The 57671-nt window shown below is 44.2% G+C and carries 55 protein-coding genes (1 of these 55 running past the window's edge); 36 read left to right on the top strand and 19 right to left on the bottom strand.

The genetic code is table 11. From position 1 onward, the window contains the following. On the top strand, nt 1-93 hold the end of the coding sequence (locus ACGHAV_RS10600; protein ID WP_334013324.1) for a P-II family nitrogen regulator. It extends 246 nt beyond the left edge of the window; 93 of the gene's 339 nt are visible here — the last part of the coding sequence; the start codon falls outside the window, past its left edge; it ends in the stop codon at nt 91-93. A 101-nt stretch (nt 94-194) separates the two neighbouring features. Here ACGHAV_RS10600 and ACGHAV_RS10595 read toward each other — a convergent pair whose 3' ends face one another. Together ACGHAV_RS10595 and ACGHAV_RS10590 are read right to left on the bottom strand one after the other, a co-directional pair. Further along, nucleotides 195-707 (bottom strand): peptidylprolyl isomerase, encoded by a 513-nt coding sequence (locus ACGHAV_RS10595; RefSeq protein WP_390380141.1) that lies wholly within the window; start codon nt 705-707, stop codon nt 195-197. Between the two features lie 65 nt (nt 708-772). Beyond that, the gene (locus tag ACGHAV_RS10590; RefSeq protein ID WP_390380138.1) at nt 773-1813 is read right to left on the bottom strand and encodes a YgfZ/GcvT domain-containing protein; all 1041 of its coding nucleotides are present in this window, start codon (nt 1811-1813) and stop codon (nt 773-775) included. 175 nt (nt 1814-1988) lie between these two features. Here ACGHAV_RS10590 and ACGHAV_RS10585 point away from each other — a divergent pair, with 175 nt between their 5' ends. From ACGHAV_RS10585 to ACGHAV_RS10575, 3 genes are read left to right on the top strand one after another with little or no spacing between them, the layout of a single operon-like run. Continuing rightward, the gene (locus ACGHAV_RS10585; protein ID WP_390380135.1) at nt 1989-2243 is read left to right on the top strand and encodes a succinate dehydrogenase assembly factor 2; all 255 of its coding nucleotides are present in this window, start codon (nt 1989-1991) and stop codon (nt 2241-2243) included. Further along, nucleotides 2230-2739, top strand: coding sequence for a protein YgfX (locus ACGHAV_RS10580; RefSeq protein ID WP_390380132.1), 510 nt, complete (start codon nt 2230-2232; stop codon nt 2737-2739). Before ACGHAV_RS10585 ends, ACGHAV_RS10580 begins: the two co-directional genes overlap by 14 nt. Beyond that, nucleotides 2740-3603: a MaoC family dehydratase gene (locus tag ACGHAV_RS10575; RefSeq protein WP_390380129.1), complete on the top strand. Its 864-nt coding sequence runs from the start codon at nt 2740-2742 to the stop codon at nt 3601-3603. Between the two features lie 156 nt (nt 3604-3759). Here the strand turns inward: ACGHAV_RS10575 and nadB are convergent, their stop codons facing one another. Continuing rightward, on the bottom strand, nt 3760-5448 hold the full coding sequence (nadB, locus tag ACGHAV_RS10570; protein ID WP_390380126.1) for an L-aspartate oxidase: 1689 nt from the start codon (nt 5446-5448) through the stop codon (nt 3760-3762). A gap of 196 nt (nt 5449-5644) precedes the next feature. Between nadB and rpoE the strand changes: the two genes are divergently transcribed. The 10 genes from rpoE to ACGHAV_RS10520 all read left to right on the top strand — a co-directional run bounded on the left by rpoE (nt 5645) and on the right by ACGHAV_RS10520 (nt 14638). Next, on the top strand, nt 5645-6223 hold the full coding sequence (gene rpoE, locus ACGHAV_RS10565; RefSeq protein WP_390380123.1) for an RNA polymerase sigma factor RpoE: 579 nt from the start codon (nt 5645-5647) through the stop codon (nt 6221-6223). Nucleotides 6224-6320: 97 nt separating this feature from the next. Then, a complete protein-coding gene (locus tag ACGHAV_RS10560) occupies nt 6321-6899 on the top strand; it encodes an RseA family anti-sigma factor (RefSeq protein ID WP_334013316.1) in 579 nt (192 codons plus the stop codon). An 84-nt stretch (nt 6900-6983) separates the two neighbouring features. After that, the gene (locus tag ACGHAV_RS10555) at nt 6984-8060 is read left to right on the top strand and encodes a MucB/RseB C-terminal domain-containing protein (RefSeq protein ID WP_390380120.1); all 1077 of its coding nucleotides are present in this window, start codon (nt 6984-6986) and stop codon (nt 8058-8060) included. A 15-nt stretch (nt 8061-8075) separates the two neighbouring features. Further along, complete coding sequence (locus tag ACGHAV_RS10550; RefSeq protein ID WP_390380117.1) at nt 8076-8525, top strand: SoxR reducing system RseC family protein; 450 nt, start codon at nt 8076-8078, stop codon at nt 8523-8525. A gap of 212 nt (nt 8526-8737) precedes the next feature. Next, complete coding sequence (lepA, locus tag ACGHAV_RS10545) at nt 8738-10534, top strand: translation elongation factor 4 (protein ID WP_334013313.1); 1797 nt, start codon at nt 8738-8740, stop codon at nt 10532-10534. Further along, on the top strand, nt 10534-11436 hold the full coding sequence (gene lepB, locus ACGHAV_RS10540) for a signal peptidase I (RefSeq protein ID WP_390380114.1): 903 nt from the start codon (nt 10534-10536) through the stop codon (nt 11434-11436). Before lepA ends, lepB begins: the two co-directional genes overlap by 1 nt. An 11-nt stretch (nt 11437-11447) precedes the next feature. Continuing rightward, complete coding sequence (rnc, locus tag ACGHAV_RS10535) at nt 11448-12134, top strand: ribonuclease III (protein WP_390380666.1); 687 nt, start codon at nt 11448-11450, stop codon at nt 12132-12134. Beyond that, on the top strand, nt 12121-13065 hold the full coding sequence (gene era, locus ACGHAV_RS10530) for a GTPase Era (RefSeq protein ID WP_390380110.1): 945 nt from the start codon (nt 12121-12123) through the stop codon (nt 13063-13065). Before rnc ends, era begins: the two co-directional genes overlap by 14 nt. Nucleotides 13066-13167: 102 nt before the next feature. Beyond that, nucleotides 13168-13806, top strand: a complete 639-nt coding sequence (pdxH, locus tag ACGHAV_RS10525) for a pyridoxamine 5'-phosphate oxidase (RefSeq protein ID WP_390380107.1) — start codon at nt 13168-13170, stop codon at nt 13804-13806. Nucleotides 13807-13837: 31 nt separating this feature from the next. Beyond that, nucleotides 13838-14638, top strand: coding sequence for a TatD family hydrolase (locus ACGHAV_RS10520; RefSeq protein ID WP_390380104.1), 801 nt, complete (start codon nt 13838-13840; stop codon nt 14636-14638). Here ACGHAV_RS10520 and ACGHAV_RS10515 read toward each other — a convergent pair. Further along, nucleotides 14624-15319 carry a hypothetical protein gene (locus tag ACGHAV_RS10515; RefSeq protein ID WP_390380101.1) on the bottom strand — a complete coding sequence of 232 codons (696 nt, stop codon included), beginning with the start codon at nt 15317-15319 and terminating at the stop codon, nt 14624-14626. The genes ACGHAV_RS10520 and ACGHAV_RS10515 overlap by 15 nt on opposite strands. Before the next feature lie 137 nt (nt 15320-15456). Here ACGHAV_RS10515 and serB point away from each other — a divergent pair, with 137 nt between their 5' ends. Next, nucleotides 15457-16449 (top strand): phosphoserine phosphatase SerB, encoded by a 993-nt coding sequence (gene serB, locus ACGHAV_RS10510; RefSeq protein ID WP_390380098.1) that lies wholly within the window; start codon nt 15457-15459, stop codon nt 16447-16449. 65 nt (nt 16450-16514) lie between these two features. Here the strand turns inward: serB and ACGHAV_RS10505 are convergent, their stop codons facing one another. Further along, on the bottom strand, nt 16515-19034 hold the full coding sequence (locus ACGHAV_RS10505) for a PilZ domain-containing protein (protein WP_390380095.1): 2520 nt from the start codon (nt 19032-19034) through the stop codon (nt 16515-16517). A 253-nt stretch (nt 19035-19287) separates the two neighbouring features. Between ACGHAV_RS10505 and radA the strand changes: the two genes are divergently transcribed. Further along, on the top strand, nt 19288-20655 hold the full coding sequence (gene radA / locus ACGHAV_RS10500; RefSeq protein WP_390380092.1) for a DNA repair protein RadA: 1368 nt from the start codon (nt 19288-19290) through the stop codon (nt 20653-20655). Between the two features lie 21 nt (nt 20656-20676). On the opposite strand, the gene ACGHAV_RS10495 is transcribed toward radA, so the two are convergent. Next, nucleotides 20677-21084, bottom strand: a complete 408-nt coding sequence (locus tag ACGHAV_RS10495; protein ID WP_390380089.1) for a PilZ domain-containing protein — start codon at nt 21082-21084, stop codon at nt 20677-20679. 141 nt (nt 21085-21225) lie between these two features. After that, entirely contained in the window at nt 21226-22893 is a 1668-nt protein-coding gene (gene ettA / locus ACGHAV_RS10490) for an energy-dependent translational throttle protein EttA (protein ID WP_390380086.1), read from the bottom strand. Nucleotides 22894-23324: 431 nt separating this feature from the next. On the opposite strand from ettA, the gene lpxD reads away from it, so the two are divergent. From lpxD to ACGHAV_RS10440, 10 genes are all read left to right on the top strand, one after another. Further along, on the top strand, nt 23325-24353 hold the full coding sequence (lpxD, locus tag ACGHAV_RS10485; protein WP_390380083.1) for a UDP-3-O-(3-hydroxymyristoyl)glucosamine N-acyltransferase: 1029 nt from the start codon (nt 23325-23327) through the stop codon (nt 24351-24353). A gap of 210 nt (nt 24354-24563) precedes the next feature. After that, complete coding sequence (gene glyA, locus ACGHAV_RS10480; RefSeq protein WP_334013301.1) at nt 24564-25820, top strand: serine hydroxymethyltransferase; 1257 nt, start codon at nt 24564-24566, stop codon at nt 25818-25820. Between the two features lie 84 nt (nt 25821-25904). Then, a complete protein-coding gene (nrdR, locus tag ACGHAV_RS10475; RefSeq protein ID WP_334013300.1) occupies nt 25905-26354 on the top strand; it encodes a transcriptional regulator NrdR in 450 nt (149 codons plus the stop codon). 29 nt (nt 26355-26383) lie between these two features. Then, a complete protein-coding gene (ribD, locus tag ACGHAV_RS10470; RefSeq protein WP_390380079.1) occupies nt 26384-27544 on the top strand; it encodes a bifunctional diaminohydroxyphosphoribosylaminopyrimidine deaminase/5-amino-6-(5-phosphoribosylamino)uracil reductase RibD in 1161 nt (386 codons plus the stop codon). Between the two features lie 10 nt (nt 27545-27554). Beyond that, on the top strand, nt 27555-28217 hold the full coding sequence (locus ACGHAV_RS10465; RefSeq protein ID WP_390380076.1) for a riboflavin synthase: 663 nt from the start codon (nt 27555-27557) through the stop codon (nt 28215-28217). A gap of 21 nt (nt 28218-28238) precedes the next feature. Beyond that, entirely contained in the window at nt 28239-29339 is a 1101-nt protein-coding gene (ribBA, locus tag ACGHAV_RS10460) for a bifunctional 3,4-dihydroxy-2-butanone-4-phosphate synthase/GTP cyclohydrolase II (RefSeq protein WP_334013297.1), read from the top strand. Nucleotides 29340-29597: 258 nt separating this feature from the next. Continuing rightward, the gene (gene ribE, locus ACGHAV_RS10455) at nt 29598-30071 is read left to right on the top strand and encodes a 6,7-dimethyl-8-ribityllumazine synthase (protein WP_334013296.1); all 474 of its coding nucleotides are present in this window, start codon (nt 29598-29600) and stop codon (nt 30069-30071) included. Nucleotides 30072-30083: 12 nt separating this feature from the next. Then, a complete protein-coding gene (gene nusB / locus ACGHAV_RS10450) occupies nt 30084-30506 on the top strand; it encodes a transcription antitermination factor NusB (RefSeq protein ID WP_334013295.1) in 423 nt (140 codons plus the stop codon). 51 nt (nt 30507-30557) lie between these two features. Continuing rightward, a complete protein-coding gene (gene thiL / locus ACGHAV_RS10445; protein ID WP_390380071.1) occupies nt 30558-31523 on the top strand; it encodes a thiamine-phosphate kinase in 966 nt (321 codons plus the stop codon). Nucleotides 31524-31571: 48 nt separating this feature from the next. Continuing rightward, nucleotides 31572-32072 (top strand): phosphatidylglycerophosphatase A, encoded by a 501-nt coding sequence (locus ACGHAV_RS10440; RefSeq protein WP_390380068.1) that lies wholly within the window; start codon nt 31572-31574, stop codon nt 32070-32072. 155 nt (nt 32073-32227) lie between these two features. On the opposite strand, the gene dxs is transcribed toward ACGHAV_RS10440, so the two are convergent. The 3 genes from dxs to xseB are packed head-to-tail and all read right to left on the bottom strand — an operon-like array spanning nt 32228 to nt 35303. Further along, complete coding sequence (dxs, locus tag ACGHAV_RS10435; protein WP_390380065.1) at nt 32228-34108, bottom strand: 1-deoxy-D-xylulose-5-phosphate synthase; 1881 nt, start codon at nt 34106-34108, stop codon at nt 32228-32230. A 32-nt stretch (nt 34109-34140) separates the two neighbouring features. Next, nucleotides 34141-35031 (bottom strand): farnesyl diphosphate synthase, encoded by an 891-nt coding sequence (locus ACGHAV_RS10430; RefSeq protein WP_390380062.1) that lies wholly within the window; start codon nt 35029-35031, stop codon nt 34141-34143. 29 nt (nt 35032-35060) lie between these two features. Next, nucleotides 35061-35303, bottom strand: coding sequence for an exodeoxyribonuclease VII small subunit (gene xseB, locus ACGHAV_RS10425; RefSeq protein WP_390380059.1), 243 nt, complete (start codon nt 35301-35303; stop codon nt 35061-35063). A 373-nt stretch (nt 35304-35676) separates the two neighbouring features. On the opposite strand from xseB, the gene pomA reads away from it, so the two are divergent. Both pomA and ACGHAV_RS10415 read left to right on the top strand, forming a co-directional pair. Beyond that, nucleotides 35677-36438 carry a flagellar motor protein PomA gene (gene pomA, locus ACGHAV_RS10420; protein WP_334013289.1) on the top strand — a complete coding sequence of 254 codons (762 nt, stop codon included), beginning with the start codon at nt 35677-35679 and terminating at the stop codon, nt 36436-36438. After that, complete coding sequence (locus tag ACGHAV_RS10415) at nt 36438-37367, top strand: flagellar motor protein MotB (RefSeq protein WP_390380056.1); 930 nt, start codon at nt 36438-36440, stop codon at nt 37365-37367. The genes pomA and ACGHAV_RS10415 overlap by 1 nt, the downstream gene beginning before the upstream one ends. Nucleotides 37368-37491: 124 nt before the next feature. Here ACGHAV_RS10415 and ACGHAV_RS10410 read toward each other — a convergent pair whose 3' ends face one another. The 5 genes from ACGHAV_RS10410 to ACGHAV_RS10390 are packed head-to-tail and all read right to left on the bottom strand — an operon-like array spanning nt 37492 to nt 41921. After that, a complete protein-coding gene (locus ACGHAV_RS10410) occupies nt 37492-38751 on the bottom strand; it encodes a class I SAM-dependent methyltransferase (RefSeq protein ID WP_390380053.1) in 1260 nt (419 codons plus the stop codon). After that, the gene (locus ACGHAV_RS10405; RefSeq protein ID WP_390380050.1) at nt 38751-39500 is read right to left on the bottom strand and encodes a DUF1365 domain-containing protein; all 750 of its coding nucleotides are present in this window, start codon (nt 39498-39500) and stop codon (nt 38751-38753) included. Before ACGHAV_RS10405 ends, ACGHAV_RS10410 begins: the two co-directional genes overlap by 1 nt. Next, the gene (locus ACGHAV_RS10400; RefSeq protein WP_390380047.1) at nt 39497-40762 is read right to left on the bottom strand and encodes an NAD(P)/FAD-dependent oxidoreductase; all 1266 of its coding nucleotides are present in this window, start codon (nt 40760-40762) and stop codon (nt 39497-39499) included. The genes ACGHAV_RS10405 and ACGHAV_RS10400 overlap by 4 nt, the downstream gene beginning before the upstream one ends. 11 nt (nt 40763-40773) lie before the next feature. After that, entirely contained in the window at nt 40774-41493 is a 720-nt protein-coding gene (locus ACGHAV_RS10395) for an SDR family NAD(P)-dependent oxidoreductase (RefSeq protein ID WP_390380044.1), read from the bottom strand. Then, nucleotides 41490-41921 (bottom strand): nuclear transport factor 2 family protein, encoded by a 432-nt coding sequence (locus ACGHAV_RS10390; RefSeq protein WP_390380041.1) that lies wholly within the window; start codon nt 41919-41921, stop codon nt 41490-41492. The genes ACGHAV_RS10395 and ACGHAV_RS10390 overlap by 4 nt, the downstream gene beginning before the upstream one ends. A gap of 276 nt (nt 41922-42197) precedes the next feature. On the opposite strand from ACGHAV_RS10390, the gene ACGHAV_RS10385 reads away from it, so the two are divergent. The 3 genes from ACGHAV_RS10385 to ACGHAV_RS10375 all read left to right on the top strand — a co-directional run bounded on the left by ACGHAV_RS10385 (nt 42198) and on the right by ACGHAV_RS10375 (nt 44231). Then, a complete protein-coding gene (locus ACGHAV_RS10385) occupies nt 42198-42773 on the top strand; it encodes an LON peptidase substrate-binding domain-containing protein (RefSeq protein ID WP_390380663.1) in 576 nt (191 codons plus the stop codon). A 137-nt stretch (nt 42774-42910) separates the two neighbouring features. Continuing rightward, complete coding sequence (locus ACGHAV_RS10380; protein WP_390380038.1) at nt 42911-43522, top strand: sigma-70 family RNA polymerase sigma factor; 612 nt, start codon at nt 42911-42913, stop codon at nt 43520-43522. Further along, entirely contained in the window at nt 43515-44231 is a 717-nt protein-coding gene (locus ACGHAV_RS10375; RefSeq protein ID WP_390380035.1) for a ChrR family anti-sigma-E factor, read from the top strand. The genes ACGHAV_RS10380 and ACGHAV_RS10375 overlap by 8 nt, the downstream gene beginning before the upstream one ends. 69 nt (nt 44232-44300) lie before the next feature. On the opposite strand, the gene ACGHAV_RS10370 is transcribed toward ACGHAV_RS10375, so the two are convergent. After that, nucleotides 44301-45065 (bottom strand): outer membrane protein assembly factor BamD, encoded by a 765-nt coding sequence (locus ACGHAV_RS10370; protein WP_334013279.1) that lies wholly within the window; start codon nt 45063-45065, stop codon nt 44301-44303. A gap of 186 nt (nt 45066-45251) precedes the next feature. On the opposite strand from ACGHAV_RS10370, the gene rluD reads away from it, so the two are divergent. The 4 genes from rluD to dld all read left to right on the top strand — a co-directional run bounded on the left by rluD (nt 45252) and on the right by dld (nt 51512). After that, a complete protein-coding gene (gene rluD / locus ACGHAV_RS10365) occupies nt 45252-46235 on the top strand; it encodes a 23S rRNA pseudouridine(1911/1915/1917) synthase RluD (protein WP_390380032.1) in 984 nt (327 codons plus the stop codon). Nucleotides 46236-46239: 4 nt separating this feature from the next. Further along, the gene (gene pgeF / locus ACGHAV_RS10360) at nt 46240-46968 is read left to right on the top strand and encodes a peptidoglycan editing factor PgeF (protein WP_390380029.1); all 729 of its coding nucleotides are present in this window, start codon (nt 46240-46242) and stop codon (nt 46966-46968) included. A gap of 121 nt (nt 46969-47089) precedes the next feature. Continuing rightward, the gene (clpB, locus tag ACGHAV_RS10355; protein WP_390380026.1) at nt 47090-49666 is read left to right on the top strand and encodes an ATP-dependent chaperone ClpB; all 2577 of its coding nucleotides are present in this window, start codon (nt 47090-47092) and stop codon (nt 49664-49666) included. 145 nt (nt 49667-49811) lie between these two features. Further along, complete coding sequence (gene dld, locus ACGHAV_RS10350) at nt 49812-51512, top strand: D-lactate dehydrogenase (RefSeq protein WP_390380023.1); 1701 nt, start codon at nt 49812-49814, stop codon at nt 51510-51512. A gap of 48 nt (nt 51513-51560) precedes the next feature. On the opposite strand, the gene prsT is transcribed toward dld, so the two are convergent. From prsT to xdp1 (ACGHAV_RS10335), 3 genes are all read right to left on the bottom strand, one after another. After that, on the bottom strand, nt 51561-54380 hold the full coding sequence (gene prsT, locus ACGHAV_RS10345; RefSeq protein ID WP_390380020.1) for an XrtA/PEP-CTERM system TPR-repeat protein PrsT: 2820 nt from the start codon (nt 54378-54380) through the stop codon (nt 51561-51563). 102 nt (nt 54381-54482) lie between these two features. Beyond that, entirely contained in the window at nt 54483-55307 is an 825-nt protein-coding gene (gene xdp1, locus ACGHAV_RS10340) for an exosortase-dependent surface protein XDP1 (RefSeq protein WP_390380017.1), read from the bottom strand. 183 nt (nt 55308-55490) lie between these two features. Then, nucleotides 55491-56378 carry an exosortase-dependent surface protein XDP1 gene (gene xdp1 / locus ACGHAV_RS10335; protein ID WP_390380660.1) on the bottom strand — a complete coding sequence of 296 codons (888 nt, stop codon included), beginning with the start codon at nt 56376-56378 and terminating at the stop codon, nt 55491-55493. Nucleotides 56379-56612: 234 nt separating this feature from the next. Between xdp1 (ACGHAV_RS10335) and pssA the strand changes: the two genes are divergently transcribed. Continuing rightward, nucleotides 56613-57419, top strand: coding sequence for a CDP-diacylglycerol--serine O-phosphatidyltransferase (gene pssA / locus ACGHAV_RS10330; RefSeq protein WP_390380014.1), 807 nt, complete (start codon nt 56613-56615; stop codon nt 57417-57419). Nucleotides 57420-57671: the final 252 nt, after the last annotated feature.

The raw sequence follows: 57671 nt of genomic DNA, 5'->3' as shown, positions 1-57671 counted from the left end.
ACGGGGAAGATTGGTGATGGCAAAATTTTCGTTTATAACGTTGAAACTGCGGTGCGTATTCGTACTGGCGAGCAAAACGAAGAAGCTATTTAGTATTTGTTAGCATTGTTTCACTATTGAAAATAAAAAAGGGAGCGTTGAACTCCCTTTTTCGTTGCTTTTAATATCAAAGCTAAAAGCGATTACGTGTGTGACTAGTGCTCACCTGATGAACATTCGCCTGTTTCGGCGTCACAGCAGCTGCTTTCTTGGTGAACGTGGCCGTGCTTAAGTTCTTCTGCTGTAGCTTCGCGTACGTCTACAACGTTAACGTCGAAGGTTAATGGAATCCCTGCAAGCGGGTGGTTTCCATCTACCACAACATCTTCATCGGTCGTTTCAATAATAATAACCGATTGCTCACCTTGAGGAGTAGTGGCTCTAAAAGACATACCTACTTCAACGTCCATACCTTCAAACATAGAGCGTGGTACGGTTTGAACTAGTTCATCTAATCGCTCTCCATATGCTTTTTCTGGAGCAACAGAAACGTTAAAGCTGTCATCTTTTGCTTTACCGATTAAAGCATCTTCTAGTCCTTCAATAAGGAAACGGCGTCCAAGCAACACTACTAGAGGTGATTTGCCCTCAGATGAATCAAGTGTTGTACCGTCTTCTGTCGATACGGTGTAGTGTAGCGTTACAACGCTGTCAGCGGTAATGGTCATAGCATTTCCTGTGTTGGCCTTTTTTGTCAAAAGGCATTAAAAGTTCACGCAGCAACAAACAGTGTTTAGCGACGTTTTTTTACAATATTGCTGGCTTTTTGTTCAATATTGTACGGTAGGGCGTTAGGGTAACAGGTAACGTCAGTTTGATCAGCCAATCTGTGTAAATCTTCTGGCGTAGTATCATTGCTGAGAACCGCAATGAAATGCGTTTCTTTACCTAACGTTGCCACGCTAATAATTTTTCCGGCAACACGCCAGTTGTCACCCAACTGCTTTTCTAAGCTAGCGCCTGCTTTAACATCCACGAACATGGGTAATGTAAAGCTATAGGCGGCACGTTTGTTTTTCCCAAGAAAGCGAGTTCTCGCCACCACTTCTTGTCCCATATAACAGCCTTTATCGAAATCGATACCGTTAAGAGCCTGCACGTTTATCATTTGCGGTACATACTCGGCAACAGCCGACTCTGAAAGGGCAGGGTGAACACTTTCAATCTGCAGTGCATCAAAAGTGGATGCTTCAAGTTGTGGCACGCTGTGTTGGTTTAAGTTAGCTTGTACTTGCTCAGTTGCTTCTTCGGTAAGCACAAGTACAACACCACCGCTTTTAAAGCCTGTTTGAAAGGCAAGAAGCGAATCGTTTGCAAAGCTTGCCAGTGAAGTGCCTTGCTCACTTGCTGCCGCAAGCCTTTCAATATCTTCTTGCGTCACAACGCTAGATGAGAAGTGAGAAAGGGCATCACCTACTGTATTACTAGATACAAACCAAAGCGTGTGCGCATTTGACTCGTCAATAATGTCGGCTTTTGAAAATACGCCGTACTTATTCAATTGAGCGAGAGTGTGTGCACCACTTGCCTTGTTAGCAATCATCGCTATTTTGCTGTTGAAACGTGCAACATACCCTACAGACCACGTTTTTCCCTTGTTGTCGCAGTGCGCATAGTGCCGAGCGTGGTCTGCTGTTAGCTTATTGACGTTAACAGTAATTTGTCCTTGCAAATAACTATCAGCTTGCTCGCCCTCAAGGGTTATCAGCATGTGATTGTCTAAACGAACAGCAAATTTTTCGGGTAACGCCTTTAGCGTTTCAATTGAAGACATGTAAAGCACTCTTACTTTTTAACTATGCTTTCAAAGTATGGCAAAACAAGAATTAATCAAGGGATGTTAGTGTAGATATTAATTTATTATTAGTTTCATTATCAGACCAAAAGAGCAGTGATCCCGTACACCTGAGCGTGGTACTATTGAATGTAAATAGAAATAGGTAAAAGACATGAAGTTTGAACCAAAAAGACTTGCCCGATTAAAGTGGGCGTGCCGACGCGGTATGCTTGAGCTTGACGTTTTGCTGCTGCCGTTCGTTGAAGAAGCCTTCGACGATTTGAGCTATGAAGACCAAGAGACATTCGAACGTTTGCTTACCAGTGACGATCCAGACTTGTTCGCATGGATTATGGGTCACCAAAAGTGTGAAGACCCTGAATTAGCAGCCATGGTTGCTACCATAGTGAACCGTGTCAAAGTATAGGATAAATATATCGTATACACCCCACAGAACATTGCTACGTAGTGTGCTTTTATGTTGCTGCGTAGCGATGGCTTTATTAGGTGCACCCGATACCGTTTGGACATGGGTGAACCGCGAAACCACAATAGTTGCTCTTGTTTTAGTTACGCTTGTTGCTATCGTATTGGATGCAATTTGTTACAAACAAACACCGGCTGACATCACGTATTTGCTGTCTAGTGATGGTAAAATTTGCACAAGTAAAAACAGTTCACAAGAGCCTTTGGCTCAACAAAACGGTGCAGTCCAAAACGCTTTACAGCAACTCCATCACACATCAATGGTGCTCCCATGGGGGCTTTGTCTTGAAGTGGCGAGTGTAAAACGTTATTGGTTTCAGAAAAATCATACCCATTTGGGTTGGGTATTAAGAAATGAGTGTTCTGAGCGAGATTACCGTCGCCTTTGCCGCGCCGTAATCTTGGCCAGAAAAGAAATGCCTTCAAGGAAAAATTAGATGTTTCGTGAATATATGCAGGCGCTTTTTAAGCGCGTTGATACACGGAAGTTAATGCAATTCAAGCCGCCTTCGCTACCCCAAAGAATTTATACGAAGAGCATTAGCGTCGATAATGCCCATTACGGCAAGTACTGCAACGAGGTGGAATGGCCCGTAAGTGATCGAATGCATCCTTTGTATTTGCAAATGTTATCGCTACCACTTCAAATGCAGTGTTTATTAGATAAGCAAAGCCCGTTTCCACTTTTGGGGCTTATTCATTCTGGCAATCGCGTGTCTGTGCTACTCAGTTGTGATCTCAGTGAGCCGTTCGAATGTCGCGTAAGGTTTCACGATGTAAATCCGCATAGTCGCGGGTGGGAAGTAGAGGTGTTACTTGAGGCGTATCAAGCTGGGCAGCTAGTATACAAAGCCATAAGTAGCTACCTAGTGAAAGTTAAAGCGGTTCATGTGGCACCAAGAACCATTCACTCTGAAGTGGTTGAGTCTTGTAACAGCGAAGAAAAGGTGACGATTGGAGAAGCCTTATTACCTGCAGAGACCGGAAGGCGTTATGCAGCGCTGTCTGGTGACTTTAACCCTATTCACCTTTCTACGCTTTCGGCAAAGCTATTTGGATTTAAAAAGCCAATAGCCCACGGCATGTTTACACTAGCTCGTGCAATATCTGCCTACACGGCCAATCAAGAAAACCCCAATGCCCTTGAAATAAATCGCGTAGATTGCCGTTTTAAAAAGCCCGTATTTCTTCCCAACACTATAGTGTTTCAGCAGCATTGTGAAACAAATTCTAGTGTGAAAATTGACGTAACCAATGCGAGCAAAACCTCAACACATATCGAAATTTCGATGACGTTTTAAATAAAAAAGGTGAGTTAAAAACTCACCTTTTTGGTTAATTGAGGTATGCGGCCACTTTTAGGGTTTGCGCTTTGCAATATATTCCCACGCCAAACATTCCGTTAAAGTCATCGCTCAAAATACGTATCTGACACTTAGCTGAACCAGTCAACTAAATCAGTCAGGTGTATCCGTAAAACTTGCTTCTGTGATAAGCGAGCCTATATCTGCCGCCGACAGCTGTTTGGTTGGCGTTAGAATAGTCGGTTTAGGCTCATCGAGTTGATTTGGATGGTCTAAGTTGAAGTGCAAACCGCGACTTTCTTTGCGCTCCATAGCGCAGCGCACAATTAACTCAGCAACGGTGACTAGGTTGCGAAGCTCTAGTAAATTATTGCTCACTCTAAAGTGTGCGTAGTATTCAGCTATTTCTTGTTCAAGCAATTTTATGCGGCGCATAGCGCGTTCAAGGCGCTTGTCTGTTCTCACGATTCCCACGTAGTCCCACATAAATAGGCGTAGTTCATGCCAGTTATGTTGAATAATAACTTCTTCATCTGAATTCGACACCTGGCTCTCGTCCCATGGGGCGATAGCTTCGTCACTGCCTGCTGTACGTAGCTGGGGAATAATGTCTTCGGCGGCTGCCGTAGCAAACACAATGCACTCTAACAATGAGTTTGATGCCATGCGGTTTGCACCATGTAACCCGGTATAGGCTACTTCACCAATAGCGTATACGTTATTTAAGTCGGTTTTGGCATTGAAATCGGTTATTACGCCACCGCAGCTGTAATGTGCAGCGGGAACAACAGGAATAGGTTCACGCGTAATGTCGATACCTAGCGAACGACACTTGCGATAAATGTTTGGAAAGTGTTTTACAATGAAATCGGCTGGCTTGTGGCTAATGTCTAGGTACATACAGTCGGCGCCCAGACGCTTCATTTCATAGTCTATTGCGCGGGCCACCACGTCTCGAGGAGCTAAATCGCCACGCTCATCGAACTTATGCATAAATCGAGTACCATCAGCATGACACAAGTTTGCACCTTCACCGCGAAGTGCTTCGGTAATTAGGAAATTCCTTGCCTGCGGATGGAAAAGACACGTAGGGTGGAATTGATTGAACTCCATATTGGCAACCCGGCATCCTGCTCGCCACGCCATTGCAATACCGTCACCGCTAGAAACGTCGGGGTTTGAGGTGTATTGATATACTTTACTGCCGCCGCCTGTGGCTAACGCAATAAATGGAGCGCGGATAACCTCAACATGCTCTTGCTGACGGTTCCACACGTACGCGCCAACGCAGGTCTTGTCCTGCGTTTTTGAAGGAATCAAATCAATTGCATTGTAGCGTTCGAATACGTGAATGTTTGGGTGCGTAGATACCGCGTCGTTTAGGGTTATTTGCAGCGCTTCACCTGTGGCATCTGCTGCATGCAATATGCGCCTATGGCTGTGTCCGCCCTCGCGAGTAAGATGAAAACGCTCTTCGCCAGACTCGTTTTTCTCTGTATCAAAAGGGACACCGTAGCCTATTAACCACTCAAGTGCTGATTTTGCGCGCTCTGCGGTAAACCGAACCGCAGGCTCTTCGCACAGGCCGCCACCTGCTTTCAATGTGTCTTTTACGTGGGCATCAATAGAGTCTTGCTCGTCAAAGACTGCCGCAATGCCGCCTTGTGCGTAGCGTGTTGAACCTTCGTTCCTGTCACTTTTACTTAATACTATCACCTGACAATGGTCAGCTAGCTTCAATGCTAAACTTAAACCAGCCGCACCGCTGCCAATAATGAGTACATCACATCGATGTTCAATAGCATTTGATGTGGAAGTTAGTGAAGAGGATACAGATTTCATGTATTTTGATACTAAATTAAACGAGCCAAGGTTCGGCAAGTCTAATGGATGAGTAGCAAAACACAATGATTGATAGTGTGAGTTGTGCGCATTTTTTAAAATTTTTAATAGTTAGATAGAACTTTTGGGAACAGAGCGCGTCTACACACTGCTTGTTAGAGCTATTGTGTAGTTGAAGTAGGGAGTAACGGCTCGAATGAGCGAGCAGATAACCGACCAGCAGCTGGTCGAAAAAGTACAACGTGGCGACAAAAATGCTTTCAATTTATTGGTAACTCGTTACCAGCATAAAGTGATGCATTTAGTGTCTAGATATGTAAAAAACACAGGCGATGTAGCGGATGTAACGCAAGAAGCGTTTATTAAAGCGTACCGCGCACTGCCGAATTTTAGAGGTGATAGTGCGTTTTATACGTGGCTTTACCGCATTGCCGTAAATAGCGCTAAGAATTATCTGGTGTCTCAAGGGCGTAAGCCACCTGCAAGTGACATAGACGCAGATGAGGCTGATTTTTACGAAGGCAGCGATGCGCTTAAAGAACAATCAACGCCTGAACGTAGCTTACTGTCTGAAGAGATTGAAGAGACACTGTTTAAAGTCGTTGAAAAGTTGCCTGACGATTTACGAATGGCAATTACATTACGAGAAATAGAAGGTCTGAGCTACGAAGAGATCGCTAGCGTGATGTCGTGCCCCGTGGGCACAGTGAGATCGCGAATCTTCAGGGCTCGAGAAGCTATTGATAAAGTGATTCAGCCGCTGTTAGAAAACTAAACGAAAAAAATTAAAAAAAGATGAACTTTCTTTTTTTAGCGATGACTAACAGCTGTGTTAGGGTAGTAAACGATCAAATCGATCTGGAAATGAACATATGACGCAACAGCAAGAAAAATTGTCCGCATTCATGGATGGCGAGATAGAAGGCAATGATATCATCGACGCGATTAAGCAAGATGAAGCGCTTCAAGCCAAGTGGCAACGCTACCATGTATATCGCGGCGCGATGCGCAAAGAAGCCAGTGTCGCTCCCGAGCTTGATATTACCGCAAGCGTAGCCGCTGCGTTGGAGAACGAGCCAGCTATTGTTGCACCAAAACGCTCTCGTTGGCAGTCAATTCCTGTTATTGGCAACGTTGTACCGTTTGCTAAGCAATCTGGTCAGTTTGCAGTGGCAGCATCGGTTGCAGTAGCGGTTATTCTCGGCGTACAGCAATTTAATCAACCTGTTCCTACAGAGCCGTTTGAAACGTTCGAGACGGTAGGACCGCAAGGTGGCCTTGCTCCGGTTAGTTTAGAGCAAACACGTGAGCTGCCGCGCAACGATATGAACGAAGTTTTGGAAACAAAGCGTAAAATTAATGCGTTAATTGCCGACCATGAACAGCAAGTCAAGCTCAAGCAAGTGAAAGATGACGCTGAAGAGAAAGAAGGCGACAAAGTTCGTCCATAAACGTCGTCCGTAGCGTCGCACATCTATTTATTTTAAACATGCCAGCATATAATTGCTGGTATGTTCGTTTCTAAGGCAGGGAAAATGCGCTGTAGTTTAGTCATTGCTTTCATTTCAATACCTCTTTTTAGCGCGCTTGGCGTTAACGCTCAACAGCAGCCTGACGTTAACGCCAGACAGCAGCCTGTCGTAGAAAAACAAAATGCGAGTTATGAAGAAGCGCCAGTGGCGTCATCTACCTCATATCAGTCTGCTTCTTCTATCCAATCTACGTCGCAATGGTTAACACGGTTAAGTGATATCGTGTCTAACGAGAACTATCAGCTTTCTTTCGTTCAAACAAAGACAGGGCAAGAAACAGTGCCTTATCTATGGCGTCATGGCATTGATGAGAACGGGACTGAGTTAGAACAATTAAATGTGCAAAATGGCCCCGGTAGGGAACTTATACGCATTAATGACGTTGTAAGTGTATTCGAACCTGACGTACAGCCATACAGCTTGCGCTCACAACATATTAATGGGCCAATTCCGACGGCGCTTTTGTATCATCCTGAAACGTTATCTACCGCCTATGAATTTGTGGCAGTAGGGCGAGCGAGAGTAGCTGGCCGACCGGCTCAACAAATTCGTATTGTAAGTCGTGACAACAGCCGCTTCAGCTATCAGCTATGGTTAGACGAAGCAACAGGAATGTTGCTAAAACTCAATATGGTTGACTTACAAGGTGCTATTTTGGAACAAGTGCAGGTGACCGCATTCGCTATATCACCCGCACCATCTGAGTATTTTTCACGTATTAATCCAGATTCGTTGCCAAAACCAATGGCGCTGAATAACGTGCAAACCAGAGAGCACTCTTGGGACGTGGGCTATCTGCCCATTGGTATGAAAGAAGTAAAAGAAGACACGCGCCGATTAGCATTAACAGGCCAGGTGGTAGAGCATAAAATGTTCTCAGACGGCTTGGTTGATGTGTCTGTATATGTGCAGCCCGCAGAAGATGCTGTAGGCGCCGATTTAGCGCTACGCCATGAACTAAGCACGTTTCTTACTTTAACCGTTGGAAAGGCACAGATAACGGTAGTGGGTGAAATACCACTTCAGACAGCGAAAGCAATGGCAGCTTCATTAAGGCCGGCGGCAAATTCAGCAAATTAAGGGCAGTATTTCGACATGATCAAAGAAACCGCAACAGTGGTGGCAGTTGATGGCGATAAAGTAACCGTAGAGGCGGCCATTAAGTCCACATGTAATAGCTGTCAGGCACAGAGTGATTGTGGTACCGGTGTGGTTTCACGAGCGCTTGCGCCTAAGACACAGTATCTTACGTTGGATACGCCTATGACAGTGCAGGTTGGACAGCAGGTAACGGTAGGTATACCAGAGGCAGGTGTATTAAGTGCATCGGCTTGGCTGTATTTACTGCCACTATTTACGTTTATTGTCGCATTTTTTACTATTAGTGAAGCGTTGCTTATGGTGGAAATACGCCATGAATTAGCTGCATTGCTGCCCACGGTAGCCATAACGTATGGTGTTTATCGTTTTATTGCATCAAAGCTTAGTAAAATAGAGTCTACTAAGTATCAGCCTGTGTTACTTAAACTTATTGAAACGGACTAGTTTTATCTTTCTTGTAAACCACCATACCCATGCAAAAGCATACTTATTAAAAGTTTAAGCCTTGCTGATTCGCTTTTCGTATTAGAAATGGGTAAAATCCGCACGCGCTACGTAGACATAGGCTATTTTTAGCGGTGTTGATGTCGAAAATACAACAGCACACGTAGCATCTTTTTGTTTAATGAATTTTTCTGCAGGTAATTTCCAGCATTATGCAACAGTCGCACATTCGTAACTTCAGTATTATTGCCCACATTGACCACGGTAAGTCAACACTTTCAGACCGTTTGATCCAGCATTGTGGAGGTCTTTCCGATAGGGAAATGGCTGAGCAGGTCCTCGATTCAATGGACCTAGAAAAAGAGCGTGGAATTACTATTAAAGCGCAGAGCGTAACGCTTAACTATGAAGCAAAAAACGGTGAAACGTATCAGCTAAACTTCATCGATACGCCAGGACACGTTGACTTCACCTATGAAGTTTCACGTTCTCTTGCAGCCTGTGAAGGTGCACTGTTGGTAGTCGATGCGGGGCAGGGTGTTGAAGCTCAAACACTGGCAAACTGCTACACCGCTATTGAAATGGACATGGAAGTGGTGCCTGTTTTAAACAAAATAGACCTACCGCAGGCCGACCCTGATCGCGTTGCCGAAGAAATTGAAGATATCGTCGGTATTGATGCGATGGACGCAGTACGCTGCTCTGCGAAAACCGGCATTGGTATTGAAGACGTTCTGGAAGTGATTGTAAATCAAATTCCACCGCCTGAAGGCGACCGTGATGCGCCTTTGAAAGCGCTTATCATCGATTCTTGGTTTGATAACTACCAGGGCGTTGTGTCACTGGTACGAATTGTTGAAGGTCAACTTACCAAGAAAGACAAAATTCAAATTATGTCGAATGGCCAAACTCACCAAGTTGACAAGATTGGTGTGTTTACACCGAAGGCCCTAGACACGGGCGTACTGCGCGCCGGTGAAGTAGGCTTCATCATTGCTGGTATTAAAGATATTCAAGGTGCACCGGTGGGTGACACCATCACGCTTGCGCGTGAGCCTGCAACTGAAATGCTTCCTGGGTTTAAAAAAGTTAAGCCACAGGTTTATGCAGGTATCTTCCCAATCAGTTCCGACGATTACGAAGATTTCCGAGACGCATTGGCAAAACTTAGCCTTAATGACGCGTCATTGTTCTACGAGCCAGAAAGCTCAGCAGCCCTTGGTTTTGGTTTCCGCATCGGTTTCCTTGGCATGCTGCACATGGAAATCATTCAAGAGCGCTTAGAGCGTGAGTACGACTTAGGCCTAATTACCACAGCGCCAACGGTAATTTATGAAGTTGAAACCACCAAAGGTGAAGTACTTACAGTAGACAGCCCTGCCAAGCTTCCGCCGGTAAACGATATTGCAGAAATTCGTGAGCCTCTTGTAGAAGCCAACATTCTTGTGCCGCAAGAATATCTAGGTAACGTTATCACGCTGTGTGTTGAGAAGCGTGGTATGCAAACCAATATGACCTATCACGGTAAGCAAGTGGCAGTAACTTATGAGCTTCCTATGGCGGAAGTGGTACTAGATTTCTTTGACCGTTTGAAGTCGACGAGCCGTGGTTTTGCCTCGCTAGACTACAACTTCAAGCGTTTCCAAACATCAGACATGGTGCGTGTTGATATTCTTATCAATGGTGAGCGTGTAGATGCCCTTGCGGTAATCACTCACAGAGAAAACTCTCAAGGTCGCGGCCGTGAGTTAGTTGAAAAGTTACGTGAGCTTATTCCTCGTCAAATGTTTGATATTGCAATTCAAGCAGCGATAGGCAACCACATTGTTGCGCGAAGCACGGTTAAACAGTTGCGTAAAAACGTAATCGCTAAGTGTTACGGCGGTGACGTAAGCCGTAAGAAAAAGCTACTTCAAAAACAAAAAGAAGGTAAAAAGCGAATGAAGCAAGTGGGTAACGTTGAATTACCACAAGACGCTTTCCTCGCGGTACTCAAGGTGGGTAAGTAATGGCGAATTATTTCTCCTTGATTTTGGTGGCGCTCACCTTAATCACAGGGCTTGTTTGGCTAGTTGACAGTGTGTATTTTGCGCCAAAACGCAAAGCCCGTTTACAAGAAGCGGCCACTGCCGAAGGCGCAGCGTATTGTGAAGATCCGCAGCTGCCATATTGGGTAGATACATCACAGCAGATTTTCCCAGTGATTGCTTTTGTCCTTGTGCTTCGTTCGTTTCTTTATGAGCCATTTCAAATTCCGTCTGGCTCAATGATGCCTACGCTATTGGTAGGCGATTTTATACTGGTTGAGAAGTTCTCTTACGGTGTGAAGGATCCGGTATTCAGAAGTAAAATGATTGAAACTGGTGTGCCAGAGCGCGGTGATGTGGTTGTATTTAAGTACCCTGAAGACACGTCAATTGATTACATTAAGCGCGTTATCGGTTTGCCGGGCGATACAGTGGTTTACCAAAACAAACAGGTGTATATAAAACCTAAATGCCAGCAAGGCGAGGTTTGTGGGAAGCTTAAAGCGGTGCCATTAGACTTCCAAGAACGTGGCGAGTTTGTGCAAGATATGGCGCAACTTATGCGCTATACCGAAGACCTAGGTGTGGCTAAGCACGACATTTTGCGTCATCCTGTTCGTGAAATATCATCAGTTCATTTTTACACGCAGCCTGGCACACGCAGTAATGAGTGGATTGTGCCAGAAGGTCAATATTTTGTGCTTGGTGATAACCGAGACAACAGTCGTGACAGCCGTTTTTGGGGCTTCGTGCCAGACGAAAACTTAGTAGGCAAAGCCGTGGCAATCTGGATCTCATTTGAGTTCGAGCGCGATCCAAAAGATTTCTTGCCAACATGGGTACCCACCGGAGTGCGTTTTGACCGCGTAGGTGGCATTAATTGATGCAAAACCCAATGCAAGGAATAGATAAATATCGTCGGCTTTATAAGGCGATAGGCTACACGTTCAAAGATGAGTCGCTGCTAGAACAAGCGCTTACGCATAGAAGCGCAGCTAAGAAACACAATGAAAGACTAGAGTTTCTGGGCGATGCCATACTGGGTATGATTGTTGGTGAAACCTTGTTTAAACGTTTCCCTAGTGTGCCTGAAGGCAAGCTTACTCGTATGCGCTCAACGCTTGTTAAAGGCGAGACACTAGCCGAACTTGCCAAAGAAACGAGCGTGGGTGATTTACTGCATCTTGGTCCAGGCGAGCTAAAAAGTGGTGGGCACCGCAGAAGCTCAATACTTGCTGATGCTGTTGAAGCCATATTAGGTGCTATCTATCTTGATTCTGGAATGGATGAAGTAAGAGGTGTCATCGACAGACTCTGGGAAAGTCGTTTTCTTAAGCTAGACCCCAATGCTCACCCAAAAGACAGCAAGACGCGCCTTCAAGAATTCCTACAAGGTCGAAAGCAACCTTTACCTAGTTATGAAGTGCTTTCGATTTCAGGCAAAGATCACGCGCAAACCTTTGAAGTAAGCTGTAAGGTAGAAAGCCTCCCTAAAGCTGTAGTGGCGTCGGGTAATAGTCGTCGTAAAGCAGAACAAGAAGCTGCTCGTTTAACATTGGAGAAGCTTGATGACAACGCATAATGACAATGACTCAATGTCTGCACCGCCAGTGGACACACGCTGTGGCCTTGTTGCTATTGTAGGAAGGCCAAACGTAGGTAAATCTACGTTGCTAAACCGCTTGCTAGGCCAAAAGGTAAGTATTACATCGCGCAAGCCGCAAACCACACGTCACCGTATTCTGGGTATCGACACTGATGGCGATTATCAAGCTATTTATGTTGATACACCTGGGCTTCACCAAGACGAAAAGCGCGCTATCAACCGATACATGAACCGTGCAGCATCTAGCTCGTTAGCTGAAGTAGGGCTAGTGTTATTTGTTGTTGAGGGCGACCGTTTTAACAGCGAAGACGAGATGGTGCTAACGAAAGTAAAGCAGTCTAACCTTCCTTGCTATCTTATCGTGAATAAGATGGACAAAGTGGAAGACAAAGAAGGCTTTATGGTGCACTTACAAAAGCTAGGCGAGAAGCACAAGTTCGAACACATCATTCCGGTAAGTGCTAAGCAAGGAAAAATGATAGACGGCATTCGCGACCTAGTGGCGCAGTCGCTACCAGCAAGCGAATTCTTCTTTCCAGAAGACTATATTACCGACCGCTCAAGTCGCTTTATGGCTGCTGAAATCATTCGTGAAAAGCTTATGCGCTTTACAGGCGATGAGCTGCCTTACTCGACTACAGTAGAAATTGAGCAGTTTAAGATGGCCGATAATGGCGTCTATCGCATAAACGGGCTTATATTAGTTGAGCGTGAAACGCAAAAACGCATGATTATTGGTAAAGGTGGAAAACATCTTAAAACCATCGGTGAACAAGCGCGAAAAGACATGGAAAACCTGTTCGACAACAAAGTTTTCTTAGAGCTTTGGGTTAAAGTAAAACAAGGCTGGGCAGACGATGAACGTGCGCTGCGCTCTTTAGGCTACGGCGACGACAGTAATCTATAAAAGGCCTCGCCCATTGCGTTTTTACAAGGTCGAGTGATCTCGACCTTGCTACCATCCGTTTTCACTCCACAACATCATTAACGATTTATCGCGGGAGCGTATATGGCAATATCAGATATGCGTAGGCAATATTCAAAGGGTACTTTGGGTGAGTCTGATTTAACTTCAAATCCTTTCTCTTTATTTGATAAGTGGCTTAACGATGCCATTGATGCCGGTATACCAGACCCAACTGCCATGACAGTTGCCACCGTAGACGCGTCAATGCAGCCGTCTCAGCGCATTGTGTTGCTAAAGGATGTTAGTGAAAAAGGGTTTGTTTTCTTTACTAATCTAGGCAGCAGAAAGGCACAAGAATTATCCATAAACCCAAAAGTGTCGTGTCACTTTCCGTGGTTCTTTATGGAGCGACAAGTGCGTGTTTGCGGTAGCGTTGAAAAGCTCTCGGTCTCTGAAAATGCGGCTTACTTTTTTTCTCGTCCGAAAGACAGCCAGCTTGCGGCGTATGCTTCAAAGCAAAGCAAACCTATTGGCAGCAGAGAGCTTTTGCTAACCCAATTCAAACAATTGAAAGATAAGTTTGCTAACAAAGAACTACCAGTCCCCGATTTCTGGGGAGGTTTTCGAATTGTTCCCCATCAAATTGAATTCTGGCAAGGTGGTGAAGACCGCTTACACGATCGCTTTGAATACAATTTGACGGAAAATGGCGAGTGGACCACGCAACGGTTAATGCCATAGCACTCATGCGAGTGCTCGCAGAGATACCACAATGATAGACAGTCACTGTCATTTAGATTTACCTGCACTCGCTGACAATATCGACAGCGTATTACAATGTGCTAAACAGAAAGGCGTTAATCGCATGATGGCACCTGGAACTACGGTGCCATCATGGAAAAAGCTTCAGCGCATTAGCGATTCGTTTGCACATCTACTTCCTATTGATACAGCCTTGGGTTTGCACCCTTACTTTCTCCAAGCAAATGCTGATAACGCCATAGCACTACTAAAACAGAATGTTGACCTGCTTGAGCAATCTCTAACCCGTCCTCACTCCTCAGTAAAAGCCATCGGCGAAGCAGGATTAGACGGTCATATTAATACCTCGATGGCACTGCAAAAATCGGCGCTTGATGCGCAACTAAATATAGCTGCATCTGCATCGCTACCCATTATTTTGCATCATCGTAAAAGCCACCACTTGCTGTTTGAGGCCCTTAAAGCTGCTAAATTTACAAAAGGTGGTGTAATACATGCTTTTTCGGGCAGTATTGATGTAGCAAAGCGATATATCGAGCGGGGCTTTATGCTAGGTATTGGCGGAACCATAACGTACGAAAGAGCAGGAAAAACAAGAGACACCGTTTCGTATCTACTTAAGCATCACCGCGATTGCTTGCTTCTAGAAACCGATGCGCCAGATATGCCTATGAGCGGCAGGCAAGGGCAACCAAATAGGCCTGAATATATTGGTGATGTAGTAAGTGCATTGCGAACGTTGGGTGATGAATCAGAAGAAAGCGTTGTAGCTTTTACTTCAGCCAATTACGCCCGCTTATTTTTGTCCTAAACGAGCAATAATCCATGGTCGTGACTTGTAAAAAGCGCGCGTCATGTACACACCAACAACCAGTGCCAGACCCAATAAAATCAGTAAAATAAACAATAGCTGAGATCGCAGCGTCAAAGGGTTTTCTAATACGGCGTTCGTATTCATATGAATGTTTACATAGCCAAGTAAAGCGCCGTCTTCATTATGAATATCTTCTACGAAGGTAAGTGGAGTAAGCGTATCGTTTTTACTCAATTCAATAACGCTTGGGATCTTCGGTAGTGGTGCAATGTATTTACCGTCACTATTAAACACGGCAAGGCCAATAATGTGAGGTTCGCTGGTAAGCACCTTCAAAACGTTTTCAATGTTGGTAATAGCAATGGCTGAATTGCGCGTTGTGTCTGTTGTACTCTGGTTTGCCGAACCCTGTGTGCCAGTACTTTGTGCATTTACATAGTTCGACAGCGGGTTTTCTAGCAGTTTGGCATACTGGCGCGCAACGCTTTCTCCAGAGAACTGAGTTTGTACTTTTAGCCACTCGTTCTGATATTGCTGTAACAGCACGATTAACACTATTGTCATTGCAACCACTCCAGCAACAACTAGCGCATGACAAAGTCGCTTTATCACGGTGTAAAGTGAATGCGAACGGTCTGCTGTTCTTTTCTCGTGGTTTTCGCCGTTTGCTAACGCCATATTTGTAAAGGCCGTGTTCCCGTAAATAAATGCCAGCCTAACAGTAGGATAAATCGAATTAATTTTAAAGGAGTTATTTTATTGGCTTATTGAATTGGGTAGCATAAGGGCTAATCAAGTTAAGGGGCAATAACGTAGTGCATGCCAAATTAAACGCGCTTATTACCAGCGTGACATCATCATCTCTTCATGTTTCCGACGCGTTATCATCATACGTTACCACTGACGCTGGAAATGATAACTTCACACACACGTTAACCGTTTCAGGTCAGGCACTTACGCCTTTTATTGTGAAGTCAGTTTTACAAGCACTAGAAAAGCACTTTGCAGCATCGTTTTTGACGTTTCATCATCTACACAACGTGTTTGGTGACAGTGTTGTGACTTTGCGAGGTGAGTTATTAAGTGCTGATGTCTCGAGTGTGAAAGCTGCTTTAGGAGATCTTTCATCCACCTACAATATTGATATTGGCATCCAGGCAAGTCGCCCATCATTGTCTCAGCCAGGCTTGCTGGTTATGGACATGGACAGCACCGTGATTGCTATCGAGTGCATAGATGAAATTGCCGTGCTTGCCGGGGTCGGCGAGCAAGTTGCTGAGGTTACAGCACGAGCCATGCGTGGCGAAATTGCATTTAATGACAGTCTTGTACATAGAGTTGCATGTTTAGATGGCGTGCCATTAGCCCATCTTGAAAAAATTCGAAACCGTATCCCGTTAATGCCGGGTATCCAAACATTGGTTCAAACCTTACAAAAGCACAATTGGAAGCTGGCAATAGCTTCTGGTGGTTTTACGTACTTTGCCGACTATTTGAAAACCCGTTTAGGTTTAGACTACGCTATCTCTAATACGCTTGGTGTAAATGACGGGAACCTAAACGGTAAAGTGGAAGGTGAAATTATCAATGCCGAGGTTAAAGCGCGTACGGTTAAAACATTGGCGGAAAAATGGCAAATTCCAAAGGCACAAACCGTTGCCATGGGCGATGGAGCGAACGACCTTGTTATGATGGCTGAATCGGCGCTGGGCGTGGCATGTCACGGCAAGCCTTTGGTAAACGAAAAAGCCGATGTAGCAATTCGCGTGGGCAGTCTGCACAGTATGCTGTATTTCTTGGAAGGCTAGTGCTCACTAGCCTTTTTTGAGCTTCACTACGCACTAAATAGTGTTAATTGCACAGTGTTTAGTGCTCATTGCGTAAGCAAAGCGCCCTTGGGATTGCTTTTTAGCGTTTTGTTAGCGGTAATGTCGTCTAACGAAAAACCGTACCTTAAAAGCACTTCGTCAGTCACATCTATAAGGTGTGAACACGCCGCCATACTCCACATTTTCTTTTCAAGTTCTTTGGCTTTGTGCATCGCGTACATGGTGACGTAGTTAATCTCTGTTTGAAGCATCGATAAATCGGGTTTGCCGGTTGTAGTTAGCATCAAATGAATAGCAATAAACTGGCCGCGAGTCATTGCCTCTCGAATAAAAGCCTTGCGTTGTTTGTTATCTTCAAACTTACTTGAATACCGCGGTATGATAGCCATTCTTGGGTCTTTTTGTGCAGTATCAAAGGAAATAAAAAGCTCTTCTCTTAACGGGGTGTTTTCATGCTTAACAACTTTTATGCCGCTCTGTACAAAAGGCGATTCCTGCTTTCTATCGCGGAATAAAAACTCAACGTTTACTTGACCTTGCTCGGCAAATTGGGTTGTTAGCGTAGTAACACGCTCATCCTGTTTCCCGATAATGCAAGCTTGAGGTACGTATCGCACACCTTCTTTACTCATCAAAAATGAAAGCGACGTTGCGTTCCTCGCGTTAATACAGCGAAGTGCCTGACCCATGCCCGGTATTTCTTCTTCTGTATCTTCTACTTTTAGGCTGCTTTTATTCTTTTTAATAAGCTCTTCGAAAAAGTAGCGAGCACCTTTACCTGCATCTCCTGATACTGCTTTCAAATGCAAAATGTTTTTATCTGCGTTGTGATACATCACTTCGTATTGCAAATGCATTACGTTAAAAGACGGTGCAATTTCTTGAAGCTTTGGAAATGCAACTTCTACACGCCCCTCAAGGTTACCTTTATATTCGCGCTTCAACTCAATACGCAGCCCCAGGCCGTGTACCGAAATATCCTCGCTAATTCCGTTAATTACGGTTTCATCATCATTTAAACGAAGCGTTACTTGAGTTCTAAGCTGATAGCGGCTTTCAATGCGCTTTTCATCATACTTAAATCGTACAATTTCGATATTTGATGCAGCACGGTTTCGGGGGTGCCCAAAGTGCCGTAAATGCGCAAGGTTATCTCGATTAAACGTAAACTCGTTATAAGTTTCTTGCCCAGTTACTGATGTAACATCGGTAACATGAGCAAGGAATCGCAAGTTTTTAAGCTTAGACATTAACCGAGCAGAAGGCGGCGTATTAAGTTTTTTAATCTTGTTGCCTACTGAATCAGGAATAGAAGTCGGTATGTGCGCTTGCTCAGGTACCATATCTGTTAGCGTTACTTTAAATACACGCCAACTCACTTTCTTTGAGCCAAACCCAAGAAAAGCACGCATAAGGGCATCTTTTTGCGCCAGTTCTTCTACAGCCGCTGAGTAAAAGTACACTTTCTCGTTTTGAAAATGCGTGAAGCTAAAGACAAAGATTTCTCTTACTTCCTCTGACTTATTTAATAGTCGAGTAAGACGTTCCTGCGTAAGAAGAAAATTTAGCCTACAGTTGTCTTCTTCGTCTTGCCAATATTCAAGTGTTTCTCTATTTACCTCGTTAGCCATTGCAAAACGGGGCACCAGAGTATTGCTTATAACATCAATAAAAACAGGTAAAGTAGGGCAGCGCGGTGAAAAGAACTGTTCGCTTGTTTTACTGGCGATGGCTTCGATGGTGTTACTCATGTTCACTTTATAACGGCGCTTATTACCGTGAATAAAGTTTTCTAGGAACTTGTCGAAAGCTGGGTTGGGATAGTTACTGTCTCGCTGTAGTGCAAGGTAATTGACGTCGTTCTTCGTACTTATTTTTACTAGCTTGTACGCAATACCGTTCTTTTTATCCAGCGCGTATTCGGTTTCAAGGCCTCTAAAAAAGATATGAAGCGTTTCCCCTTTTTTAAAAAACGTATCTTTTGAGAGTTTAACCTGTAGCCCTTCAAGCGAAATGTCTACACTTAACCCGCGTATCGACTCATTTTTGTCGTTAAATAACTCTACGGCTACCGCAAAGTTCATACGCTCTGCATTGCGCTGACGATAGTCTAGAAGGTTTACTGTTGGTACTTTGAATTGTTCCAATACCGCAGAACGTTTTTTTAATTCGGGATTACTTCTCTCTTGTCGTTCTTGAGCGAGTTCTTTTTCGCGCATTAGGCGGAAATTGTTTTCCGTATTTTGTACGGCCTCGTAAACACCATAGGTATAACGACCAAAAACGCGTATCTGTTCTTCAAACTTATCAACAGCAATGTCATCCATATAGTGCGTGCGGCCTTCATGCACATACTTTTTGCATTTACCATCTACATGGCCACGTAAGTCAATGGTCCTCATGCAAGGTTTTGCAAGTCGCTTTACTTCCATCTTTATAAGGAAGCGCTTCTCTTTCGGAACGTCAGAAGCGATCTGAAGCAGCACTTGGTTGAACTCAGGTTCATTAACCATTGGCTTTAGCTGTTCTATAATGGCAGCATATTGCTTTAAATCTTGACTCATGAACGGGCAACTTTGTCGTTAAGTATCATTATTTTAGTTATTATCGGCATTTCAGCCAATCTCATTAATATGGAGGTTGCGCGTCCTGCGCGTGCGTGAAGCACAAAGTTGAGAAGCAATCACATGTTCTACACAAAAGCATAGAGCACAACGTATAAAACGTATACCTAGCAAAACAGGTGTTGGTGGGTCGCAATCTCTTCTAAATGAAGAACATAGAATACTACTTTAGACTAATGGATCAAATAGCTTTATGGCAAAACGTAAAACTGCTTATGTCTGTTCAGACTGTGGCGCAGAATTTCCTCGTTGGCAAGGGCAATGTTCAGAATGCAAAGCTTGGAACACAATAAGCGAGTTTGTTGTAGCGAGTGCTAAAAGTGCTTCTCGTCCCAGTACTTCAGGTTATGCGGGTCAAACTGCGGCAAAAATAGAAACCTTAAACGCAATAGATTTGGCATCTCTCCCACGCTTTAGTGCAGGCTTTAAGGAACTGGACCGTGTGTTGGGTGGTGGTATTGTGCCTGGAGCCGCTATGTTAATTGGCGGTTCGCCAGGCGCAGGTAAAAGTACGCTGCTGTTACAGGTAATGTGCCAAATGGCACAAAATGAAACGGCACTGTACGTTACGGGTGAAGAATCATTACAACAGGTTGCCATGCGCGCTAAACGGCTAAACTTGCCAGACGATAAACTGCTAATGCTTGCAGAAACCAACGTCGAAACCATCTGTGACCTTGCCCTTACGAAAAAGCCCAAGATTATGGTTATCGACTCCATACAGGTAATGCATGTAACTGACGTACAGTCGGCGCCGGGCAGTGTTTCTCAAGTGCGTGAAAGTGCAGCCTATCTAACGCGATTTGCAAAACAAAATCACATTGCCATGTTTATAGTGGGCCATGTCACCAAAGACGGTAATTTAGCAGGCCCTAAGGTGCTAGAGCACTGCATTGATAGTTCTATGATGCTAGAGGGCGAAAGTGATGGGCGTTATCGCACGCTTCGCAGTCACAAAAACCGATTTGGAGCGGTTAATGAGCTTGGTGTTTTTGCGATGACCGAAAAAGGTCTGAAAGAGGTGAGTAACCCATCGGCCATCTTTTTAAGTCGTGGCGATAACGAAACGCCGGGCTCAAGTGTCATGGTAATTTGGGAAGGAACGCGCCCATTGCTGGTGGAAATTCAAGCGTTGGTTGATTATTCACAAATGTCTAACCCAAGACGTATTGCCGTGGGTCTTGATCAAAATCGTTTATCTATGTTGCTTGCAGTACTGCATCGTCACGGTAATGTTCAAATGAACGATCAAGATGTATTCGTGAATGTAGTAGGTGGAGTAAGGGTGTCTGAGACCAGCGCTGATTTAGCGTTACTGCTTGCCATGATATCGAGCTTTAGAAACCGTCCACTGCCACGAGACTTAATTGTATTTGGAGAGGTAGGGCTAGCCGGTGAAATACGTCCTGTGCCCAATGGTACTGAGCGTATTATTGAGGCGGCAAAGCATGGCTTTAAACGTGCTATCGTGCCTAAAGCGAATGCGCCTAAACAAGCGATTAATGGAATGAAGGTGGTACCGGTATCGCGCCTGACCGAAGCGTTGGATGCTTTGGGGTAATAGCTTTATTATGGACGTGGTTTATTGAGGTGCTTGGTAAACTGCGTCTATCAGCGCGTTTAAGTCTTTCTCTTCAATACCACTATCCATACTATTTAACGCAATAAGTCTGCGCAGAGCACTTAAGCATTCGACATCCATGCGCTCTACTTTGCATCCTAGCGAAACATCGTCTTTTCTACTGTCTGAATGCCGGTATAGCTGTGATATATGAAGGGTTATTGATGGACTATCTTCATTGGCTTTGAAGGTTGCAGTGTAGGGTTCATGGCTATCGAAAGGGAGTTTTGCCAATTCTGTTTCAGAAGCAAGTAGCTTAATACCTTGTAGTGAAACATCACTTACCATTACCTCAATAGTGATGTCGTTGTGAGCAAGATGTCCCTTCACATTCAGCATAACCCGATGAAACTGGCGCTTGTCCGTCATTCTTCAACCTTTTTTATTCTTTCCCTAAACTCAGTATTGGCTATTTATTTTTCCTTCGCAATAAAAAAGCCCTCGATAAAGAGGGCTTTTTGTACGGTGCCGTAAAGCTTGTACATACAGAAGTATGTCTTTGTTAAAAAGCTATTTCGACATACGTTTGTATTTAAGGCGATGTGGCTCAACCACGTCTTGACCAAACTCATTTTTCAGCCACGTTTCGTAATCTGAGTAATTACCCTCGAAGAAGTTGATGTTACCTTCGTCGCGATAATCCATGATATGCGTAGCCACACGGTCTAGGAACCAACGGTCGTGCGAGATAACCATTGCACAGCCAGGAAACTCTAATAGGGCGTTTTCTAACGCACGCAGCGTTTCAACATCCAAGTCGTTAGTCGGTTCATCCAGTAGTAATACGTTTCCGCCCGCTTTTAATAGCTTTGCCAAGTGAACACGATTGCGCTCACCGCCAGAAAGGTCCTTAATGAACTTTTGTTGGTCCGTGCCTTTAAAGTTGAAGCGACTGCAGTAGGCGCGGCTATTTATTTCAAAGTTACCAATGCGAATAATATCTGAGTCGTCAGAAATTTCTTTCCACACTGTATTGTTCTCGTTCATATGATCGCGGAACTGTTCAACAGCGGCAATTTGAACGGTTTCACCCAAATCAATGTTTCCTGAGTCGGGTTGCTCTGCACCAGTAAGCATTCTGAACAGCGTTGATTTACCCGCACCGTTTGGACCAACAATACCTACGATGGCACCTTTTGGAACCTTGAAAGAAAGGTCATCAATAAGTACGCGGTCGCCGTAAGATTTCTTAAGATTGGATACTTCGATAACCTTGTCACCAAGACGCTCACCAGGTGGAATGAATAGCTCGTTAGTTTCGTTACGTTTTTGATAGTCACTGGTAGACAGTTCTTCAAAACGTGCCATACGGGCTTTACTTTTCGCGTGACGACCTTTCGGGTTAGAGCGTACCCATTCAAGCTCTTGCTTCATGCTTTTCATGCGCGCTGTCTCTGCGCGCTCTTCTTGCTGAAGACGGTTTTCTTTTTGCTCTAGCCATGAAGAGTAGTTGCCTTCCCATGGAATACCTTCACCGCGGTCAAGTTCTAATATCCAACCTGCAACATTATCAAGGAAGTATCTATCGTGGGTAATTGCCACTACCGTTCCTTCATAGTCGTGAAGGAAGCGTTCAAGCCATGCTACTGATTCAGCGTCTAAGTGGTTAGTCGGTTCATCAAGCAGCAGCATTTCAGGTTTTTCAAGTAGAAGACGACAAAGTGCAACGCGGCGACGCTCACCACCAGAAAGTTTGCTGACGTCAGCGTCCCACGGCGGTAAACGAAGAGCATCAGCAGCGCGCTCAAGCGCATTTTCAAGGTTATGCCCGTCTTTCGCTTGAATAATGGCTTCTAATTCACCTTGTTCTTTTGCTAACGCGTCAAAGTCGGCATCGGGTGCTGCGTATTCTGCATACACTTCATCTAGACGCGTCAGTGCGTGTTTTACATCTGCAACGGCTTCTTCGATGTTGCCTCGAACGTCTTTTGATTCGTCTAGCTGAGGCTCCTGAGGAAGGTAACCTACCTTTAATCCAGGTTGAGGACGCGCTTCACCTTCAATATCGGTATCAACACCAGCCATTATACGAAGAAGTGTTGATTTACCTGCACCGTTTAAACCAAGCACACCAATTTTGGCACCTGGGAAAAAGCTGAGAGAGATATTCTTAAGGATATGACGATTCGGTGGCACAATTTTGCCCACGCGATGCATACTGTATACATATTGAGCCATGCTTGCTCCTCGCTACAATGCAGAAAAATGAATAAGTTCCAACTCGCAAAATACGCTATTCGCTTATGCTTGAAAGCACAGTCAACGAGTTGATTAATGTGGTGCCGTATTCTACTCGTAACACTATAGTTTGTGCCAGAGCACAGCGCCATTTAGGTGTATTTATGCTGTTATTTTGTGCACTTGCAGAGAAAAATTTTATTTAAACATCGGTACAGGCAAGGAATTAAGGTAAACTTCAGATCATAAAATAGTGTGTGTTGTTTTACTAAGTGAAGAACTGAATGAAGACTTTGCAATACCCTTAAAAGCACTTTTTGCGTATCTGCAAGGGAAATTGTTAAAGCGTATAGGTAAATGTGCACTTTAAAAGAAGTGCAAGTAATAATAACGCAACACTAAGTCGAACATTCTTACAGGTACAAAATTGCATGACGGCTATGAAAAAACGTACGTACAGTTTAGAGGAGCTTGCCAGCCATGTTGGCGGTGAAGTTCAAGGCGATGGCAGTGTTAACATTTCTGCTGTTGGTACCTTGTCGGGCTCTGCTGAACATCAAATTTCTTTTTTGACTAACCCCAAATATAAGCCTCAGTTAAAAGACACAAAAGCAGGAGCGGTTATACTGCATGAAAGTTTAAAGGACCATAGCCCGGTTCCCGCTTTGGTTGTGGCTAATCCGCATGCGGCATTTGCCCTTATAGCCCAGCTTTTTGATACCACGCCGGTAGTTGCTACGGGCATTGCCGACACCGCCGTTATTGCACCGTCTGCACGTATTGGAAGTAACGTTGCGTTAGGTCATAACGTTATCATTGAAGACAACGTTGTGCTTGGCGATAGAGTTGTTATTGGCGCAAATACGGTAGTGCGCAAAGGTACGCATATAGGCGAAGACACTACCGTCCATCCTAATGTGACCATTTATCATGACATTGTTATTGGCAAACGAGTGACTATTCATAGTCAAACAGTCATTGGCGCAGCGGGTTTTGGCTACGCCAACGATAAAGGTGTATGGATCCCTATTCCTCAAACAGGGTCGGTGCGTATTGGCGATGATAGTCAAATTGGTGCCAGTAGCACTATCGACAGAGGCGCCATGGAAGACACCATTTTAGGCAATAACGTGATTATTGATAATCAAGTGCAAATAGCTCACAACGTTATTATCGGTGACCATTCATGTATATGTGGCGCCACAGGTATTGCTGGAAGCTGCCACATAGGTAAACACGTTATCATCGGTGGCGGTGTAGGTATTAATGGTCACATTTCTATTTGTGACAATGTTCAAGTAACTGGCTATACCATGATAGTGCAAGATATTACCGAGCCGGGCGTTTACTCTTCAGGACAACCGGCGCAAACCAATCGTGAGTGGCGTAAAAACACGGTTCGCTTACAAAAAATTGGCAGCTTGTTTGACCGCGTCAAAGCGCTAGAAAAACAACGTTAAAATTAAGATGGCGTAGGGATATCGTTAAACCTACGCCATTTGTATTAATTTAGTGATAAAGCGGTATACAAGGGGCTGAAAATGACTAGAATATGGCCTCAAATTGAGCTATTCGAGTGAATACTAACCTGCATAGGCAATTGGTCACACCGCAGTTTCTTATCCAGATTGGTATTAACGCCACATAAAAACCGCAGTTAAGGAGCCCCCATGTTTTCTCGCGAAATGAACATTGCTGACTTTGACCCAGAATTAGCCGATGCAATGGCAAAAGAGGTTGAGCGTCAAGAACACCACATTGAGCTAATTGCCTCTGAAAACTACTGTAGCCCACGTGTGATGGAAGCACAGGGTTCTCAGCTTACCAACAAATATGCAGAAGGTTACCCTGGCAAACGTTACTATGGCGGTTGCGAGCATGTTGATGTTGTTGAACAACTTGCCATTGATCGTGCAAAAGAGTTATTTGGTGCAGAATACGCAAACGTTCAGCCTCACGCGGGTTCGCAAGCTAACTCAGCTGTGTTTATGGCGCTACTTGATGCTGGTGATACTGTACTAGGAATGAGCCTGTCTGAAGGTGGTCACCTAACACATGGTTCTCACGTTAACTTTTCTGGCAAAACGTACAACGCGGTTCAGTATGGCTTAAACAACGAAACGGGTGAAATTGATTACGCGCAAGTTGAAGCTCTCGCAAAAGAGCATAAGCCTAAAATGATCATTGGCGGTTTCTCGGCTTATTCAGGTGTTGTTGATTGGGCTAAGTTCCGTGAAATTGCAGACAGCGTTGGTGCTTTCTTACTTGTTGATATGGCGCACGTTGCAGGTTTAGTAGCAGCAGGTGTTTATCCAAACCCACTTCCGCATGCACACGTGGTTACTACTACAACGCATAAAACATTAGCCGGTCCTCGTAGTGGCTTAATTCTATCCGCATGTGGCGATGAAACCATCTACAAAAAGCTGAACAGCTCGGTATTCCCTGGAAACCAAGGCGGCCCACTTTGCCACGTAATTGCGGCTAAAGCAGTAGCCTTCAAAGAAGCACTACAGCCAGAGTTTAAAGCGTATCAACAACAAGTTGTTGCCAACGCGAAAGCCATGGTTGCAGTAATGATAGAGCGTGGCTATAAAATTGTATCTGGCGGTACAGACAATCACCTTTTCTTGCTTGACCTTATTGATAAAGATATCACAGGTAAAGACGCAGATGCGGCACTTGGTGCAGCCAACATTACTGTGAATAAGAATTCAGTGCCAAACGATCCTCGTTCACCGTTTGTAACCAGTGGTCTACGCATTGGTAGCCCAGCGATCACTCGCCGTGGCTTTAAAGAAGAACAAGCTAAACAAGTGGCTACATGGATTTGTGACATCCTTGATAACATGGGTGATGAGTCTGTTATTAAGCGTGTTCAAGACGAAGTAGTTACGCTTTGCTCACAATATCCTGTTTATAAGTAAATAGGTTTGTGTTTTATTGCGTACTTTGATAGTTATGCTGCTACATTAAGATACTGCTAAGTACGCAATAGTTAAGGATTTTCTATGTTTTGCCCCTTTTGTTCCGCGCAAGAAACCAAAGTTATTGATTCTCGCCTTGTGGCCGAGGGGCATCAAGTGCGCAGACGTCGCGAATGTAATGTCTGCCACGAACGCTTCACTACCTTTGAAGGTGCCGAGCTTGTTATGCCGCGTGTTATTAAGCGCGACGGCTCACGCGAACCGTTCAACGAAGATAAGCTTCGTGCGGGACTACAGCGGGCATTGGAAAAGCGTCCTGTAAGTACTGAAAAAGTTGAACAGTGCATTTTATCTCTTAAGTCTGAGTTACGTGCCACTGGAGAACGAGAAATAGAAAGCGAGTTGCTTGGTAACTTGATCATGAAAGCGCTCAAAGAGCTGGATAAAGTCGCCTACGTTAGATTTGCATCTGTATACCGTTCCTTCGAAGATATTAGAGAGTTTGGTGAAGAAATCGCTCGCTTAGGCGACTAGCGCACGTTGCGCCTATCACAGGATTAAATGTGGATCACGCAAACCTAAAAGATGATTATTACTGGATGGCGAGAGCCATTAAAAATGCCAAAAAAGGGCGTTTCACTACCTCTCCCAACCCTTGCGTTGGCTGTGTCATTGTTGATGAAAATAATCAGTTCTTAAGTGAAGGTTTTCATATACAGGCTGGCACGCCTCATGCCGAAATACATGCACTCAACGCCGCTGAAAAAGCGCGGAAACAAGGCGCAAAAGGCGCAACAGCATACGTTACCTTAGAGCCGTGTAGTCATTTCGGACGCACGCCACCGTGTGCTCTAGCACTTGTAGAAGCACAGGTAGCTCGCGTTGTTATAGGTATGACCGACCCAAACCCTGCGGTAAGCGGAAACGGTATTAGAATACTTCAGGAAGCTGGAATAGAAGTCGTTAGTGATATTCTTGCATCTGAAGCGGCAGCGCTAAATCCCGGCTTTATAAAACGTATGCTAACCGGAAAGCCCTATATCAGACTAAAACTGGGGATAAGTTTAGACGGTAAGATAGCCCTTGAAAATGGCGTTAGTCAGTGGATAACCGGAAAAGATGCAAGGCGTGATGTGCAGCGCTACCGCGCAATGAGTTGTGCGGTACTAACGGGCTCTGGTACAGTCAAAGCTGATAATCCCAGTTTATTAGTACGTGCTAACGAAGCGGGTTTTGCTGACTATCCTATTCAAAACTTGCGTCAACCCGTTCGCGTCATCATCGATAGTAAATTAAGCCTAAACGATGAATACCAATTGTTTAATGATGGTTTCGCTACCCTAGTAGCAACCACATCCACTGAATCCAAAAGCACACCTGGGCAGCACGCTGGTCAAACTATAATAGTGCCTGATAAAAACGGAAAAGTTGATTTACATGCATTAATGGATGCACTGGGTGAAAAGCAATATAACGAAGTGCTTGTAGAGGCGGGGCCTGGGCTTGCAGGTGCACTGTTTAACGAGGGGCTGGTGGATGAGCTAATTTGCTATCAGGCACCCAAGTTATTGGGCGACAAAGGGCAGAGCATGGTGTCGTTGCCTACTTTCACGTCGCTCGACCAATCTATTTCACTCACACTCATTGAAAATTGCCAAGTCGGTAACGATATTAAGTTTATCTTTAAACCCGATGGCAATCGGAACGTCGCAGTTAGCGATTAAGAGGAAGTTTATGTTTACGGGCATTATTCAGGCACTAGGCACAATTCAGAAACTAGACAATCGCGGGAACGATATTCGCCTTACTGTTGCATCTCCCACACTTGATATGGCCGATGTAGCCTTGGGCGATAGTATTGCAACAAACGGCGTTTGCCTAACTGTGACTGATATGGGCGACGACTATTACTGTGCAGATGTATCTGCAGAGACAATTAAGTTAACAGGTTTTGCACATTACTCAGCAGGCTCTACAGTTAACTTAGAAAAGGCAATGCGACCCACCGACCGCTTTGGCGGTCATATTGTATCTGGACACGTTGACGGCGTTGGTAAAGTAACGCAAATCATAAAGCATTCCGACTACATCGAGTTTTGGGTGAAAGCACCTGAAGATTTAGCGAAGTATATCGCACATAAGGGCAGTATTACTGTAGACGGAATAAGCCTGACGGTGAATGAAGTAAATGGTTCTGAATTTATGCTGTGGATAATACCTCACACTTTAAAAGAAACCATTATGGGGACTTACAAGGTAGGTACAGCCGTTAATTTAGAAGTCGATGTTATAGCACGTTATTTAGAACGTTTGATGCTGGGCGAAAAAGCCGCAGAGCCACAGTCAAAAGGCATCGATATGGCATTTTTAGCCGAGAATGGATTTTTAAAAAGATAACCCTACAAGAAGCAAAAGAATATGGCATTTAACACTACACAAGAAATAATTGAAGATATTCGTCAAGGTAAAATGGTTATCTTGATGGATGATGAAGACCGCGAAAATGAAGGCGATCTCATCATGGCGGCTGAGCATGTAACACCTGAAGCCATTAACTTTATGGTGACCCATGCACGAGGCCTAGTGTGTTTGCCTATGACACAAGAGCGCTGCCGAACTCTCAACCTTCCGCTGATGGTGGATAAGAACGAAGCACAATTTTCAACCAACTTTACGGTGTCAATTGAAGCGGCGAAGGGCGTTACAACCGGTATTTCGGCAGCAGATCGCGCAACTACTATTCTTGCCGCTGTCTCAAAAGATGCAAAAGCCACTGATATTGTGCAGCCTGGTCATATTTTCCCGCTTATTGCAAAAGAAGGCGGCGTATTAAACCGTGCAGGCCATACTGAAGCTGGTGTTGACTTACCCAGACTTGCAGGTCTTGAACCGGCAGGCGTTATTGTTGAAATACTGAACGAAGACGGCACCATGGCTCGTCGCCCTGAGCTAGAAAAGTTTGCTGAAAAGCACGACTTAAAAATAGGCACTATTGCCGACCTAATCGAATACCGTAATTTAAATGAAACCACTATCGAAAAAGTAGCGCAGTGCAATATGCCTACAGAGTACGGTGATTTCGAGTTACACACATTTAAAGACAGTATTGATAATCAACTTCACTTCGCACTTAAGAAAGGTGACATCAAAGAGGACGAACCAACGCTAGTACGTGTTCACTTGCACAATACTTTTAGTGATCTTCTTGGTTCGACACGCGGTATCCATCGCTCACTTACTTTAGCCGATGGCATGCGTAAAATTTCGGAAGAAGGTGGTGTACTGGTGCTTTTAGGCAAAGAAGAGCATATTGAACATCAAGTACGCCGCTTTGCTGCTGAAGACCGCGGAGAGCGTCCAACAGGCGCAGATTGGCAGGGCTCGTCGCGGACCATTGGCGTTGGCAGCCAGATTCTAGCATCAATGGGCGTACATAAAATGCGCCTATTGAGTAAGCCAATTAAATATCACGCACTTTCAGGCTATGGCCTTGAAGTTGTGGAGTACGTGCACGACTAGTACTGCAGAGCGCAGAGCCTAAAATTAGGGAGTAAAAAGCGTGGAGGGAGTATGCCCATCCCAAACACGCGGTGAATACATCCCTGTACGCTCCGCCACCGCATCCATGCGGTGGAGGGTTTGCGATGGGCATACTCCCTCCACACTGATGTGCTCGAGTTTGGTATTGGGTGAATTGAAGAAGTTAAAGAAACAATCGATTTAGTTTAGGCGCAGTTGTGGTATACTTCGCGCCGTTTTTTCTCGAGGAATGAAACCATGCAGGTAATTGAAGGTAATATCAGAGCAACCGGTAAGAAGTTTGCTATCGTTGTATCACGCTTTAATAGCTTTGTTGTAGAGAGCTTGCTTGAAGGCGCGTTAGATACACTAGAGCGTCACGGTGAAGTAAACAGTGACGACATTACGGTAGTACGTGTTCCTGGTGCATATGAATTACCTGTAGTGGCACAAAAGATTGCCGAGAAAAAGTCATTTGACGCGATAATTGCACTTGGTGCGGTAATTCGTGGCGGCACACCTCACTTTGATTTTGTAGCGGGCGAATGTAACAAAGGCCTTGCACAAGTATCACTAGAGTACGGTGTACCAGTGTCATTTGGCGTAATCACAACAGATTCAATTGAACAAGCCATCGAGCGTTCAGGAACCAAAGCGGGTAACAAAGGTGCAGAAGCTGCACTAGGCGCCCTTGAAATGGTTAACGTTTTCGATGCTGTTGAAAAGCTTTAAGGTAAACATTTAGTGAAAGTTTCAGCTCGTCGTAAAGCCCGTGAGTTAGCACTTCAAGGTGTATATTCATGGCAAATGAGTCATAACGACATTCAGCAAGTTGAACTGGCTTTAGCAACCAGTAACGACATGCAAAAGGTAGACATGGCATATTTCCAAGCTTTGTTGCGCGGTGTTGCACACAACGCAAGCAAGCTTGATGACACCATCAAACCTTACCTTGGCCGTTTGCCAGAAGAACTGGATGCTATTGAAAAAGCGATTCTTCGTATAGCGACCCTGGAACTTACCGAGCGCATTGATGTGCCTTATCGTGTAATTATTAATGAAGCTATCGAGCTGGCTAAGGCATTTGGTGCCGAAGAAAGCCACAAGTTTATTAATGGTGCGCTTGATAAGGCCGTACGCACATTGCGCAAAGATGAGCGCGACTAACCTTTTTACTAAGACGGCAAGGATTGCTGTTAAAGGGTTTCAATTACTACCGTGAAAGAATTCGATCTTATCGGCCGCTATTTTGCAAACAGTGGCCACAAACGCAAAGATGTTGTTATTGGTATTGGTGATGACTGCGCCGTAACAACAGTTCCAGAAAACCAACAGCTTGCCATAACTACCGACACCTTAGTAGCAGGTGTTCACTTTCTTAATGATGCACCTGCGAAGTCGGTGGCATACAAAACGGTTGCCGTAAATTTAAGTGACTTAGCTGCAATGGGCGCTGAGCCTGCATGGATTAGCCTTTCTTTGTCGTTGCCAGAAGTGAATGAAGCATGGCTAGACGAATTCGTTGGCGGGCTATATGAGCTTACGCAGTACTATTCTGTACAGCTTATTGGTGGTGATACGGTTAAAGGGCCCATGGCAATGACGGTCACTGCACAGGGGTTTATTCCCCCCGGCTCTGAGCTTACTCGAAGCGGCGCGAAACCAGGAGACTGGGTATATGTTACCGGCACGTTAGGTGATGCTGGGGCAGGCTTGGATATTCTTCAAAATAAGCTAGAGGTTTCAGGCGAAGCAAAAGATGTGTTGATTAATCGTCACTATTTTCCTACGCCACGAGTTGCCGTTGGTACTGCTATTCGTCGAATTGCCACCTCGTGCATTGATATTTCAGACGGACTTATCTCTGATTTAGGTCACATCTTAAAAGCATCGAACTGTGGCGCGAACGTTCATGTAGACCGTTTACCGCTTTCACGCGCTTTGACTAGTGCCGTGTCAGAGCAACAGGCTACTGATTATGCGTTGTCAGCGGGTGATGACTACGAGTTAATCTTTACCGTTAGTGAAGAGCAACGAGGCAGTTTAGAAACCTCACTTGCCAGTACAAATGTCAAAGCGACGTGTATAGGGCAGTTAACAGGTCATCCTGGCGCATTATCACTGTTAAAAAACAACGAAAAGTACACGGCAAAAACGGGCGATGGCTACGAACACGTTTTTTAGCGTAGCCCGCAATAACTCACCAAACAGCATATAAGAAGAGACAATAATATGCAGGCTGAATACCGCGCCAGAGTAAGTATGAAAAACCCTGTTCACTTCCTTGCGCTGGGGTTTGGTAGTGGGTTGATACCTGTTATGCCCGGCACATTTGGCTCACTTGCGGCCATTCCGCTTTTACTGGCTTGCATGTATGTATCTTCGGTTTCATTCATTGCACTAACGCTTATTTTTAGCGTTATTGGCATTTACCTTTGTGGTAAGACAGCAGATGACATGCAGGTTCATGATCATGGATCTATTGTTTGGGATGAAATAGCAGGCATGTTTGTGACATTCCTGTTTGTGCCGCTATCTGCATCAACATTACTCGTTGGCTTTTTATTATTCCGCGTGTTCGATATTTTAAAGCCATGGCCTATTGGCGTTATCGATAAACGCTTACACGGCGGTACCGGTATTATGCTGGACGATATTCTGGCGGGGGCAATGGCCTGTGGCTGTCTTCATTTACTTATGGTGCTGTGGCCTAATTCACTAAGCTTTTTGTAATAGAAGCCTATCTAATAAACACTGAAAAACATACAACAAAAAGCCCTCTACGTTAGTCAAACGTAGTGGGCTTTTTAATATCTGGCTTTTACCTTTTAAGGGGCTAAATGCTAGCGTCTATAGCATTCGTACTAGAAGGTAAGTTTATTGAAAGCCTAATTACCTAGAAGCGCGTTAGCTGCCTTTACAATGCCATCAGCATCTAAACCATGCTCTTTATACATTTCCTGCTGTGTGCCTTGAAGTATAAAGCTATCTGGAAGTCCTAGCATTTTAACGGCTTTTAACACGCCATTTTGCTGTAGGTGCTCAAGCACGGCACTTCCTGCGCCGCCCATGATACAGCCATCCTCAAGCGTCATAAGCACATCATGCGATGCTGCAGCACTTAATACAGCTTCACCATCCAGTGGCTTAATAAAGCGCATGTCGATAACGGTTGCATCCAGCTTCTCGGCTGCTTCTAGCGCATTCGGAAGTAAACAACCGAAGTTCAAAATAGCGATACGTTTTTCTGCAGAACTTGATGCTTCGCGACAGGTACGAGATTTTCCTATTTCAAGCTCTGTCATTTCCTCGTTAGGCACCACGCCCATACCGGCACCTCGAGGGTAGCGAACTGCAGCTGGCTTTTGTAACTTGTGCCCTGTGTACAACATTTGGCGGCATTCATTTTCATCAGAAGGCGCCATAACCACCATGTTCGGAATACAGCGCAAGAAAGCAATATCAAACGCCCCTTGGTGAGTAGGGCCGTCGGCGCCAACAATACCGGCACGGTCGATGGCAAACAATACAGGTAAGTCTTGTATCGCTACATCATGAATTAGCTGGTCGTAAGCACGTTGTAAAAACGAAGAGTATATGGCGACTACCGCGTTCATACCGTCTTTCGCAAGACCAGCGCCAAAGGTGACTGCATGCTGTTCAGCAATGGCTACATCGAAATATTGTTCAGGGAATTTCTGTGAGAATTCAACCATACCCGAACCTTCGCGCATAGCTGGAGTAACCGCCATAAGCTTAGGATCCGCCGCGGCCATGTCGCATAGCCATTTGCCGAAAATGGCAGAATAGGTTGGCGCAGAAGGCTTTGACTTTGGAAGTGCGTTGTCTGCAGGATTAAACTTCGGTACAGCGTGAAACTTAATAGGATCTTCTTCCGCTACCGCGTAGCCTTTACCCTTTTTAGTTACTACATGTAACAGCTGTGGACCCTCGAATTTGCGCATATTGCGCAATGTATCCACCACCGCATTTACATCATGACCATCAATAGGACCAATGTAGTTAAAACCAAGTTCTTCAAAAATAGTGCCTGGTACTACCATGCCTTTAATATGCTCTTCCGCGCGGCTAGCAAATTCTTTAATTGGTGGGACGTTGCTTAAAAGCTTTTTACCGCCGTCACGAATGGAATTAAAGAAGTTACCTGTAAGCAGTCGTGCTAAGTGACTGTTAAGCGCACCTACATTTTCAGAAATAGACATTTCGTTGTCGTTCAGTACTACAACCATGTCTTTCTTGATATCACCAGCGTGGTTTAGTGCTTCAAACGCCATTCCTGCCGTCATTGCACCGTCACCTATAACAGCTACTACTTTTCTGTCTTTGCCTTCTTTTTCGGCCGCTACTGCCATGCCTAGCGCAGCACTTATAGACGTAGAAGAGTGACCTACAGCAAACGTATCGTAATCGCTTTCAGGGGGCCATGGGAATGGGTGCAATCCGTTTTTCTGACGAATGGTACTCATGCGCTCTGCGCGGCCAGTCAAAATCTTATGTGGGTAAGCTTGATGGCCCACGTCCCACAATAAACGGTCGAATGGCGTGTTGTACACATAATGAAGTGCAACGGTAAGTTCAACAGTGCCTAAGCCAGACGCAAAGTGCCCGCTGGTGGAGCTTACACAGTTAAGTAAGTACTCACGCAACTCGTCGGCAAGCAGGCGTAACTTGTCCTGTGGCAGCTGCCTCAGTTTGTCAGGTGTTTGCGCAAGCGCAAGCGTAGGATAATGTTGGAGGTCTAAACTCATTAATTTGTTATCTTTTTCAACATGGCGCGTGGCTAGTGGTCTCGTTTTACCAGTAGCTCGCTAAACGCAATTAAACTTTCTGTATTGTAGGGTAAACGTGCCAAGGCTTGAAGTGCATTATTATGAAGCTTGTCTAATTCTTTCTTTGCACCTTCAAGTCCAAGCTTGGCAGGGAAGGTGTTCTTACCCAATGCTTCATCTGACCCTGCGGGCTTTCCTAGTTGCTCACTGCTGCCTTCAACATCAAGAATGTCGTCTTGAACCTGAAAAGCCAGCCCAATATCGGTAGCGAATGCCATTAAATCAGTGCGTGTTGCATCAGTTAGCGACTCGCATACCGTTGCAACCATTTCCACACACGCTTTTAAAAGGGCACCTGTTTTTAATGTGTGCAAAGTTTTTAACGCTTCAAGCGATATGGTTTTACCTGTACTGGCAAGATCGATGGCTTGACCACCGCACATACCTGCATAACCCGCACTTTTCGCAAGAATGGAAAGTAGCTTCACGCGTTGTGATTGTGCGTAATCACTTAAAGGTGCGTCGGCGAGTACGCTAAAGGCTAAAGATTGTAGTGCATCACCAGCTAAAATAGCGGTAGCTTCATCAAATGCAATGTGACATGTGGGTTTGCCGCGACGTAAATCATCATCATCCATTGCAGGCAAATCATCATGCACCAGCGAGTAAGCATGGATACATTCAATGGCCATACTGATAGCCATTTGGTCTTTTTTGGGAATATCTAGCGTGTTACCGACTACCTGCACCAGAAGGGGGCGCATGCGTTTGCCGCCCGCTAAGAGCGCGTGACGCATGGCATCTTTTAATCGCGGTGCATAGTGAGGTAAATCGTCGATTAACGTAAGCAAAGATGCATCAGTTTGTGCTTTTACTTGCTGATGCAAATCAGAAAAATTCATAAGGTACCTGTTGGAAGTGAGTTACCGATTTAGGGCTGTTCACTTTCTGGAAGCGTTTGAAGTGTTTCTTCACCTTGGTTGCTAAGCAATATTTTCACTTTCTGCTCGGCATGCTCAAGAGATTGTTGGCCTTGACGGGAAAGCGCGATGCCGCGTTCAAACTTCTCTAGCGCTTTGTTTAAGGGCAAGTCACCATTCTCCATTTCATTAACGATGGTCTCAAGCTCTGACAACGTTTCTTCAAAAGACGGACTTTCAGTTTCCTTCGTCATAAAAAATACTCAATATCTTGGCCAAAATACATGTATGGCGCACATTAACCGAGGGTTGCGTAGGGGTCAAATGGTTTGTCTGTATATTCCCAATATGCACAAAGGGTAAGGCTAAAATTCATACCATTTACAACGCATTTTAAACACAAAGCTGCATTTTAGTTGCTAAAAAAGTAAATGTGCTATATTCGATGTATTGTAAGATTTTGCGTTTAAACTGTATTAAAACGACACAAAGCGTCATGACGGCCTTTTTCAAAAATATCCAATAAATGTGATATTTTTCAATAATGTTGTTTTAGTATTTTAATATGATGCCGATAGACTATTTGAATAACAGCGGCATTGTCTGAGCATAAATGGGGAAGAGTGAGTGGATTTAGCAACCGTCATTGGTATGTTGGGCGCCATCGGGTTCATTGTAATGGCCATGATATTAGGCGGCAGCTTAAGCATGTTTATCGACGTGCAATCAATACTAATTGTATTTGGTGGAACTCTATTTGTTGTCTTATCTCAGTTTACATTAGGCCAGTTTTTCGGAGCAGGTAAGGTTGCAGGTAAGGCCTTTATGTTCAAAATAGAGTCGCCTGAAGAACTTATCGAGAAAATCGTTGAAATGGCGGATGCTGCTCGTAAAGGCGGATTCTTGGCGTTAGAAGAAGCTGAAATTTCAAATGAATTCATGCAAAAAGGCGTGGACATGTTGGTTGACGGGCACGATATAGAAGTCGTGCGTGAAACCTTATCGAAAGATATTTCCATGACGACCGAGAGACACGACTTTGGTGCATCAATTTTCAAAGGTATGGGCGACGTTGCTCCTGCTATGGGAATGATTGGTACGCTGATTGGTTTGGTTGCCATGCTGTCAAACATGGATGACCCAAAGGCTATCGGGCCTGCAATGGCTGTTGCACTACTTACAACGCTTTACGGTGCATTCTTTGCCAACGTGGTTTGTCTTCCAATTGCGTTTAAACTGGCAGTGCGTGCTGGTGAAGAAAAGCTAAATCAAAGCTTGGTACTAGACGGAATAGTGGGTATTGCTGATGGGCAAAACCCGCGTGTCATTGAAGGTGTGTTAAAGAACTACCTAGCGGCCAGTAAGCGCGGCGCTGCAGAGGAAGAATAATGGCAGAAGAAGAATGCCCAAAATGCCCACCCGAGGGGCTTCCCGCTTGGATGGGAACCTTTGCAGACCTTATGTCTCTGCTTATGTGCTTCTTCGTACTTTTATTGTCATTCTCCGAAATGGACGTGCTCAAGTTTAAGCAAATAGCAGGGTCCATGAAGTTCGCATTTGGTGTGCAAAATAAAATTGAAGTAAAAGACATTCCAAAAGGCACAAGCGTTATTGCCATGGAGTTTCGTCCGGGCAGACCCGACCCCACGCCCATTGAATCTATTCAACAACAAACTATTGATATGACACAGCAGATGCTTGAATTTCAAGCAGGCGATGAAGATTCTGCCGGTGGACGTCAAAAACAACGTGGTGAGCAGCGCGGTGGTCAAGCGCAGCAAACAGCAAGTGAGTCATCTTCGTCAGCACCGCAAAGTAGCGAAGAGTCTGAAACTGCTGAGTTAATGAAGAAAGTCGCCCAGCAGCTTCAAAAAGAAATATTAGATGGCTCAATTGAAATGGAGTCGTTAGGACAACAGCTCACAATTCGAATAAGAGAAAATGGTTCATTTTCTGCGGGCTCTGCATTTCTACAACCGCAATTTCAGCCCGTGTTAAGAAAAATAGGCGGCATACTAGCGGAAGTGCCTGGTGAGATAGAAATTTCAGGTCACAGCGACGGACAACATATTGCCAATGAATTGTATCGCTCAAACTGGGATTTATCTTCGCAGCGTGCTGTAGCAGTAGCAGAGGCAATGCGTACCGCACCAGGCTTTGATGAAAGCCGTATGTCGGTTGTTGGTAAAGCCGATACTAACCCGATTGTTGAGAATGCTACGTCATCTGCTGATCGCGCTAAAAATAGGCGCGTAGAGATAAACATTAATCAAGGTAAGCCAATGCTGTCTCAGCCAATATCGGTGGTAGATCAATAGCTAAGTACTCAAATAAAGAAGTTGGTAGCCAAGTATCTACACAGAATTAAAAAAGGCGCTCTAAAGGCGCCTTTTTATTGTCTACTCAAATGAAACACATTAACTATTTTAGTACGCACATCACCTACGCAATACGTGCTAAATCATCGCGATAGTGAGGCTTTGAAATTACAAGCTGAACCGTGCTGATGGTACGCTCTAGAAAACCGCCTTCGCAGTATTTTAGATAGTATGTCCACATACGCATAAAGCGTTCATCGTAACCATCCTTCATTAATTCGTCTTTGGCCGAGATAAAAGCTTCGTACCAATGATTTAGGGTTTTTGCGTAATCAATGCCAATATCATGAAGATCGCGGATCATCATATTGGTATGCTTTTTTAAATGCGCATTTAACTGGTATTGCGAAGGAAGAAAGCCGCCTGGAAAGATATATTTTTGAATAAAATCAACACTGTTTGAGTAACTGTCATAACGGCGGTCGTCAATAGTGATAGATTGCAGTAACATCAAGCCATCGTCTTTTAACAAAGACGCACACTTTTCAAAGAAATTACCCAGGAACTGCTTACCTACCGCTTCAATCATCTCAATGGATACGAGTTTGTCGTATTTTCCTTCAAGTAGACGGTAGTCTTTCTTAAGAAGCGTTACTTTGTGCTGTAGATTCTCTTTTGCAATCCACTCTGCAGCCCAAGCATGTTGCTCTTCTGAAATGGTGGTAGTGGTAACTTTACATCCGTAATGCTTCGCTGCATATACGGCAAGTCCGCCCCAACCAGTGCCAATTTCAATCAGATGATCGTTTTCATTTAGTTGAAGCTTGTCACAAATACTTTTGAGCTTGTAATTTTGCGCCTCATTTAATGTGGCATTTGGATCTGGGTAAATGGCAGATGAATACATCATCGTTGGGTCTAAGAAACGAGTATAAAGTTTGTTACCCAAATCGTAGTGCGCTTCTATATTGCGCTTTGCTTGGTCTTTTGTATTTCTGCGAGTAAAGTGTTGGAGTTTATTAATCGGCATGGTTAGCCATCTAAACTTATTCTCCCACTCATCTAAAACAGGTAGGTTTCGCGCGAAAATTTGAACAACGGCTGTTACGTCGTGACTGTCCCAAAGGTTGTCCATGTAAGCTTCACCTGCGCCAACACTTCCACCTAAGAGTAAACTGCGATAAGCGCGAACGTCTTTTATATTTACATTCGCCCGAAGTTTGTCATTATCATTGCCAAACTGAGCAATCGTGTCGCCACATTCTTGAATGGTTAAGCTACCGTAGGGTAACTGTTTTAAGCATTGTAAGAATATTTTCCTACAGGTCTTATCAATTAACGAGACCTCTGATGTATTAAGTAGTACAGATTCACCGAAAGACATTATTGTTGTTCCTGACTTTTTTCTGGGTGTGTATACAGCGGTGTTTTTTTAAGGAATAGTTTTAGCGCTTGCCAATAAATTCCTACCACTGTTTTTATTGTCATACTTGGTATACGTTTCATCGCGTCAGTTAGATTCGCCTCATCGAAAGTAAATCGAGTAAGGTTAAACCCCGCGCTGAACTCTTTTTTATCTCTTACGCACTCCATCGCTAATGACAGTGTACGAGACGGTTCGGATATTCGCCAACGGTATGTCATATCCATAGGATTGAAAGGCGACACATGAAATGCTTTAGGTGTGTCTTGTTGCTCTTTTAGATCAACTAAGTAATGGTGCCGTTCATTCCACGGTGTATTGCTCACTTCTGCAAGTAGATGGGTGAAGTAGCCTGATTCGTTATCTCGTAGGTAATAAAAGTTAACAGGACTAAAGTACATACCCCACATACGAAGCTGGCCCAGCATAAATACATCGCCCTCAAGAGCTATACCGTTATTTAGCGATGTCATTTTTTGTCTTACTGCCTCATCAAGAGGCGTTGATGGAGCACCTAAATAGTCTTCACGCTTAAAGCGTACGCGCGCTTTTCTATTTGCCGAAAAACGCGGTATTGTTGAAGACAGAGTGTCTAACTCGTTGCCAGACAACTTAAGCCAAAACAGATAAATGTCGTAATCGAATTTATGCTGTGTTGGCAAGAAGCGTTCGTGGAAGACTTTACCTTTGTAAATGGCACTTTCAATCACAATTGTTCACCAAAACGCGCGCAAACATCTAATGCACTTCTTACGCCGTCTTCATGAAAACCGTTGTACCAATAAGCACCGCAGAAATGCAGATTATCTACGCCGCAAATTTCGCTGCGACGCTGTTGCGCGGCAACCATTTCAGCACTGTACTGTGGGTGCGCATAGTCATACTGACCAAGAATACTGTTACTTTCGATTTCAAGAGTGTTATTTAACGTAACGCAGTAGGTGTTTTTAGCTGTTAAGCGTTGCAAAATGTTCATGTCGTAGGTTACCGACGCAGGACGCATTTCTTCACTGGCATCTTCTTTTAAACGATAGTTCCAGCTGGCCCATGCCAACTTTCTTTTTGGTAGCTGCCCAATATCTTTATGCATTACAACGTCGTTTGCGGCATATGGAATGCTGCCTAAAATGCTTTTATGAGCGTCTGATGGCGCCGATAGCATTGCCAGCGCCTGGTCGCTATGACACGCAAATACGACATCGTCGAACGCTTCTGAATGTCCAGTTGAGTCATGAACCGTCCAATTGTCTGACTCTCGCACAACCTTGCTAACGCCAGTGGATAACTTAATCCTCGATTCAAATGGTGCAACCAATGGTGGAATGTATTGGCTGGAGCCACCTTTTATGGTGTACCACTGAGGTCTATTTGTAATATTCAGTAGGCCGTGATTGTTGAAAAATTGCAGAAAGAAGGTAAGTGGGAACCTACGTGTTTGCTCAAGACTACTTGACCATATAGCAGCACACATTGGCAGTATATAGTAGCGTGCAAAGTCATCACTTAAGCCAAGTTCGTTAATGATATCTTCAAGTGTTAGAGAGGACGTATCTCGCTTCTCGGCAACCATCTGTTTACACGCTTTGTTGAACTTCAGAATGTCTCGCACTATTCGCCAAAAACGTGGGCGCAAAATATTTCGTCTTTGAGCGAACAAACTATTTATGTTGTTGCCGTTGTATTCCAGATTTGCCTTTTCGCTTTTTACTGAAAAGCTCATCTCGGTAGGCTGGTAATCAACACCAAGAGACGTAATTAACTTTATAAAATTAGGGTAGGTCCAGTTGTTGAACACAATAAAACCTGTGTCGATAGCGTGTTGCTCGCCATCATCGGTAATTTGCTTTGTTGCGGTGTGGCCACCAATATAGTCGTTAGCCTCGTAAACTGTTATGTCGTTATTCTTATTTAACAGGTGTGCGCACGTAAGGCCTGAAATGCCTGTACCCACAATAGCAATTTTTCTTGTCATTATTGGTTTCTCTACTTCTCATCTCTCATTGCTAAACCCAGTCGTTTTTTAACTGGAGTAGGTAGAATGTTCATAAATCTCAGCATATAACCAAACACTTTGGGGAAAAACACAGATTGTTTTCCGCTTTCAATACCTTTAAGCATCGCTTTTGCTGCTTCTTCTGAGGTTATTTTCATTGGCATTTCAAAATCGTTTTTATCTGTCAGTGGTGTTTCAACAAAGCCTGGAGACACCGCTTGTACTGAAACGCCCTTGTCGTGTAAATCAACTTCAAGTGATTTGGTGAAATAGTGGAGCGCAGCTTTACTCGCACCATAAGCTTGTGTGCGTGTGAACGGCAATAGTCTTGCCATGCTATCAACAATTACCAGTTGGCTGCCTTTATTAAGTTTAGGGAGTAATGCATCAACACAATGGACGACGCCAAAAAAATTAGGTTCAAATACTCGTCTAAACATGTCTGGCTCGAAACTGTCCAAGTCAACATATTCACATGTGCCTGCATTGAGAACAGCCGTGTCGAACGTTACGTCTGCTAAAGCACGCTTAGTATCATTTAAATCGGTTACATCAAATTGACACGAGGTAATATTTTCATGCTTGCTCAGCTCGGCAAGTGCTTCTTCATTCCTGCCACATGCAATTACGTTGTAGTTGTTGTCAGCCGCATGTTCTGCCAACGCTTTACCAATTCCTGATGTTGCACCTGTTATTAACAATGTCTTCACTGGGCTAGCTTCCGTTTAATCTTTTTAATTACAAAACCTAACAGTGGTACGTGTTCATACACCATTTCGCCCAAATCATAATAATCTTTGTGATAAACAATAATGTCATCTTTCACCGCTAGCTGCGTGGTGCCGTCTAGGGTAATCGTCTTATCACCGCTGTTCAGCACAAGTGTCATGGTCCAGTTTGCAACATGGGTAATGTTCTTTGGGTTTTCACCACAAGGTAGAATATCGGCAATATCGAACTTACAGCTTTTGGCTTGAGTAAGTAGATTTGAAAAGTAACCTTTAACTTCATTTAAACCAGTGTGTGTTGTGATTGGGTCGACAAATACAACATTTTCGGCGTAAATGGCGCCTAAGTCTTCTGGAGATATCTGACAAATATCCGTGTAAATTTTACAAAACCGTTCGATTACATCCATCTCAAGTCACCACACCGTATTAAATATAGTAAATGCTAATAAGTCTTTAGTAGAGGTCAGCCTATATGCTCCTGCTGATAATTCATAGACTGGTACTTTTTGCAGTGAAGCGCAAGTGTTTGATTTACTTATTCGATTCTAGATAACAATGACACTATTTACATCGACAGCAAGTGGTAAGATCACGAATTTGTCCAAAAGTGTGAAAAATTTTCCCATTCGATCCAATTAGTACTCAGTTGCGTAATGGAATTTGTATTATTGGAAGTGTTATCTATGAGTGAAAATCGTTATCCATTATTTCCGCTATCTGCCCACTTACTTCCCGAGGGACGGATGGCGCTTCGCATTTTTGAACCACGCTATGTAAGGATGGTGAAGGAGGCGTGCGCTGAAAACAAAGGGTTTGTGATGTGTATGCTCAACGCCAATGGCGACAAGGAACGCAACGAACACATCCACAAAATCGGAACTTTCGCCCATGTAGTCGACTTCGATATGTTGGATGATGGGCTGCTTGGCATAAAGGTTGCTGGTTCTCATCTTGTCGAAGTGTCGAATATACAGACGGACAAGGATGATTTAAGAACCGGGTTATGTGAAACGATAACCCCATGGACGTGTGATTTATCGCCTCGACAACTAGCGCCTATGGACGAGCGGCTTAAGGAAATTTTTGGGGATTATGATGAGCTTGCGTCCTTATATGACGAACCCAAATTCGAATGCCCTACGTGGGTATTAAATCGGTGGTTAGAGTTGTTGCCAGTAGATGGTGCTCAAAAGCAGCATTTTTTAGCGCAGCGAGAGTGTACAAGCTTACTTAATTATTTGTCGGCTCTTATCGCTTAAAAGATAATTAGCTGAAATAACGACATAAAGCAGTTGTTATTAAAAAATCGTAATCCATAAATCGAAAAATTTGCCAACGGTTTAAGCCGAAACGTCGTAGAATTAACAGAACCAAAACGGAAAAGCGGACGAATCTTATGTTAGTTGGAATTCCATTGGAACAAAGCAACAGCACAATCAAACCTAAAGAGTGTGCTACTGAAATGTCTGATTACCTGGTCGCGGTTGCTGATAGTCGATGCAAGCGGTCTTTCGCAAATGTATTTAATTATTTCGCCCCTCGCTTGCGCTCATATGCGTTGAAGCAGATGGGAAACGAAGCACTGGCGATGGAGCTAGTGCAAGACACAATGTCTAACGTATGGCAGAAAGCGCATTTATTCAATGCCGAGAAGGGTTCACCATCAACGTGGATCTTTACTATAGCGCGAAACATTCGTTTTGATATGCTTCGTAAGCTACAAAACAGAAAAGAGGATGTATGCTCAGATGATCTGTGGCCTGTTTTATGTGAGCAAACAGCAGACGTTAACGAGGCCCCACTTGACGAGCAAGTGACATTAGAGCAAATTGGACATTTATTTGAATCTCTGCCCGTAAAGCAGAAAGCAGTTGTCGAAGCTATTTACATCGACGGTAAGTCACAACAAGAAGTGGCTGATGAGCTAGCAATACCGCTTGGCACTGTAAAGTCTCGAACAAGATTAGCTCTTCAGCGATTAAAGGTAATGCTAAGCGATAATGATTAAGTTTCATCCAAGTTCCGAGCAAATCAAAGAGTTTGTGGAAGGAACGCTGTCACCAGCTACATCGGTAATGGTCTCTGCGCACTGTGATATGTGTGAGAAGTGCCAAAAACAGATTGAACTGCAAACCGAGCTGCTTGCTGCTGAAATGGTGTCTAGCTTCGAGCGACAGTCTGCTTCAAGTTCGGATTTCGATAGTATGCTTGCCGAGATAACACAAATGCCGTCTTCAATTGAATCGGACGGTTGTTTGTCTACATCGCAAAACAATGCTGTCGGTGGTGGAAGTAAGGCTTACGGGTCTACCACAATTGAACTTGATGGTCGGTCATTTAAGCTTCCTCGAACGCTTCATCGCTACATAGACAAAACGGGTAATTGGTCTAGTTTAGTCGGTAAGCTGTGGCAGGCACCAGTAGACTTAGGAAACCAAGGTGTGGCCAACTTTATTTATATGGCGCAGGGCGGAAGCGTGCCGGAGCATACACATCGCGGCACTGAGTACACCCTTGTTATAGACGGCGAGTTCAGCGATGGTCTTAGCCATTACGATACTGGCGACTTCATTTTTATGGACGGTGAAAAAACACATACACCCAAGGCCGATACAAAAGAAGGGTGTTTAGTGTTTAGTATCGTCGACCAGCCACTGCATTTTACATCTGGTTTGGCGCGGTTGCTCAACCCATTTAGTCATCTGTTTTTCAGGTAAGAACAGAAACAAAAAAACGCACCATTTGGTGCGTTTTTTTATGCTCTAAGAAACTGGAGTCACTTTATCTTAGCTAATGAAGTCACTTTCAGGGTAGTTTAACTTCAATGTCTTCATCGCGTTATCACGAAGTTCGGTCAAACCAAGCTGCTCATAACTGGACACCATAATCTCAAGTGCCTGTTGAACTTGTGTTGTATTCGGGAAGTGTTCAATAACATAACGTCCGCGGTTTGCTGCCGCGACGTAAGCTTCTCTTCGCATGTAGAACCGTGCAATCGCAATTTCATAGCGCGCTAAACGGTCTTTGATATACACCATACGTTGTTTAGCGTCGGCTGCATATTTGCTGTCTGGATATTGCTGAATTAAACGGCGAAAATCTTCAAATGCTTGGCGCGACTTTGAAGGGTCTCTGTCTGTTCTATCGATATTCATTAACTCTTGGAATAGGTTGCTGTCCGATTCCATGTTAGTCAGCCCGCGCATGTAATAGGCGTAGTCAACATCTGAGTGATTAGGGTTTAAACGAATAAAGCGGTCAATAGTTGCAAGCGTCTCGTCGTTTTTACCCGATTTGTAGTAGCTGTAGATAAGGTCAAGCTGTACTTGGTGTGACAAAGGACCAAACGGGTAACGTGAGTCAAGCGAGCTTAAAGTTTGAGCTGCGGCACTGAAGTTTCCTACTTCCATGCTTTGTTTCGCTCTGTCGTAAAGTTGCTGTGCCCCCATATTGGCAAGTACGGCTTTTTCTTCGGGGTCTGAAGAGCTACATCCTGCGACAGATACCATAGCTCCCAAAAGTACGGGGGCTAAAAAACGAAATGATTTCATAATAATTCTAGTTTCCTGCTAAACAGTTTTAATACTTCGCTGCCTAAGCTCATGTGTTAAACAACAACACTTTCGACGCATTCTAACGCACTAACGGTGAGAAAAACCATACAAAAACGTAAACAACGCAGTGTACAGCGTGAATACTTGTTATAATACCTTTTTTTAGACGTTATCAATGGTGTTATGACACAGTCGCCGAACACAATACAATTAGAAGCCTCAACAGAAGCTTCGCACTTTGGCTTACGCTTAGATCAGGTTTTAGCAGATTTGTTCCCTGAATATTCGCGTTCAAAGCTAAAAACTTGGATTCAAGATGGAAACGTTGCTGTTAATGGAGAGGTAATTACTGTTCCTCGACATAAAATGCAGATGGACGAAGTGGTTACCGTACAAGCAGAGATGGACGTTCAAGTTACAAGTGAAGCGCAAGATATTGCGCTGAACATCGTATATGAAGACGAACATATTCTGGTTATCAATAAACCTGCTGATTTGGTAGTACACCCTGGTGCGGGTAACCCAAGCGGTACAGTGTTAAATGCGCTTCTGAATCACGTGCCTGATATTGATAAAGTTCCTCGCGCCGGTATCGTGCATCGACTAGATAAAGACACAACAGGGTTAATGGTGGTTGCTAAAACCATTCCTGCGCAAACCCACCTTGTGGACCAGCTACAACGCCGTGAAATGAGTAGAGAGTATGAAGCGGTTGCGCTTGGCACAATGGTAGCGGGGGGAATTGTAGATGCCCCCATAGGTCGACATGCGACTAAGCGAACTCATATGGCGGTTCGCGAAATGGGTAAACCGGCGGTTACACATTTCCGCGTAATTGAAAAATTCCGTGCGTACACCCACTTAAGACTAAAACTTGAAACAGGCCGCACTCACCAAATCCGCGTTCATATGGCGCATATTAAGCACCCATTACTTGGCGACCAAGTGTATGGCGGGCGACCTCGTTTACCAAAAGGTGCATCAGAGGCGTTTATTGGTGCATTAAGAGGGTTTCAGCGACAGGCGTTACATGCAGCACAATTGTCACTATTCCACCCCGAAACAGAAGAGTGGATGACATGGAAAGCGCCTCTGCCGCAAGATATGCAAGACTTGCTGAAAGCAGTCAAGCAGGACAGCTTGGAAAACCCTGAGGACATGTTGTAAAACTATGTCAAACGCGCTCAACGTAATTACACCAGAATGGAATTGCCCCGATAACATTATTGCTTACACAAGCACGCGTGCTGGTGGTGTAAGTATGGGCGACTTCTCTGGCTTAAATGTTGGTGCGCACGTAGGTGATGATTTGCTTTTCGTAAAGGCAAATCGTCATCAGCTTCCACACAATGATAAAATTACATGGCTAGAGCAAGTACACGGAAACAAGGTAGTTTCTCTACCATCTGTCGATACCACCGCTGATGCTGCAGTATCATCAAACCACAATTTTTATTGTGCAGTAATGACGGCAGACTGCGTTCCAATCCTATTATGCGATGGGGATGGAACCCAAGTTGGGGCTGTTCACGCAGGATGGAAGGGGTTAGACAATAACATTATTGCTAATGCGATCCGCGCTTTCAAATGTGAGCCAAACAATATTATGGCGTGGATTGGGCCTGCAATATCTCAACGTTGTTACGAAGTTGACACGAGCGTAGCCAGTCGTTTTTCGGCTTTTGATAATGTGGTGCAGCCAAGTGTAAGCCAAGGAAAGTATCTGCTAAACCTGCCTGCTATAGCAGAACAACAGCTTCAAAATGCCAATGTGTTCTCTGTTACGAATAGTGGTTTATGCACATATTCAAGGCAGGACTTATTTTATTCTCATCGATTCGCGACACATCAAAACAAAAGGTCGACTGGCCGAATTGTTAGTGTTATCGGGTTGTCTTAAATCAAACTTCTCTCTAAAACCCACACTTTTTTTGCGGTTCTTTCAATATCCTACTTGAATCGTTATTTATAAGCTCCCATAAATAAAGCATTAACAACGTTTCATCTGTTAGGTTGAGATTATGAGACTAGATAGATTTACCAGCAAATTTCAGCTCGCGATTTCCGATGCACAGTCTTTGGCTTTAGGCAGAGATCATCAATACATCGAGCCAGTACATCTAATGACTGCCATGCTAAATCAGCAGGGCGGATCAGTACGTCCACTGCTTGACCAAGCCAACATAAATGTTAACGCATTGCGTAGCGCATTAAGCCAAGCCATTGAGCGATTGCCCCGAATTGAAGGCATTGGTGGCGACGTACAGCTGAGTAAAGACAGCGGCATTTTATTGAATTTGTGCGATAAAATAGCGCAACAGCGTAAAGATGAATACATCACGTCCGAGATATTTGTTCTTGCAGCGCTTCAAGACAAAGGGCGTTTAGGAGAAATTTTAAAAAGCCTTAACGTGACGAAAGACAGCGTTGAAGCTGCTATCGATGACATGCGTGGTGGGCAGACGGTAACCGACCCTAACGCTGAAGACGTTCGTCAGGCACTAGAAAAATATACCACCGACCTTACTGAGCGCGCTGAGCAAGGTAAATTAGACCCCGTTATTGGACGAGACGACGAAATTCGCCGAACCGTGCAAGTGCTGCAGCGCCGTACGAAGAACAATCCTGTGCTTATTGGTGAGCCGGGCGTAGGTAAGACTGCCATTGTTGAAGGTTTAGCACAGCGAATTATCAATGGTGAGGTACCGGAAGGCCTGAAGAATAAGCGGGTACTTGCTTTAGACATGGGCGCACTTGTGGCTGGCGCCAAGTATCGTGGCGAGTTTGAAGAGCGTTTAAAAGCGGTGCTTAATGAGTTGGCCAAGGAAGAGGGCCGCGTTATTTTGTTTGTGGATGAGCTTCACACTATGGTGGGCGCTGGGAAAGGCGACGGTGCTATGGATGCCGGCAACATGTTAAAACCAGCTCTTGCCCGTGGCGAACTTCACTGTGTGGGGGCTACCACATTAGATGAGTACCGCCAGTATATTGAAAAAGACGCTGCACTAGAGCGTCGTTTCCAAAAGGTGTTGGTAGAAGAGCCTAGCGTTGAAGATACCATCGCCATTTTACGGGGTCTGAAAGAACGGTATGAACTGCATCACTCTGTCGATATCACCGACCCGGCAATTGTTGCTGCAGCCAGTCTTTCTCACCGCTATATCAGCGACCGTCAGCTTCCCGATAAAGCTATCGATTTAATTGATGAAGCGGCGTCTAGCATTCGCTTGCAAATAGACTCTAAGCCAGAAGATATGGACCGTTTAGAGCGCCGAATTATTCAGCTTAAGTTAGAAGAGCAAGCACTCGCTAAAGAAACCGATGACGCCAGTCACAAACGGCTAGAAATGATAGAGCTTGAGCGTGAACAGGCTGAAACACGTTACAGTACTTTGGAAAAAGTGTGGCTAGATGAAAAAGATGCCATGCAGGGAACACAAACCATAAAAAGTGAGCTTGAACAGGCGAAGCTTGATTTGGAAATAGCGCGTCGTGCGTCTGATCTCAATCGTATGTCAGAGCTACAATATGGGCGAATACCTGAGTTAGAAGCGAAGCTAGAGCAGGCTGCCGAGAATGAAACGCGCGAGACCACGCTGTTAAAAAACAAAGTAACAGACGCAGAAATTGCTGATGTGTTGTCGCGTTGGACGGGGATCCCTGTTTCAAAAATGCTTGAAGGTGAACGTGATAAGTTGCTGCGTATGGAAGATGTATTGCATAAGCGCGTAGTAGGGCAACAGGAGGCGGTTCAGGCTGTGTCTCATGCCATTCGACGTTCACGCGCCGGTCTTGCCGATCCTAATCGTCCAATTGGTTCGTTCTTGTTTCTGGGGCCTACAGGCGTAGGTAAAACAGAGCTATGTAAAGCGTTAGCGGGCTTTATGTTCGATACCGAAGATGCCATGGTTCGTATTGATATGTCCGAGTTTATGGAAAAGCATTCCGTGGCAAGGCTGGTTGGTGCACCTCCTGGTTATGTGGGTTACGAAGAAGGCGGTTACTTAACCGAAGCTGTTCGCCGTAAACCTTACTCGGTCATCCTGCTTGACGAGGTAGAAAAAGCGCATCCTGATGTGTTTAATATCTTGCTGCAAGTGCTCGACGACGGAAGGCTTACTGATGGTCAAGGGCGAACCGTCGACTTTAAAAATACAGTGGTTATTATGACATCAAACCTAGGTTCAGATGTTATTCAAGATAAGCACGGTGAAAACCAGTACGACGATATGAAAGCATCGGTAATGAATGTGGTGGGTCAGCATTTTAGACCTGAATTCATTAACCGTGTTGACGACATTGTAGTGTTCCACCCTCTGGGCAAAGAGCAAATTAAGTCTATCGCGAAAATACAGCTTGCAGCACTGCGCGCAAGACTTGCCGATAAAGGGTATAAGCTTTCGCTATCTGCAGCCGCTATGGACAAATTGGCCGAGGCCGGATTCGACCCTGTTTTTGGCGCAAGGCCGCTTAAACGTGCTATTCAAGTGCAGGTTGAAAACCCACTTGCACAGCAACTGTTAGCAGGGCAGCTTTTGCCCGAGTCAACCATCCGCATCGATGCAGATGACAGTGGCTTATTTGTATTGAACCAATAACGCTGTGAAAAGCGGCATCGAGAACATTTGAAAAACATAACGAGAGGGCAGCAGAAATGTTGCCCTTTTTCTTTTGCGCTTCATTTTTAGCAGCGCAGTGGTATGGTAACCACTCAACCATGGCCGTGTAAAAAAGAGAGAATTCATGCGAAGTACTGACGTTATCGAAAGATTCATAAGCATTATTGGTGAAGATAACGTTGCTACTCACCCTCAACAAACTGAGCACTATAGAAAAGGCTGGCGTAGTGGTGAAGGTGAGGCGCTTGCGGTACTGTTTCCCAAGACACTTTTAGCCTGCTGGCAACTTTTGGAAGTGTGCGTGGAAGCTAATTGTATTATTATCATGCAGGCAGCGAAAACAGGGCTAACGGAAGGCTCTACCCCTAATGGTAACGACTACGATAGACCGGTAGTTATCATAAACACGCTTGCCATGGACGAAATAGTTCTACTTAACGGCGCGATGCAAATAATCAGTTTTCCAGGTGCAACACTGCACAAGCTTGAAGGTATGCTTAAACCATTTAAGCGCGCACCACATTCTGTTATTGGCTCGTCGTGTCTCGGCGCATCGATTGTTGGTGGCATTGCTAACAACTCAGGTGGAGCATTGATTAAAAGGGGCCCTGCATATACAGAGCTTTCACTGTTTGCACAGGTAGATAAATTCGGAAAACTGCAGCTTGTCAATCATCTTGGTATTGAGCTAGGCGAATCGCCCGAAGAGATCCTCACAAATTTAACCAATGGAAACTTTGATAAAACGCAATATCAAACCAGCAGGAAGGCCTCTGCAAGTGACTATGACAGTATTGTAAGAGATGTAGACGCAAACACACCAAGTCGCTACAACGCCGATCCATCCCGCCTTTTTGAAGCCAGCGGCTGTGCCGGAAAAATAGCTGTGTTCGCAGTGGTACTCGATACTTTTCCAATGCCTGAGCAAGAACAAACATTTTACATAGGTACCAATGATGCAAGCGTGCTTACAGAGTTAAGGCAGCACATGCTAAAACACTTTACGCATTTGCCTGAGGTAGCAGAATACCTTCATCGTGATATGTTCGATATCGCTGATAAATATGGCAAAGACACATTCTTAAGCATCTATCATTTAGGCACATCATTTTTACCAAAGCTGTTTGCCGCCAAAGGAAGAGTAGATGCCGTTTTAAACAAAGTCTCTTTTCTGCCTTCTTTTCTGTCCGATCGTATTATGCAAGCTGTAAGCACGCTTTTTCCCGATCACTTGCCCAAGCCTATTAGGGCGTTTCGCGATAAATACGAACACCACCTTATTCTTAAAGTAAGCGATGAAGGAATTGAGGAAGCGCAACAGTATTTAAGCGCATTGTTTAAGCAAGATAATGCTAAAGGCGCTTATATTACTTGCACTGAAAATGAAGCCCAAAAGGCATTTTTGCTTCGCTTTGCGGCAGCAGGCGCTGCGGTAAGGTATCAAACTCTGAAAGACAAATCGGTGGGAGACATTCTTGCTTTAGATATTGCGCTTCGTCGTAACGACTCACAATGGGTAGAAAAACTGCCTGCCTCTATCGCTCAACATATCGATAAATCACTGTATTACGGCCACTTCTTCTGTCATGTGTTCCACCAAGATTACGTGCTTAAAAAGGGCGTCGACGCTAAAAAAGTAAAGCAAGATATGTTAATGCTACTTGATTCTAAAGGGGCGAAATACCCCGCTGAGCACAATGTCGGGCATTTGTATCAGGCAGAAGATGCGCTGGTAGAGTTTTATAAATCGTTAGATCCCACCAACACCTTTAATCCCGGCGTTGGTGGGATGGAGAAACATAAGCGCAACTGCTCATGCTGCTGACTCGAATTCTAATACGGCCTTAAGCGCATAAGGGGCTGTGGCGCTTTGTTAGAGGCTATCAAGTAACTCTTGAGCTTTTGGACGTAGAAAGAAAGGGCGTTCTACGTTAACTGCAAACTCTAGCTCTTTTCTTGCTTCATCAATGCGTTTAAGCTTCGCTAAAGTGAAGCCCAGATGATAGCGTATGTTCGGATTACTCGCGTCTCTAGAAAATGCATCGCGAAGCATTCTTAAGCTACCTTCATAGTCACCTTCTAATGCTTTAATATGCCCAAACGTATCAAGTACGCGTGCCGACGTGGGTTGTAATTCGTACGCTTTCACTGCGTATGCCTTGGCTTTTTCAAGTGAACGGTCCATTGTCATAAGTGCAAGACGGTTATGTGCTTCTGCAGGGTTCAGCAGTCCAGGTTCTTCAATAAGTGATTGGTAAAGTTTTATAGACTCATCAAACTCTCTAATAAAGAAAAGGTATTGCGCCAGCAAGTTTTTCGCAAGCAAATTACTATCATCTTTCTTTACTAGGCCGCGAGCGGTGTTCAAGAATGTTTCGACGTGCTCTTCATTAAGGGCATAGTTGTAGATAGCAATAAACGCCTGTGCAAAATGTGGGTCTACATTCAACGCTTCTTGGTAGTGTTTAACAGCGGAGTCGCTGTTGCCGTTATTGGCTGCTAGCCTTCCTTTTAAAAAGAAATACACTGGGTTTTGGCGCTGGGTGTTAGGAACAGACGCCAACAGTGAAGCAGCTTTGTTGTTATCCTGTAGGTCTAATAATAGACTTGCGTAGCGTAGGGTAACGAAGGTGTTATTGTTAGAAACGGAATAAGCGGTTTCCATTGCGCTTTTAGCAGCACCGCTATCACCAATAGTTCGCATCAAGTCAGAGTACGTAAGTAACTTGTCTGGCGCTTCGTTAATGAAGTTTTTCACAATGCTTAAGGCTTTTTGTGCATCAGCCATTTTATTAGCGGCTAACAGCAGTTGCGCCTTGCGCAGTAAGAAATCTGCATTGTCAAAATCGTCTTTCAACAGTAAATCAAGATGGTATAGGGCGCTTTTTGTATCACCTTGCTGCTGATAAAGACGAGATAAACGCTCTCGTGCACCTACGTTTGACGGTGTGAGTGTCAGAATATCGAGATAAATTTGCGTTGCTTCTTCTATTTCACCTTCTCTTGTTAAGTTGAAGGCCTTAAGAAGTAACGTTTCGTTGTGCTGAGGAGACAGCTGAAGCAATTCCTCTACAAGTTTGTTTGATGCGTCAACGTTGCCAAGCCTACTTTCTGTTGCCGCTAAATTGAACTTAGCTGGAAATAGGGTGGGGTTTGCTTCCAACGCTTTTTCTATATTTAATTTGGCTTGGTCAAGCTGTCCTTGGCGAATTAGAATCCCTGCTTTTAAGTTATAAACTTCAGCCTCTTCTGGAAATATTGAACTTAATAGCTCGGCACCTTTAAGTGCTTTATCAAACTCACCCGCTTGAAGGTTCATCAAAGAGTATGTAAACAGAAAGCCCGCGTTTTCAGTGTATTTTTCTAAATTACTTTCTAAAATATCTAACGCTTGCTGCTGTTTGCCGCGTGCGGCCATTAGCTTAATTTTAAAAAGTTGCAGTTTTCCTTCGCTTGGAAATTGCATTTCTAAGTCAGATAGCAAGCGTTCAGCTTTAAACGCCTTTTTCTGACGAATAAATAGGTCACCTAGCAGCAGTGCTGAATCTACATCAGACATAAGTGCCGACTGATGTCTCTCTAGCAATCCTAGTGCTTGTTTATCTTGCTGTGTCGCAATGTAAACTTGGCTCAGCATAAGTACAGCTTGAAGATCATCGGGCTCTTTCTGCAGGTAAGCGTTAAAGTCTTTTGCTGCAGTTTCCATATTGTTGTTGAAGAAGTTGGTTAAGCCGCTAATGTAAAGCAGCATGGGCTGTGAGGTAATGAGTTCGGGGTCAAGTTGCGCCATAAACTCATTGAGTTCTTTCAACTTTGTATTGTCAATGGCTTGCTCGCTGTCGCGGCTTTGAAGCCAGCTGTTTAATAGTATGGCCAACGGGTCGTTGGGCGTATCTTCAATAATTTCGTCAACAAACAACTTTGCTGTGTCGTAGTCTTTTGCCTCTAGATAAAGATCTACAAGGTTTCTAAGTGCTATGGGGTCGTCTCGGTTAAAAGAAAGCGCTTTTTGTAAATTGGCAGTAGCAGCGTCTGTATTACCCTGACGGTAAGCAAGTTGACCTTTCAAGCGCCAAGTAATCGCGTTTTCCGGTTCGAGTGAAATAGCGTCATCTATTAACGCTTGCGCTTTTGCCAGCTCTTCATTTTGTAGTGCAATTGATGCAAGGCCATTTATTGCCGGTACAAAGTTTGGAGAACTTTTAACAATGGTATTGTAGTCACGAAGGGCACAGGCTTCGTCCTCAAGACGGAGACACGCCGTTGCTCTAATGAGCAGCCACTCTCGCTCAGCGTCGCCAGATAATCGCTCTAGGTTGGTAAACTCAACAATCTCTTTGTATTTGTTAAGAAATAGCCACGTATTTCCGAGGGGCTCAGCTAACAGGTTTATATCTGCACCCATTTCAAGCGCTTCTACAAATTCCATTTCAGCGGCAGTTAAATACCCGTTAATTAGCAGTATCTCGCCCATAAGTAGTTTAGCGGCTAAATTTTCAGGGTCTTTTTGTAGGCTATTCTTTAAGTGTATATAGGCCTCGTCGTATTCGTTCTTATTAAATGAAGAAAGTGCTTTTTCATAGTCTTCAGATGTTGTAGCAAAACTAGCACCGCTAAATGAAAGCATTGATGTAACCGCGAGTGACAGTAAGGTGCGATTGAATACACGTTTTTTATTGAGCAAGATGTCCATGAGTACCTATATTTCCACCTGACGAGAGGTATTTTTATGCATAAAAAAAGGTGGCTAAAGCCACCTTTTAAAGATACGTGTTTTCTGTTTAATTTTAAACAATTAAACGCGACGTTTACGTCTATATAGCAACAAACCTAGACCTAAGCTCATTAGTGCTAGCGCACCTGGTTCGCTTACTTCTGTGGTTGGTGAATTTACGCTGTGGCCGACCGTCAAGGTTGAAAGCTTGAAACCTACACTTGAGTACTGGTCCGAATTCTTATCAAAATAGATGTTGTAAGCTCCGACTAACCAGTATTTAGCGGCCTTTGTTAGGCTCGAGAACGATGATGTTCCGTTATTTATTCCGAAATGCCCCAAAGTTCCTGTAAGCGATTTCCTTGCGATATCGTCCCATGTACTCGAGCTTGAGAATAGAGGGACAGCACTATCGTCTAGACCCGCAACGGTGATCTCCTTAGAGCCATTGTTACCATTTACAGCATTGAAAGTTGCCTGTGATAGTATTACATCTTTATCAAAGCTTAGTAAAATCATATCGAAATCGTCACCACCCTTGAAATTATCGATGTAGTGAGAATCATTACTACTGTCTTTGTTCGTTATTGTTAAACCACCTTCCCAATTGGTGATGTTAGTTTGTTCAACAACTCTATCTGTCAGCCCGTTAGCATCTGCAGTATCCGACCACGCTGTGAGTCCAACTTTTATTTGTACGCCATTTACAACAATCACATGAGAGCTGTTCGTCGGATCTATCACCTCGGAAAAATTGTAGTTTCCATTATTCGAAACTAAATCATACTGTATGTAATCAAACTTGTTGCTTGCTAAACTTGAGTCTGATGCTTCAGATGAAAAAGATGTAGCTGTTAACAGACATAAGGAAGTTAATAAGGCTTGGTACGACTTAGCTTTAAACATTTACATTACCGAGTTTATTGAAATAGGTGTATACCACTACTCCTTGCTAAAACTGTGCCAAGTTTTTTTGTATTTGAAATGTATGGTTTTTTTTATGTTTTGGGGAGTGCGTCATGTGTAGAGGTAAAAAAAGCTGACAGTAGAAAACTGTCAGCTTTATTCTTTGGTAGGGGGCTATCTTAACTATTTATTAGTTGCTTGTTTTCTTCGCCACATAACTAGCATGCCAGACGCAAAAAGTAGTCCTATGGTGCCTGGCTCGCTCACTGCAGTGGTTGTAGGCGGTGTTGGTGTTCCGTCCACTGAAAAACCAATGCTTGTTAGCTTAAACGCATCATTATTTGAGTAACCGCCAATATCTCCGAAAACTTTATTATAAGCACCAACAAGCCAGTATTTAGCTGATGTATTAATGGCAAACTCAGATTTGTATTTTAAATGCTCATCGGTTGTGTCACATTTTTCGACATTATAAGAGGCTGTTAAGGCGTCCCCTACAATGCTGCTCCAAGTGCTACTACCAGATGTCAAAGAACTGATATTGTCTAGTGCTGCCACTGAAACCTGTGTATCGCTTTGACTGTATGCCCATGAAAAGCCAGCACCCTGCAACGTTACTGAGTCAGAGAACGAGAAAAGGACAAAGTCAAAGTCTTGCCAGTTGCCACTTACTGTATTCATATTATCAATGGCATGGTCAGGAGAGTTATGAGAATACTCCCAATCTTGATTAGTAACACCGTACCCATACCAATCTGAAATCTTGTACGTATTTGCACCTACAACAATGTCGTCCTTACTGCCAAAAGTATCGGCCCAGCCGCTGATAGAAATATCCACACCGCCTATCGCAACGTCTGATGACGTGGTGGATGTGCTTTCGAAAACGCCTTTATCGACAAGGTTATAAACATTCTCACCAAGAGGCGAGTTACACTCGATACTAGTAGATTGGGTACTCGTACCGCATCCGCTGTAATTATAGTTGTACCAGTTACCGGCAATCGCGTTGTTCGCTATACAAGTAGTAGACAAAGCCAGGCAAATCTTAATGATGGAACTTAACCGCATATCAATTAATCCTATTACAATTGAGTGGGTCAGCGCCTCTTGCGCTTTGAGCGCGAGGAACTTCAACATGGAAATCGGATTCTACTATGTATAAGGAGTGTGTTGGGTATGCGAACCCATACGATGTTATGGAGTACTTTTATTAACGCTATCTCATGGATGTATACAGACAGCTATGCGAATAACGCTAGATATGAAATAATTAGTAAAGATTAAGTTGAAAAACGAGGACATATGTCTGAACAGAAGAGAAAAGGAATCTACTTGCTTCCTAACCTATTAACAACTGCGGGCCTATTCTCAGGTTTTTTCGCCGTTGTGTCTTCAATGAACGGCCGCTTTGAAGCAGCTGCGGTCGCAATTTTTGTGGCAATGATATTTGATGGGTTAGATGGACGTGTAGCTCGAATGACCAATACACAAAGTGATTTCGGAGCAGAATACGACTCGATGGCCGATATGGTGTCTTTCGGTGTTGCGCCTGCGCTTGTTGCTTACAACTGGGGGCTGACCGAATTAGGTAAACTCGGTTGGTTGGCCGCATTTATATATGTTGCTGGTGCTGCTCTTCGTTTAGCACGTTTTAATACGCAAGTTGGCATCGCCGATAAACGTTTCTTTCAGGGGCTAGCAAGTCCAGCCGCTGCGGCTGTTGTTGCTGGTCTTGTTTGGGTTGGCGTGGAATATGATGCCGTTGGTACTGATTACGGCCTTATTGTAGCTGCGGTTACTGGGCTGGCAGGTTTGCTAATGGTGAGTAACTTTAAGTACAACTCTTTTAAAGAAGTAAACTGGCACGGAAAAGTACCGTTTGTAGCTCTTCTGCTTATATTGCTTATTTTTGTAATTGTCGCCACAGAGCCAGCGCTTGTGCTGTTTATGGTATTCGCGCTTTACGCGTTGGCAGGTCCTATCAATACTTTCCGCACCGTAGAGAAAGTGACACTTGATGATGTAGTAGGTGATCACGAAGAAGATGCTGACTTTCAAGTAACAAATAACGATGTTAGCAGCGGTAAAGCCACCGACAACACAAAATAGCATTTAAAATCGAGCCAAATACCTAAAATTGGTTTGATATTAAGCGTATTGATTAAAAGGTGACCTCTTGGTCGCCTTTTTTATGTTTTATTGAAAAAGAGTGTTGACGGCTTAATGATAATGCGTAAAATGCGCGCCTCCTCAACAGGGAACAGCGATAAGCTTACAGCTGATGAGGAAGTCAAAAACCGAGTTTAAAAATAAATAAACAAAGGTGTTGACAAAAAAAAGGTGCGCTGTAATATACGCATC

The sequence above is a fragment of the Alteromonas sp. MTD1 genome (assembly GCF_042848195.1).
Lineage (GTDB): Bacteria > Pseudomonadota > Gammaproteobacteria > Enterobacterales > Alteromonadaceae > Alteromonas.
This window is presented reverse-complemented; position numbering and strand designations above follow the sequence as displayed.

What these genes read in the sequence shown, in the direction of transcription:
- era (WP_390380110.1), top strand. Translation starts at nt 12,121, where the DNA reads ATGACAACGCATAATGACAATGACTCAATGTCTGCACCGCCAGTGGAC.
- ACGHAV_RS10505 (WP_390380095.1), bottom strand. Translation starts at nt 19,034, where the DNA reads ATGAGTCAAGATTTAAAGCAATATGCTGCCATTATAGAACAGCTAAAG.
- ACGHAV_RS10400 (WP_390380047.1), bottom strand. Translation starts at nt 40,762, where the DNA reads ATGACAAGAAAAATTGCTATTGTGGGTACAGGCATTTCAGGCCTTACG.
- ettA (WP_390380086.1), bottom strand. Translation starts at nt 22,893, where the DNA reads ATGGCTCAATATGTATACAGTATGCATCGCGTGGGCAAAATTGTGCCA.
- ACGHAV_RS10370 (WP_334013279.1), bottom strand. Translation starts at nt 45,065, where the DNA reads ATGAAATCATTTCGTTTTTTAGCCCCCGTACTTTTGGGAGCTATGGTA.
- lepA (WP_334013313.1), top strand. Translation starts at nt 8,738, where the DNA reads ATGCAACAGTCGCACATTCGTAACTTCAGTATTATTGCCCACATTGAC.
- ACGHAV_RS10415 (WP_390380056.1), top strand. Translation starts at nt 36,438, where the DNA reads ATGGCAGAAGAAGAATGCCCAAAATGCCCACCCGAGGGGCTTCCCGCT.
- xdp1 (WP_390380017.1), bottom strand. Translation starts at nt 55,307, where the DNA reads ATGTTTAAAGCTAAGTCGTACCAAGCCTTATTAACTTCCTTATGTCTG.
- ACGHAV_RS10590 (WP_390380138.1), bottom strand. Translation starts at nt 1,813, where the DNA reads ATGTCTTCAATTGAAACGCTAAAGGCGTTACCCGAAAAATTTGCTGTT.
- nrdR (WP_334013300.1), top strand. Translation starts at nt 25,905, where the DNA reads ATGTTTTGCCCCTTTTGTTCCGCGCAAGAAACCAAAGTTATTGATTCT.
- rluD (WP_390380032.1), top strand. Translation starts at nt 45,252, where the DNA reads ATGACACAGTCGCCGAACACAATACAATTAGAAGCCTCAACAGAAGCT.
- ACGHAV_RS10520 (WP_390380104.1), top strand. Translation starts at nt 13,838, where the DNA reads ATGATAGACAGTCACTGTCATTTAGATTTACCTGCACTCGCTGACAAT.
- nadB (WP_390380126.1), bottom strand. Translation starts at nt 5,448, where the DNA reads ATGAAATCTGTATCCTCTTCACTAACTTCCACATCAAATGCTATTGAA.
- rnc (WP_390380666.1), top strand. Translation starts at nt 11,448, where the DNA reads ATGCAAGGAATAGATAAATATCGTCGGCTTTATAAGGCGATAGGCTAC.
- ribE (WP_334013296.1), top strand. Translation starts at nt 29,598, where the DNA reads ATGCAGGTAATTGAAGGTAATATCAGAGCAACCGGTAAGAAGTTTGCT.
- lepB (WP_390380114.1), top strand. Translation starts at nt 10,534, where the DNA reads ATGGCGAATTATTTCTCCTTGATTTTGGTGGCGCTCACCTTAATCACA.
- lpxD (WP_390380083.1), top strand. Translation starts at nt 23,325, where the DNA reads ATGACGGCTATGAAAAAACGTACGTACAGTTTAGAGGAGCTTGCCAGC.
- ACGHAV_RS10495 (WP_390380089.1), bottom strand. Translation starts at nt 21,084, where the DNA reads ATGACGGACAAGCGCCAGTTTCATCGGGTTATGCTGAATGTGAAGGGA.
- pgeF (WP_390380029.1), top strand. Translation starts at nt 46,240, where the DNA reads ATGTCAAACGCGCTCAACGTAATTACACCAGAATGGAATTGCCCCGAT.
- dld (WP_390380023.1), top strand. Translation starts at nt 49,812, where the DNA reads ATGCGAAGTACTGACGTTATCGAAAGATTCATAAGCATTATTGGTGAA.
- rpoE (WP_390380123.1), top strand. Translation starts at nt 5,645, where the DNA reads ATGAGCGAGCAGATAACCGACCAGCAGCTGGTCGAAAAAGTACAACGT.
- xseB (WP_390380059.1), bottom strand. Translation starts at nt 35,303, where the DNA reads ATGACGAAGGAAACTGAAAGTCCGTCTTTTGAAGAAACGTTGTCAGAG.
- ACGHAV_RS10575 (WP_390380129.1), top strand. Translation starts at nt 2,740, where the DNA reads ATGTTTCGTGAATATATGCAGGCGCTTTTTAAGCGCGTTGATACACGG.
- ACGHAV_RS10440 (WP_390380068.1), top strand. Translation starts at nt 31,572, where the DNA reads ATGCAGGCTGAATACCGCGCCAGAGTAAGTATGAAAAACCCTGTTCAC.
- dxs (WP_390380065.1), bottom strand. Translation starts at nt 34,108, where the DNA reads ATGAGTTTAGACCTCCAACATTATCCTACGCTTGCGCTTGCGCAAACA.
- ribBA (WP_334013297.1), top strand. Translation starts at nt 28,239, where the DNA reads ATGGCATTTAACACTACACAAGAAATAATTGAAGATATTCGTCAAGGT.
- ACGHAV_RS10465 (WP_390380076.1), top strand. Translation starts at nt 27,555, where the DNA reads ATGTTTACGGGCATTATTCAGGCACTAGGCACAATTCAGAAACTAGAC.
- ACGHAV_RS10390 (WP_390380041.1), bottom strand. Translation starts at nt 41,921, where the DNA reads ATGGATGTAATCGAACGGTTTTGTAAAATTTACACGGATATTTGTCAG.
- ACGHAV_RS10560 (WP_334013316.1), top strand. Translation starts at nt 6,321, where the DNA reads ATGACGCAACAGCAAGAAAAATTGTCCGCATTCATGGATGGCGAGATA.
- xdp1 (WP_390380660.1), bottom strand. Translation starts at nt 56,378, where the DNA reads ATGCGGTTAAGTTCCATCATTAAGATTTGCCTGGCTTTGTCTACTACT.
- ACGHAV_RS10410 (WP_390380053.1), bottom strand. Translation starts at nt 38,751, where the DNA reads ATGTCTTTCGGTGAATCTGTACTACTTAATACATCAGAGGTCTCGTTA.
- ACGHAV_RS10380 (WP_390380038.1), top strand. Translation starts at nt 42,911, where the DNA reads ATGTTAGTTGGAATTCCATTGGAACAAAGCAACAGCACAATCAAACCT.
- ACGHAV_RS10515 (WP_390380101.1), bottom strand. Translation starts at nt 15,319, where the DNA reads ATGGCGTTAGCAAACGGCGAAAACCACGAGAAAAGAACAGCAGACCGT.
- ACGHAV_RS10375 (WP_390380035.1), top strand. Translation starts at nt 43,515, where the DNA reads ATGATTAAGTTTCATCCAAGTTCCGAGCAAATCAAAGAGTTTGTGGAA.
- ACGHAV_RS10430 (WP_390380062.1), bottom strand. Translation starts at nt 35,031, where the DNA reads ATGAATTTTTCTGATTTGCATCAGCAAGTAAAAGCACAAACTGATGCA.
- ACGHAV_RS10585 (WP_390380135.1), top strand. Translation starts at nt 1,989, where the DNA reads ATGAAGTTTGAACCAAAAAGACTTGCCCGATTAAAGTGGGCGTGCCGA.
- clpB (WP_390380026.1), top strand. Translation starts at nt 47,090, where the DNA reads ATGAGACTAGATAGATTTACCAGCAAATTTCAGCTCGCGATTTCCGAT.
- ACGHAV_RS10385 (WP_390380663.1), top strand. Translation starts at nt 42,198, where the DNA reads ATGAGTGAAAATCGTTATCCATTATTTCCGCTATCTGCCCACTTACTT.
- glyA (WP_334013301.1), top strand. Translation starts at nt 24,564, where the DNA reads ATGTTTTCTCGCGAAATGAACATTGCTGACTTTGACCCAGAATTAGCC.
- pssA (WP_390380014.1), top strand. Translation starts at nt 56,613, where the DNA reads ATGTCTGAACAGAAGAGAAAAGGAATCTACTTGCTTCCTAACCTATTA.
- ACGHAV_RS10595 (WP_390380141.1), bottom strand. Translation starts at nt 707, where the DNA reads ATGACCATTACCGCTGACAGCGTTGTAACGCTACACTACACCGTATCG.
- pdxH (WP_390380107.1), top strand. Translation starts at nt 13,168, where the DNA reads ATGGCAATATCAGATATGCGTAGGCAATATTCAAAGGGTACTTTGGGT.
- radA (WP_390380092.1), top strand. Translation starts at nt 19,288, where the DNA reads ATGGCAAAACGTAAAACTGCTTATGTCTGTTCAGACTGTGGCGCAGAA.
- prsT (WP_390380020.1), bottom strand. Translation starts at nt 54,380, where the DNA reads ATGGACATCTTGCTCAATAAAAAACGTGTATTCAATCGCACCTTACTG.
- ACGHAV_RS10555 (WP_390380120.1), top strand. Translation starts at nt 6,984, where the DNA reads ATGCGCTGTAGTTTAGTCATTGCTTTCATTTCAATACCTCTTTTTAGC.
- ACGHAV_RS10550 (WP_390380117.1), top strand. Translation starts at nt 8,076, where the DNA reads ATGATCAAAGAAACCGCAACAGTGGTGGCAGTTGATGGCGATAAAGTA.